Source organism: Ruegeria sp. BC2, assembly GCF_056539245.1.
On the sequence record NZ_JBQFUQ010000003.1, the window covers coordinates 229,678 to 285,787 of the forward strand.

Genomic DNA, 56,110 nt, shown 5'->3' on the forward strand with positions numbered 1-56,110 from the left:
TGGATATTTGCTGAACAGACGGGCTGCGGCCGGTCTGCGCGCAGATGGGACGTCCCTGCACTCCCTGCCCGGCTATCACGGGCTGTTTTCGTTTCTGTCCACGCTGGTTCCGGTCTTTGTGCTGATCGTGCTGTGGCTGATCCTGCAGGGCCCGGTGATCGACCATGTGGTCATGTCGGGCCTGCCTGCCGGCAGCCTTGACGGATTGGACACTGGCGGGCGCCAGCTGGTGCTGGCCGAGATCAAGTCGATCTCGCGCGGGCAGATTTTCGGCGAGCCGGAACAATGGAAGATGGACGCGGCCCAGCGGTATCTTGAACTGCATCAGATGTCGGGATGGGTGCTGCTGTCGATCGTTGTCATTCTGTCACTGGCCATCGTGGCATTTGCCCGGTCGCGTGTCGGCGTCGAATTCCGCGCCCGTCACAGTGTGGAACGCATCGTTTCCGGCCTGATGATCTTCTGCTCGACCGTCGCCATCTTTACGACCGTCGGCATCATTGCCGCGCTGCTGTTCGAATCCATCCGCTTTTTCGAGATGGTTCCGATCACCGAGTTCTTCTTCGGGCTGAACTGGGAGCCGCAGATTCCTCTGCGCGAGGACCAGATTGCGGCCGAAGGTGCCTTTGGCTGGCTTCCGGTCATCCTCGGCACGATCGTCATTACCGTGGTCGCGTTGTTCCTGGCGGTGCCGGTGGGCCTGCTGTCGGCCATCTACCTGAATGAGTTCGCACCCGACCGCCTGCGGGCGGTGGCCAAGCCAGTGCTGGAGATTCTGGCCGGCGTACCGACCGTGGTCTATGGCTTTTTCGCGATCCTGGTCGTGGCCCCGGCCATGCGCAGTTTCGGAGCCTCACTGGGCATTCCGGTGTCGCCCAACACGGCGCTGGCCGCAGGCAGCGTGATGGGCATCATGCTGATCCCGTTCATCTCGTCATTTACTGACGACGCCCTGTCGGCCGTGCCGAAATCTCTGCGCGACGGAGCGCTGGCTTTGGGGGCAACCCGGGCCGAGACGGTTCTGAACGTGCTGTTCCCCGCCGCCATTCCCGGCATCGTCGGTGGCATCCTGTTGGCCGTCAGCCGCGCGATCGGGGAAACCATGATCGTGGTGATGGCGGCGGGACTGATCGCCTCGCTGACCATCAACCCGCTGGACAGCGTGACCACGGTGACCGTGCAGATCGTCACGCTTCTGATCGGCGATACCTCGTTCGACAACCCCAAGACGCTGGCAGCCTTTGCCTTGGGCATGATGCTGTTCGTCGTCACCCTGATCATCAACGTCTTCGCGCTGCGCATCGTGCGCAAGTACCGCGAAGCCTATGACTGAGGCCAAGAATCATGGCTGACCTGACCGCAGGACAAAACAATTCGCCAAAAGGCGGAGACACCGCCGACGCCGTGCGCGCCAGCTTGGCCCGCCGCAACCGCAAGCAGAAAATACTGCAGGGCCTTGGCCTGGGCGCCATCGGATTTGCATTTCTGATGCTGTTTATCCTGGTGGCCTCGCTTGTATCATCCGGATATCAGGCGTTCACCCAGACCAAGATCACGCTCGAGGTCTATGTCGACCCCGAGGAGATCGAGCCCGAAAAGCTGCCGCGGGGCGGTTTCAAGGACGTGTTGCAAGCCTCGCTGTCCGAGTTGCTGCCCGAGGTGGACACCAGCGATCGGGCTACCCGAAAGGCCCTGTCGGGCATTCTGTCCAACGGAGCGCAGTTTGATCTGCGCGACCGGGTGGTGGCCGACCCTGCGCTGATCGGGCAGACCATCACGATGACCGTGCCGGTATCTGACCCGTATGACCAACTGAACAAGGGCACCATCGACCGCGACACGCCCGAACAGAACCGCCGCTTGAACGATGCCGAGATTGCGTGGTTCGATCAGCTCAAGGCCGAAGGCGTGATCAGCAAGCCGCTGAACACCGGCCTGGTCACCAATGCCGACAGCCGGTTCCCCGAATTGGCGGGCCTGAAGGGCGCGCTGATCGGGTCGTTCTGGGCGCTGTTCGTGTGTTTCGTGATTTCCTTCCCGCTGGGCATCGGCGCGGCGATCTACCTTGAGGAATTCGCGCCCAAGAACAAGGTCAGTGACTTCATCGAGGTCAACATCAACAACCTGGCCGCGGTGCCGTCGGTCGTTTTCGGCCTGTTGGCGCTGGCGGTGTTCATCGGCTGGTTCGGGCTACCGCGCTCGGCCCCGTTCGTGGGTGGCATGACGCTGGCGCTGATGACCATGCCGACGATCATCATCGCCACCCGCGCGGCGCTCAAGGCCGTGCCGCCGTCGATCCGCGAGGCGGCCCTGGGCATCGGTGCGTCCAAGCACCAGGTGGTGTTCGGTCATGTGCTGCCGCTGGCGATGCCCGGCATCCTGACCGGTACGATCATCGGGCTGGCGCAGGCGCTTGGGGAAACGGCCCCGCTGCTGCTGATCGGGATGAACGCGTTCATCACCTCGGCCCCGGCTGGCCCGTTCGACAGTGCCACCGCCCTACCCACGCAGATCTTCATCTGGGCTGACAGCCCCGAGCGCGGCTTCGTCAGCCGGACCTCGGCCGCGATCCTGGTGCTGCTGGGGTTCCTGGTCACGATGAATGCAATCGCGATCTATCTTCGCAACAAATTCGAGCGCAGCTGGTAAGCGCAAAGGGGTCATCATGATGAACGACATGAGCAAGATCGAGCCGAGTGCCGCCGTCGACGCCATCAAAATTCAGGCGACGGGCGTCCAGGTCTTTTACGGCGACAACCAGGCAATCAAGGACGTATCGGTCGACATTCTCGACAAGACGGTAACGGCTTTCATCGGCCCGTCCGGATGCGGCAAGTCCACGTTCCTGCGCTGCCTGAACCGGATGAACGACACGATTGACGTCTGCCGGGTCGAAGGCGACATCCGGATCGACAACGATGACATCTACGACAAACGGATCGACCCGGTGCAGCTGCGTGCCAAGGTGGGTATGGTGTTCCAAAAGCCGAACCCGTTCCCCAAGTCGATCTACGACAACGTAGCCTATGGTCCCCGGATCCACGGACTGGCCAGAACAAAAGCCGATCTGGATGAGATCGTTGAGAAATCCCTGCGCCGTGGCGCCATCTGGGATGAGGTGAAGGATCGCCTGCACGAGCCCGGCACCGGCTTGTCCGGTGGTCAGCAGCAGCGCCTTTGCATCGCGCGCGCGGTTGCCACTGAACCCGAGGTCCTGTTGATGGACGAGCCGTGCTCGGCTTTGGATCCGATCGCGACCGCCCAGGTCGAGGAACTGATTGACGAGTTGAAGCTGAACTTCTCGGTGGTGATCGTCACGCACTCGATGCAGCAGGCGGCTCGGGTCAGCCAGAAAACGGCGTTCTTCCACCTCGGCAGCTTGGTGGAATACGGGGACACGGGGCACATCTTCACCAATCCCGAAGACCCGCGCACGGAATCCTACATCACCGGGAGAATCGGATGACCCAGGACGCCATGAAGGACAAGCACATCGTCCGATCTTTTGATCAGGAACTCGAGTCTGTTCAGGCGCATCTGATGCGCATGGGTGGGTTGGTCGAGAGCTGCCTGTCGGACGCGATTCAGGCACTGTGCGACAAGGATGTCGAACTCGCCGCGCGCACCGTCAAGGCCGACCGCGCCATCGACGAGTTGGAAGAGATGGTCAAGAACGACAGCGCCAACATCATCGCGCGGCGCGCGCCTACGGCCATCGACCTGCGCGTGGTCCTGGCGACCTTCACCATCGCCAACCAGCTCGAGCGCAGTGGGGACCATGCAAAAAACATCGCCAAGCGTGCCGCGACCCTGGCGGACTCGGCGAGTTTGGACGAAGTCAAATCGGCCATCGCGCGTCAGGCCCAGCTGGTGCAGAGCATGATTGCGGATGCCCTGGATGGCTTCATCCAGCGGGACGCGGACAAGGCCCAGGCCATCCGTGAACGTGACGCTGATGTGGATGCGATGTACAATAACGTGTTTCGCGCTCTGCTGACCCATATGATGGAGAACCCGGGCAATATCACCCCGGGTATGCATCTGCATTTCGTGGCCAAAAACCTCGAGCGGATCGGTGATCATGCTACCGGGATCGCGGAGCAGACCATCTACCTTGTCAGTGGGCAGTTGCCTGATGATGACCGCCCGCGCCTCGACAAGACACCGACGGAAACCACCGAGGTCCTGTGATGCCAACGCCATCGATCCTTGTCGTCGAAGATGAACCCGCACAGCGCGAGATCATCTGTTACAACCTCGAGGCCGAAGGCTTTGACGTGCGCCAGGCCGAAACCGGTGACGAGGCGCTGTTGCAGATCAAGGAAGTGCCGCCCGATCTGATCCTGCTGGACTGGATGCTGCCCGGCGTTTCCGGGATCGAGATTTGCCGCCAACTGAAGATGACGGCCGCGACCCGTGCCATTCCGGTGATCATGCTCTCGGCCAAATCCGAAGAGGTCGACAAGGTGCGCGGGCTGGAGACAGGTGCCGACGACTATGTCACCAAGCCCTATTCGGTGATCGAGCTGATGGCCCGAGTCAAATCCCAGTTCCGCCGGACCCGCCCCGCAGCCGTGGGCGAGCGGTTGGAATACGATGACATCGTCCTGGATGCCGAAACGCACCGCGTGACCCGCGCGGACGAGGACATCAAGCTGGGCCCGACAGAGTTCCGGCTGCTGTCAACCTTCATGGAAAAGCCAGGCCGGGTCTGGAGTCGCGAACAATTGCTCGACCGGGTCTGGGGGCGCGACATCTACGTGGATACCCGGACCGTCGACGTGCATATCGGGCGTTTACGCAAAGCTTTGACGGTGCGTGGGGGGGATGACCCGATCCGCACCGTACGCGGGGCCGGTTACGCGCTCGGCTGAGCACCGGTCCCTGCCATTTCGCGCAGATGGCACCCCAGCATCAGCAGCGCCGGCCAGAGCAGATAGGCCTCAATCTCGATATTTTCGCCGAAGGTCAGCAGCAGCAGGGTCATCAGCAGGCCCAGCGGCAAGCGTCCACGCGCCGAGCGGACCGCGTCGGTGATCACTACGCCGAAATGCACGGCGAAGGGGACAATAAAAGCCACGAAGCCGGTGATGCCCTTGACGAACAGAAGGCCGTACCAGGTGTGGTGGCTTCCGATGGGCATGTACTCGACCAAATGCGCACCGGGCTGAACCGTTCCATGGCCAAACAGCACCGCGTCGGATTGCCAGCGCTCATAGGCGATGCGTTGAAGGGTTTCGCGCACGCGGGTGCTGTCGGCGCGGGCCGATTTGAAATTCTGCAGTGCCTGGTTGCCCAGATCGATCGCGGCGGCACCCCAAGCCGCGGACGCCGTCGCCACAGCCGACAACAGAAACCATCCGATGCTGCGCGCCACCAGCGGCAAAAGGCGCGGCCCCAGCGTGCAGGCCACCAGCCCGACCAGCCCCATGCGGGATTTCGACGCCAAGATCATGAGAATACCCGCGCTCAGCCCGACGGCCATCCATCCCCGGTGCCGTTCTTCGAGCGCGAACAGGACCATGCATACCCCCAGCAGGGCGGCAAATGGCGACCAGGGCGCGAAGAACTGCCACCGGGGCGTCCAACTGGCCGGGTCGATTGTGTAGAGATAGACCGAGAAATACTCGGGCCCCGGCCCACCGACCGCCTTGAGCGGTGAGGTGAAGATCTGGCTGGGCAGGCCCAGATAAGGTGCAGCCAACAGCGGGGGCGCAAGGCACAGGGTCCACAGCCCCAGCTTGCACTGGCCTCGCACCAGAACCTCGCGCCGGATCGGCAGCACGGCCCCGGCCAGAATGAACAATGGAATAAGCGCCCAGCCCTTGGCCCAGCCGATCGAGGACTTGATGGTCTTGCCCAGCCCCAGCCCCCAATCCAGATGGCCGGCCCACAGTGCAAACAGCATCAACAACATGCCGGCCATCCACAGCCAAGCCAGCGCCGGAACCGGCCCCGTGGCCCGCAGATCCGGACGGATCGCCGGCCCCAGATACAAGGCCAGCGCCGCCAACCCCGCCAAGGACCATCCCAGCACCGGCCCGACGACATAGAGCGCGCCGATGGCATAGAACGGCCATGTCCAGACCAGAGCGCGCCAGACAAGCCGCTCGGCCGGGTTCTTCGGCTCGGCCTGGCTCATGCCTTGTTCTCGCCTGCGTCTTTCAGCAGCCGCGAGATCAGCGGGTTGCGGACCCATGCCAGCGTCAGCCCGATCAGAAGCATCAACGTGGCGGCAATCCCTGCTGCGATCGACAGCTTCTTGTTGGGTGAAGACGGCCGTTCCGGCAGCGACGGATTTTCCAGCACCTGGATCAGCGGGTACGAGGCGTAGACATCGGTCTTTTTCGATTCCGACCGGGCGATGGCCGAGGCAAAGACGGCTTCGGCCACGGCAAAATCCCTTTGGCGGTCTTCAAGTTCAGCCGCCATCGACGCCAGCGCGGACAGGCGCGCAGTTTCGGCCGTGACCTGTGCGGCGAGGGTTTTTACGTGCTTTTCCTGCCCCGCGCGCAGGGTGTTTTCGCGGACAAGCTCGCTCAGCAACTGCGCACGCTCTCCCTCGGGGGCGCGGTCCAGACCCGAGAGCTGCTCGACCGACAGGCCGGTCACCTCGGCCGCGCGTTGGACGGCAACCTTCCGTGCGCCTTCATATTCGTCCCGCGCTGCGCGATAGACCGGATGGCGCGGCCCGTAATTGGCATCGGCCTGCGCCAGCTTGGCCGCGCCGGCCGAAACATGCTTGAGCAATGACAAGTATTGCGCGTCGGCGTACAGCTTCAGCGTGACCGCGGCGGCATCCGGCGGCAGGTCAAGCGCGACCTCAAGCGCCGCGACCCGCTCGGCCTGCCGGGCCAGCGTGCTTTCCTCGGCCCGCAGCGTTTGGCGCGCGCGGTCATTGGCGGCCACCTGCTCACGGTATTGGGCGGCCGAGAGCAACCCGCTCTGCCGCTGCAACTGCTCGATCGCGGCGCGGGTTTCACGAACCGAGCGCTGATAGGCGTCGATTGCGCCGCTGTTGCTGGCCTCGCGCGTGGCGATCTCGTCCGCGCGCAAGGCGTCAATCTCGGCAAAGAACGCAGCGACAAGGGCATCGCCGTGGCGTTGCGCGTCCCCCGGGCTGGCGGCCTCCATTTCGATATGGATCAAGCTGGTCTGGTCCACCAGGCGGATGCGCGGCTTGCCGAACGCATCGCGCTCGGCCCCGACGGCGCGTGCGGCCGCATCCAGAATGCGATCGGCCGATAACAGCCGCTTGTAGGTTTCGGTGGGGCTGATCGACCCGTTGGCAAAGGCCGAATTGGCGTAGGACGAGGCCTGCCCGATATTGGCCAGATTGACCGAGGCCGACGCGCCCGACCCCGGCAGGATCAACGAGGCGTGGGATGCGTAGTTGACCGGCGCGGTTGCCAGATACCCGCTGATCGGGGCCCAGATGCAGCTGGATCCCAGAAGAAACAACGCAACGTATCGCGGCAGCCGTCCCGCATCGGTCAGCCGCCCGCCCTTGAGAACGCGGCGCCATCCCAGCGACCGGATGTCCGTGCGGCTGATGCGCGCCCAGTCCCAAGGGCGGTTTGGCGCAAGCGTTTGTTGGTTGTCGGAAATCTGGTTCGGCATATCAAATCCTCTCTTACAGGATTGATATACGGATGCGGCTTGGGCTGTCCGCTGCGCAAGGGGTTAGGCCGGGGCGGGTTGGGACAGGCCCCCTATCCGAAAGGATGGGCGCGGGTCAGAACAGGCCCGCCTCGCGCGCGGCCATCGCGGCCTGAGTACGGTTGCTGACACCCACTTTGCGGTACAGCGTTTTCACATGCAGCTTGATCGTGGGCTCGGACAGGTCCAGATCGCGGGCGATCTCCTTGTTCGACTTGCCCTCGGTCAGACCTTTGAGGACCTGGCGCTCGCGCTCGGTCAGTTTCTTGGCCATCGGGTGGGTGTCGTTCGGTTGCTCGGCGCTCATGAAACCGACGGGCAGATATTGCTCACCCATAGCCATGAAACGGATGGCGTTTACCAGAGACTTGGCCGGCAGGGTCTTGGGCACGAACCCGGCTGCCCCCAGCTCGAGCGCACGTTCAGCCAGATCGCGCGAGGCATCGCCTGTGAACAGAGCCACATGCCGCGCGCGATCCATGCCAATGCAGGTTTCCAACCCGCTCAGCCCGTTCATGCCGGGCATGTTCAGATCCAGCAGAACCAGATCAAACGGACCTTCGGATTCGATCTTGGCCTTTGCGGTCGTAAAATCCGGCGCGGTGGTGGGCTCGATCCCGCCCGCGGCCTCGATGAAGGCGACGAGCGTGTCCAGAACCAGTTCGTGATCGTCGGCGATAAGAACTTTCATCAATGAACTCCATGTGCCTCCACCCAGACCTGAAAAGGTTAATAAACCATTGATGATTGGTGGTGAAGTCTGCCGAACGGACAGGCAGATACCCGATCGGATAGGAGCAACTGGCCGGATGTCCGCGCGGTGCCGCATCCGGGCCGCATCGGTCAGCCGATTTCTCCGCGCGCTCTCCCGATGCTCGTCTGTTGCGGTCCCGGCACAGCGGGCAGGTTCAGGGCAACAGTTCAGTTCATGTTCGGAGAGTTCCATGCACTTTCAAGCCGCTCACGCCCTTTTCGACGGCGCACACACCACGCCCGGCACCGCGCTGCCGATCACCGAAATCCTCGGGCAACCGGTGGTGAATGCAGAATCCGGGCCGGTCATCACCACGCTTTTGGATGGTCACCGCCGAACCGTCTTTTTCCTGAACGCACATTGCGCAAATGTCCGGGCAAAGAATGACCAATATCGAGCAGCCCTGACGCAAGCCGACCTCGTCCTGCCCGACGGGATCGGGGTCGAGCTTGCCGCCGCGATGCAGGGCGAACACCTGGCCGAGAACCTGAACGGAACCGACTTTGTCCCGCGCCTGGTCCGGCGCGCGGCCAAGCTGGGGCTGTCGGTCTATCTGCTTGGCGGAACGCCCGGCGCCGCACAGGCCGCGGCAGCGCGCCTGCAAGACATGGCGCCCGGCCTGAGGATTGCCGGTTGCCGCGACGGGTATAGTGGCATCGAACGGACGGACGAAGCCTTGGACGAGATCAACCAGTCCGGCGCAGACATCCTGCTGGTGGCCATGGGCGTTCCGCTGCAAGAACTGTGGATTACGCGGCACCGCGCACGGTTGAACCCGAACCTGGTGCTGGGTGTCGGTGCGTTGTTCGACTTTCTGGCGGGCAACGTCCGGCGGGCGCCCGGGGTCGTGCGGCGGGTCCGGATGGAATGGGCGTGGCGGTTGGCGATGGAGCCACGCCGCATGGCCCGCCGCTATCTGATCGGAAATTTCGAATTTCTGGGCCGGTGCGTCGCCCAGGCTCTTGGCGGGCTGACGCCCAACCGTATTCTTGACCTGACCGTTGCGCTGGCGGCCATGACGGTTCTGGCCTTGCCGATGCTGGCCATTGCCGCCCTTGTCCGGCTGGACAGCCGCGGCCCGGCCCTGTTCCGGCAGACGCGGGTGGGCAGGAACGGGGTGCCTTTCACCGTCTACAAGTTCCGCTCGATGACCACCGACGCCGAAGCGCAAAGGGCCAGCCTGCTGGCACAGTCCGACCGTGCAGGCGTGTGCTTCAAGGCCCGTCACGATCCGCGTGTCACGCGGGTGGGCAAGGTTCTGCGCCGCTTTTCGCTGGATGAGTTGCCGCAGATCCTCAACGTGTTGAAGGGCGACATGTCGATCGTCGGACCGCGCCCTGCCCTGCCCGAGGAGGTCGCCAAATACCCGCCCCGCGCGCTTGAACGCCTGGCCGTCCGCCCCGGAATCACCGGCCTGTGGCAGGTGTCGGGCCGGGCCGCTATCGACTTTGACCGGATGATCGACCTGGACACCGCCTATGTGCGGTCCCGCTCGGCCCTTCTGGACCTGATGCTGATTGCCATGACCGTGCGGGCCGTCGTGTCCGGCCGCGGCGCCTACTGAGAAAACCCAAGGAGAATTGATATGACCAAGATTCGCAAAGCCGTCTTTCCTGTCGCCGGACTGGGCACAAGGTTTCTGCCCGCGACCAAGACCGTGGCCAAGGAAATGCTGCCCCTGATCGACCGCCCGCTGATCCAATATGCCGTCGACGAGGCGCGCGCGGCCGGGATTGAAGAATTCATCTTCATCACGTCACCCGAGAAAACCGCGCTCGAAGCCTATTTCGGGCGGAATACGGCGCTTGAACGCAAGTTGAAGGATGGTGGCAAGACCGAGCTTTTGAACAACCTGCGCTGCGCCGATCTGGAGGATGGCAAATACTGCTTTGTCCGGCAGGACGCGCCCCGTGGATTGGGCCATGCGGTGTCGCTGGCGCGCGAGTGTGTGGGCAATGAGCCGTTTGCGGTGATCCTGCCCGATGACGTCATCAGCGCCCGACGCCCGGCCCTGTCACAGATGGTCCAAAGCTATTGTGACCAGAGCGGCCACATGGTTGCGACCCAATCCGTGCCGTCCGACAGGATCGGGTCCTACGGCGTCGTCGATATCGCCCTGCAGGCCGGGCGTGTGCAAAAGCTGCGCGGCCTGGTCGAAAAGCCCAGCCCCGAGCAGGCGCCGTCGAACTACGGCATCGTCGGGCGGTATATCCTGCAGCCGTCGATCTTTGATCGACTGGCCGGCCAGGCACCGGGTGCGGGAAATGAAATCCAGCTGACCGACGCCATCGCTGCGGATATCCAAACCGCTGGCTGCTCGGGTTACGCCTTTGCGGGTGAACGCTTCGACTGCGGGTCGGTCGCCGGATATCTTGAGGCCACCGCGGTCTTTGCCCTGCAGCGGTCAGAGCTGCGCGAAGGGTTTGAGCGGATCATGGCACAGCGCATGGGCCACCTGCGCCCGGCTGCGTAACGGCGGGCACCTATCCGTTTGGATAGGTGCTTATCCCGATGCCCGACTGTTGCCCGGTCACGCTTTCTGATCTTGTGCAGTTGGACACTAGGAGAATGAAATGCGGATTTTACTTGCAGCCCTGGCAATGATTCTGACCTTGGGCCAGGCACAGGCCCAGGATCTGGCCGAACCCACCGGAGACGTGGTTCTGACGATCACCGGCAACCTGACCCAGTCCGGAGCCGAGGATGGTGCGCGGTTCGACATGGACATGTTGAAATCCTTGCCCGCGCGGACTTTTGCGACCTCGACGATCTGGACTGAAGGTGAGAACACCTTTGTCGGCGTACCGTTGTCGGTGGTGTTACAAGCAGTCGGTGCCGATGGAAGCATGATCCGCGCCACGGCGATCAACGACTATGCGGTCGAAATCCCCATGGACTCGGTCACCGAAAGCGACCCGATTGTGGCCTATGAGATGGACGGCGCCGAGATGTCGCGCCGGCAGAAGGGCCCGCTGTGGATCGTCTACCCCTATGACAGCGAACCGAAATACCAGACCGAGGTGACCTATTCGCGCAGCATCTGGCAACTCGATCGTCTTGAGGTCGTTAAATAGCTTGCAACCGGAATGAGTGCAGTAATGAGTAAAGCGCAGTGAACAATCGATGAGGCTCGGATTGAGCGATACCGATACGCAGGTTTTGCGCCGCCGATGGGTCTTCGGGCTCATCGGCTTCGGCGTTTTGTTGGGTCTGGTCGCGGTGGCGTGGTTGTCGGCGCAGGTGTTTACCGATTTCAACGACCGGCGAGCGGCGCCTTCGGACAATGTCCAATGGACGCTGTCGCAGGTCGAGGTCGACTATCTGTCATACCTGAACGCTCTGGAAACCGCGTCGGCGGCGCAGGACGCGCAAAATGGCACGTTGGATCTGGTGCGCCGGCGGTTCGATCTGTTTTACAGCCGTGTCGATACACTGGCCCAATCACGCGTATTCCAGCCGTTGCGTCAGGATGACCGGTTCCGCCTGCCGTTGGAGAGGGTGACCCGGCACCTGAACGCCGCAATCCCCTTGATCGACGCGCCGGATGCCGAGCTGTCCGAACAACTGGACGATCTGAAACGCGTGGCCCTTGAGATCGGTCCGCATGTCCGCACGTTGGCCGTTTCGGGCATCTCGTATTTTGCCACCGAGTCAGACCAGCAGCGCACCCAGACGGCGGCAAACCTGCTGCGGTTGGCGATTCTGTCGGGGGCGTTGCTTCTGACCCTGGGCGCCGTCAGCGCCTATCTTCTGGTGGTCAACCGGCGCGCCACGCGCCGCGGCAGGGCGTTGCGGCAGGCGAATGAACGGATGAACACGATCCTCTCCACCTCGTTGGACGGGGTGATCGTGGTCGATGCAAAGGGCGACGTGATCGAGTTCAACCCAGCTGCCGAGGCAATATTCGGTTATGCGGCGGATCAGGCCCGGGGGCGCTCGATCGGTGACCTGATCGTGCCGCCGCATCTGCGTGAGGCACATCGCGCCGGCATGGTGCGCATGCAGTCTGGCGGGGAACGCCATGTCGTCGGCAAAGGCCGTGTCCAGTTGGAGGCGATGCGCGCGGATGGCGAGCAGTTCCCGGTCGAACTGGCGCTGCAGTCGGCCCGGGCGGGCGATCAGGAAATCGTCATCGGCTTTGTCCGCGACATCTCGCAGCAGGTGGCGGCGCAGCAGGAACTGATCCATGCCCGCGACCAGGCCCTTGCCGGCGAAAAGGCCAAGGCCGATTTCCTGACCGTGATGAGCCACGAGATCCGCACGCCGCTGAACGGGCTGCTGGGCAACCTCACGCTGCTGAAAAACACCCGCACGACCCGGGAACAGGCACGGTTTGTCGAGAACATGGAAATCTCGGGCCAGATCCTCCTGAGCCACGTCGACACCGTTCTGGACATCGCCCGGTTCGAGGCCGGGAAACTGTCGGTGGCGTTGCAGCCCTCGAACCTGAACGACATCCTGCAAGAGATTGTGGACGGTCAAAGCGGCAACGCTGCCTCGCGGGGGAACTCCATCTCGTGGCAATGGGTGGGCGAGGCGCGCCCCTGCGTCGCCGCCGATGCCCAAAGGTTACGGCAGATTCTTCTGAACCTTGTGGGTAATGCCATCAAGTTCACCGAAAACGGCCGGATCTCGATCGAGGTCGAAGTAACCGAGCCTGGCCCAACGGCCGGCGTCAACATCTTTGAATTCCGCATCATCGACACGGGTATCGGTATCGGCCCTGATGAGGTCGACGTCATCTTTGACGATTTTCACACCAGCGATCCAAGCATCGGTCGGGCCGCCGGCGGCACCGGTCTGGGCCTGGGCATCGCACGTCGGTTTGCTGAGGCCATGGGCGGAGAGATCGGCGTTGAAAGCACACCCGGCGAGGGCAGTGTATTCTGGGTTCGTCTGCCGCTGCAGGACGCCGAATTGGACGCCAACGTTGACAGCGACCAGCCAGAGGTTCAGCACGCACAGCCGTTGGACGTGCTGGTGGTCGAAGACAACGAGATCAACCGCGAGGTGATCTGCAACATGCTGAAACTGGACGGTCACCGGGTGACGGTTGCCGAGAACGGCCAACTGGGCGTGGACGCGGCGGCTGCGCATCGGTTCGACGTGATCCTGATGGATATCAGCATGCCGGTCATGGACGGTCCGACGGCCACGCGCCACATCCGCAGCGGGGGCGGGCCTTCGGCAGAGATACCGATCATTGCCGTTTCGGCCAACGTGCTGCCTGATGCGGTCGACGCGTTCCGCGCCGCCGGTATGACCGCCTTTGTCGGCAAGCCGATTGCCCTGGATGCCTTGCGCAAGGCCTTGTCGGTGGTCACCAACCTCGGAGCTTCGACCCGGTCCGAGGACGAAACGGATCATATCGGAGATCTGCGCGTCAGCCTCGGCGCCGACGTCTTTGACCGGTTGCTTGGCAAGTACCTGTCCGAAGGGGATGCCGTCGTCGCTCAGCTTGCCCAGTTGGAGGCCGGTGAAGCCGATCTGGACCAGGTCGCGCAGGAGTGTCACAGGCTGGCGGGAAGTGCGGCGACCTTTGGTGCGATGGGGTTCCGCGATGCGCTGATTGCGATCGAGATGGCCGCAAAATCAGCAGAACGTCAGCAGGTCGCCCTTCTGTTGAACGGTCTGCCCGAGGTTTGGGAGCGGGCAAAGGCTGTGTTGCCCGCCCCCGGTGCGATCAAGGGATGAGCAGCGCGGCGGCCCCGACGATGCCCAGCGACCGGGCGATTTCGGTCACTCCGGTGACCTTGCTGTCGTAACAGGCCACGGCATCACCCGGCAGAACATAGGGGTCGAAGTCGTCACGGTCTCCGCGCCGCAGCAGCTTTTCGATATTGCGCTCGATCACGACCGAGGACCCGGTCACTGGGTTGCGCGTGAACAACACTGCGCTGCGGTTGGCGTTTGTCGTCTTCGACCCGCCGACGCAGTTGCTGTCGACCACGGCCTGCAGGAAACGGGTGCCATAAGGCACTTCACGCACGTCGCGCCCGATGGCGGATTCTGCATTGCCCGCGGCCGGTTGGGTCAGGTTCGACATGTATAGCGTCACGCCGGGCGGGCTGATCGGGCTGGGGCGCATCAGCGCGTCCTGGAAGCAGCCGCGGCTGTTGACCACGATCTGGTCGCCGGTCAGCAGCATGATGTCGGTCGGGTCCGATCCTTCGAACACGCCGCGCAGATCCATGCGATAGATGCGCCCCTGGCGGTGCAGTTCGACCGCTGACAGATCGGCATCCGGCCGCACCCCGCCCGCGGCCCGCAGCGCCACCGACAGGTTGCGCCCCTCGGTCGAGGCCCCCAGTGCGCCCTGGCGCCGACGGTCAAGGGAGTCGCCCGGAACTCCGCCGATCTCGACCGAGTGCGGCTCGAACACCGCGCCGCGCACACCTACTGTCACCGAGGCGAAATCGCTGACCCGTACGGTCACGCGGGGTTCGATTTCATAGAACTGGGCCGCAACCAGAACGCGGGCCACCTCTTGTTCGACTTGCTCGGTGGTGCGGCCCTGGGCGCGCACGGGCGGCAGGTAGGGCAGCTTGAGGTCTCCGTCACGTGAGACGACATAAGCGTCGCTCAGCAGGTCGTCCCCTTCGATGGTGATCTGGACCATGTCGTTGCGCGACAGTTTCTCGCCCAGCAAGGGGCTGAGCGCCGGTTGCGACCATTTCGCATAGGTATTTGCGCCGTGATCGCCGGCCTGCGGCATGCAGGTCTGGCCGTTCATCGCGGCGGCCTGCAGCAATTGCGTATCGCCCCGCCGACGACCGGGTTCGCGATATTGCGCCTGATAACTTTCGCCGCGCGATACGGCTTCGATGTTGCGCGGGGTCTGCATGCTGCTGCACCCCAGCAGGGTTGAGGTGCTGACGGCCGTAATAAGGAAGGTCTTGAAATTCATGGTCATTTTCATCTCCTGATCTGTCACAGAAGATAAACCGCGCCGCGCGCCCTGCGTCAGTCCGGCATCGGGATGGCGGTTTGTCCCATTCGGATAGGTCCCTCTCCGAACGGTCCCCTGCCCCGTCCGACCGCGTCCGGGACACAGACCCTGGCCACCCGTACAACAGAACCAACAACTGTTTTTCGGGATAACGGCGTCATGACGCACAGCTTTGCACGATCAGGGTTCCTACAGCATCTTTTGGCCTACACCGCTTCCGAAGTGGCGGCCAAGGCGTCGCGCCTGGTCGTCGTGGTGGCCGTTGCCCGTACCCTCAGCCCCGAAGCGATCGGTCTGGCCGCAGCAGCTCTGGCGGCGGGCGACATCCTCAAGGCGCTGACCGAGAATGGGGTGAACCAGCGTATCATTCAGGCTCCGTCCGAGGAGTTGGCGCGGCGGTGCAACACGGCGCACCGCATCTTCTGGGTCTGGTGCGCGGGGCTGTGCTTGCTGCAACTGGCGGTCGCGGCGGCGCTGTTCATCATGGGCCACACCATGCTGGCGATGCTGCTGGCGGTGCTGGCCGGGGAATACCTGTTCATGCCGGCGGGCCTGGTTCAGGCCGCACTGGCAATGCGCGAGGGCAAGCTGCAGCAGACCGCCGCGATCGCCGGCGGGCAAGTCGTGGGGGCCAACGCCCTGACGGCGCTGCTGGCGGTGGTCTGGGCTTCGCCCCTGGCGCTGGTCCTTCCGCGCCTGCTGACTGCACCTGTCTGGCTGGTGCTGATGCGCCGCCTGCGTCGGTGGTCGCCTGATCGTCAGGCCGGGTTTGCAGCCTTGAAACCTTTCGTGGTCTACGGCTGGGCCGTTCTGGGCGTCGAACTGGTCAAGGTTCTGCGCCTGCAGGCAGACAAGCTGGTGGTGGGCGCGATGATGGGCGCAGAGGCGCTTGGCATCTATTTCATGGCTTTCAATGCGGGGCTTGGGCTGGCCACTTCGTTCACGCAAGCCTTCTCGGTCGTTCTGTTCCCGCATCTGTGCGCGGCCGAGGACAAGCATGGGGCGCTGCGCCACGGGCTGGGCCTGTCGCTGCTGATCCTGACGCCGCTGGTTTTGCTGCAGGCGGCATTGGCCCCGGTCTATGTGCCGCTGCTTCTGGGACAGGGCTGGGCCGAGATCGCCCCGGTGGTGTCGGTTCTGTGCCTGGCGGCCCTGCCGACGGTGATCTGGTCGGCGGTCGCCGGATGGCTGCGGTCGGAAAACCGCCCCGTCACGGAATTGCGGGTCAGCACGGTTCTGGCCGTGGGCCTGATCGCGAATACCGCCCTGATGGCGCCGCTGGGCCTGATGCCCGTCGCCGTCGGGTATGTCTGCACCTGCACCGCCATCATGCTGGCCGCATCCTGGGCGCTGCTGCCGCGGGGTTCTGCAATCACCCACGAGGCACGCGCCCAATGACCCGGTTTTCCATCATCGTTCCCTTCCACAATGACGCGGCAACCATTGTCGCCACCCTGAACAGCCTACTTGGGCAGAGCTTTTCGGATTTCGAACTCATCTGCGTGGGAGACAAGCCCTCGCGCCAGACGACCGAAGCTGTCCGGCAATTCTGCGCGCGGGACACCCGGGTGCGGGTTGAGGCCAATCCTAATCGCGGTCCCAGCTCTGCGCGCAACCATGGTGCGGCAGTGGCCTCGGGCGACATCCTCGCGTTCTGCGACGCGGATGACCTGTGGGTCACCCACAAGCTGGCCCAACTGGACCGGTTGTTTGCGGATACCAGCATTGATGCGGCCTTTGGCCAGATCGGGTTCTTTTCCGAAACCCCCGGCGATTGTCCGACGCGCTCGACGGTTCCCACCGATCCCCTGACCATTCCGGACCTGCTGGCGGAAAATGCGGTGTGCACGATGTCGAACCTTGCAGTGCGCCGCCAGGTGTTCGCTGCCGTCGGCGGGTTGAGCCCGGCAGCGGTCCACAACGAAGATCTCGAGCTGCTGATCCGCTTGGCGGGCGAAGGCCACGTGATCACCGGGGTTGATCGCCTGCAGGTCTGGTACCGGACCAGCGGCAGCGGTCTGTCTTCGGACCTCGAGGCGATGCGGGCCGGGCGCGCACGGGCGGTTGCAACGGCGGCCCGCTACGGCGTCGCGCCGTCGCCCGCGTCCGAGGCGATCTATTTGCGGTATCTGGCCCGGCGCGCGCTGCGTCTGGGCGCGGAACCGTCGATGGCCCGCGCCTATGCCCGCGCCGGACTGGCGCTGAGCGCGCGCAGCTTTCTCAACCCAATCCGCCGCGGTGTACCCACTGCACTTGGCGCGGCACTGGCCCCCGCCCTGCCCCGCCCGATCCGTCAAGCGCTGTTTGCCCGCTGATCCCAACCAGGAGACCCAAAATGCCCCAGGCATCCATCATCGTTCCCGCCTACAACACCGCCGCGACCCTGGCCGAGACTCTGGCCTCGCTTCTGTCGCAGACCCATGATGATTTCGAAATCATCATCGTGGATGACGGCTCGCAGGACGAAACACCCGCCATTGCCCGCGCCCATGCGACCGACCCAAAAGTGCGGGTGATCCGGCAGGAAAACCGCGGCCTCGCCGGGGCGCGCAATACCGGCATCGCGGCCGCGCGGGGAGAGTTCGTTGGCTTTTGCGACGCCGACGATCTGTGGCTGCCCGAAAAGCTGGCCACCCATGTGCGCCACCTGCAGGCCGAACCCGACGTTGCGATCAGCTATTCCGGCAGTGCCATGGTCGACGAGGGTGGTCGGTTGATGCGCGTCCGCCAGTCGCCGCGCCTGCGGGACGTGACGGCGGCACATGTCCTGAAACGCAACCCGATCGGCAATGGATCAGCAGCGGTGATGCGCAAATCCGCCTTGCTCGATCTGGCCTACCGACCGGCGTTCGAAACCAAGCGCGACTGGGTCTTTGACGAAACCTTTCGCCAGTCCGAGGACATCGAATGCTGGCTGCGGCTGATGCTGACGACGGATTGGCAAATCGGAGGCGTACCGGGGTTGCTGACCCGCTACCGGATCCATGCGACCGGCCTGTCGGCGGCCTTGGACCGGCAGTTGCAAGCGTGGGAGCGGATGGTTGACAAGCTGCGTCCGCTGAACCCCGAATTTTTTGCCCGGCACGAGGCGGCGGCGCGCGCCTATCAGCTGCGCTATCTTGCGCGCCGCGCGGTCAGCAATCTGGATGCGCACAAGGCTTGGGAGCTTGCGCAGCGGTCGGTTTCAACCAGCGCCCTGCCCGTGATCGAAGAACCCGCCAAAACGTTGACCACCATCATCGCGGCCGCAGCCCTGCGCGCGGTCGGGCCAGCGCCTGTTGTTCAAGCCGGTCGCCTCTTGCGCCGCCAGACTTCCATCTGAACCGAGGTTTCCAAATGTCCAAGATCACCGTTCTTCATCTTGTTGATGACACCACGGCCGGTGGGGTCATGCGTATGCTCGACCATCTTTCGCAGCTGCCCGAACTGGCCGACGAAGTCCACCAAAAGGTTCGCCCGGTCAAGCGGACCGCCTTCAGCTGGGGCAGTTTCGACGCGGATGTCATCGTGTGCCACATCGCCCCCGGCTGGCGTTGCCTCCCGGCCTTCTCGGCCTTGCGGGCGATGCATCCCACCACGCGGTTGGTGCATGTCGAACACAGCTATACTCGGTCTTTCACCGCCTTGAACGTGCCGCACAAGCGGCGGTTCTTTGCGATGCTGCGCGTGACCTATTCGTTGTTCGATCAGGTCATCGCCGTCAGCAAGGCGCAGGCCGGTTGGATGGCGGAACGTCGGTTGGCGCCCGCATCCAAGCTGAGCGTGATCTCGCCGCAGGTTGACCTGAGCGCAGTTGCGCGCGCAGCCGGGCCGGTCGAGGCGGCCCGGGTCATCGGTGCGATCGGACGGCTCGAGCCGCAGAAAGGCTTCGATCTGCTGATCGAAGGATTTCGCATGTGCCCCAACCCCGATGCACGGCTTGTGATCTTTGGTGAAGGCAGCCAGCGCGACCGCCTTGCAGCCTTGGCCGCAGGTGACCGGCGGATCGAGTTTCGGGGCCACGCCGACGACCCGGCCGAAGCCTATCGGGCCGTGGACGTGGTGGCGATGCCCTCGCGGTGGGAGGCCTACGGGTTGGTGGCGGATGAGGCGCGCGCGGCGCGGCGTCCGGTCATCGTCAGCATGGTCGACGGTCTGCGTGACCGGATCGGGGCAAGCGGTGTGATCCCGTGCGGGTCCGATCCCAAGGCATGGCGCAATTCGATCGAGGCGGTTCTGGCGGGTACACCGCCGGTGGTTCCTGCCCTTGCGCCCAAGGCTGATAGATCCCGCTATGCAAAGCGGTGGCAGCAGGTGTTCGACCCGGCCAAACGGTTCTGAGGGTGGCATGGCCACAGCTACGGCAAGGGGCGCCACAAGAACCAGCGGCAATGTCCGGGCGGGCTTTGCGTGGGCGTGTTGGCCAGGTGACCAAAGGGCTCGAAGCCCAAAGCCTCATAGAACCGCGCGGCGGCCGGGTTGGATGTGTCCAGCCACGCAGAATGACACCCGCGCCGGCGCGCCTCGGCAAAGGCGTGGTCCAGCAACTGCCGGCCCAAGCCGCGGCGTCGATGGGCCGGGTCGATCCATAAGGTCTTAATCAGCAGCCACCCATAGGAGGTTGCGCCATGCAGGCCGCCCACCCGGCCCGCACCGTCCTGCGCAATCAGCGTGATGCTGGCATTGACCCCTTGCGGCGCGGTTGTTCGCAATTCCGCAAGAAGGGCTTGCTCGACCCAGTCCGCCTGACCGGGGGCGGAAAGAATGGACGGCCCCGCCATCGGTCAGGCCCGTGCCCGTTGAGTGGGGACCGGTGCCGCGCCGCTCATGCTGGGGTGGTTTCCGCGTTCAGGATCTCGATCACCATCGCGGCCGTCCAGGTAAAGCTGCCGCCGCCGCAGGGTTCGGCGGTGACCGGGTCGTAGTACTCGGCAAAGCCGCTTTGCTCGATCAGGCGCAGGCTGTCGTCGACGATCCGCTGCACGATCCGGCTCTTGCCCGCGCGTTTCAGCCCATCGGCGATCATGTAGTTCACGATCAACCAGACCGGGCCACGCCAATACCTCAGTCCGTCGTATTCGGGGGCCGCCGGGTCGTGGCTGGGCACCAGAAACGGGACCGTGGCACCGATGGCTTCCAACCGCTGGGCGATGGCCTGCGCGCGGTGCTCGGGGATGGGACAGAACGCCGCCAGCAAGCCGCCGATCGAAGGGCTGTCGATCAGCGCCCCGGTGACCCGATCAAGGCACAGATATTGCCCGCGGGTCTCGCTCCACAGGGCGTCCATCGCCGCGATCCCCGCCTGCGCACAGGCGCGCGAGGCGCTGGCGATCTCGGCTTCGCCCAGGTCTTCGGCCAGCGCGGCAAGATCAAGGCACGAGCGGATCAGGATTGCATTGAATCCCGGGTCCACGACCCGGAACGGCGAGGCGTCATGCAGCTTGGAATTGTCCCAGCCAAGGCCGCGGAAATGTTGCACCAGCCAGATATAGCGGCGGTATTCTTCATCGGTCGGCCTGTGCGCCGGGTTGGCATGGGCCACGTCGCGACGCTGGAACGGGGCCACGCCCTCGGTCGGGACCCGGGCCAGCGCTGCGTCCCAATCGACCGAGTTGTCGCGCCCCGATTCCCACGGGTGGATGATGGCGACCAGACCGGTGCCCTGCGGGTCGCGGTTGGTATAGAACCATTGGTGCCAGGCGTGGATCCTGGGCAGCAGGGCGCGGGCCTGCGCATCGGCCAGCGCCCGGTTTTTGGCCCGCGCATGGATCCGCCGCACGGCGAACCCGGCCACCGCCGGCTGCGTGATGCCCGAGGTGGGAACCGCGTGGCCCGTGGCCCAGACATCCGGCCCTGGGAAATAGCCGTCATTCATCTCGTGGAAGATGATATGCGGCACCATGCCGTCATCCCACTGATGCCGGAACAAGGTCTCGATCTCGCGCCAGGCGCGGGCCTCGTCGAAATGCGAGAACCCAAGGGCGCTGAGCGCGCTGTCCCAGTTCCACTGGAACGGATAGAGGCCGTGGGTGGGCACCGTGTAGTCGCCCCGGTCGTTTCGGGCCAGAACGGCGCGGGCCTGTTCGATCAGATCCTGTTTCATTGCGCGCTCCTCAGGCCACGGCCAGGGTTGTTTCGGGGTCGAACCAGCGCACCCGGTCGGGCTGCGGGGCCAGGGTCAGGGTGTCGCCGCGGCGGACGGTCAGATCGCTGTCCAAAACCGCGCGGAACAGGGCGCCATCCACGCTGCAGGTGACCAGAAGGTGCGCGCCCAGCGGTTCGACGACCTTGACTGTGGCGGCAAGGCCCGTGTCGGCCGGGCGCAGATCCTCGGGGCGGATGGCGAAATGCAGCGGCGTGGTTCGGGACGGCCCGTCGAGGATCTGGCCCGCGACGGTCCACTTGCCGTCTCTGGTCGGAGTGGCGGGCAGGAAGTTCATCGGCGGATTGCCGATGAACCCGGCCACGAACTCGGCCGCCGGGTTGCGGTAGACCTCGATCGGCGAGGCCGCCTGAACGATCTTGCCCTGATGCATCACGCTGATCCGGTCGGCCATGCTCATGGCTTCGACCTGGTCGTGGGTGACATAGATGGCGGTGGTGTTGCTTTCGGCCAGAACGCCTTTGAGCTCGGCCCGCATCTCCATCCGCAGCAGCGCGTCCAGGTTCGACAGGGGCTCGTCCATCAGGATCACGTCGGGCTCCATCGCCAGGGCGCGGGCCACGGCGACGCGCTGGCGCTGACCGCCGGACAGCTCGCCCGAATAGCGCCCCAGCAGTTGGTCGATATGCATCAGACCCGCCGTGCGCTCGACCCGGCGCTTGACCTCGTCATTGGGCAGTTTCTGCATCCGCAGGCCGAACCCGATGTTTTCGAACACGGTCAGATGCGGGAATACGGCATAGTTCTGGAACACCATGGCGATGCCCCGATCCTTGGGCGGCAGGTGATCCACCCGGCGCCCGCCGATCCAGACCTCGCCCTCGGTCGCGGTCTCGAGCCCGGCGATGATCCGCAGCAGCGTGGTCTTGCCGCAGCCCGAGGCCCCCAGCAGAACCATGAATTCCTGGTCCTGGATGGTCAGGTTGATGTCGTGCAGCGCCTGGTAGCTGCCAAAGCGTTTCGCGACATTCTTGATTTGAATTTCTGCCATTATTCCAACTCCTTGGGGCTGTCAGCGGTTGGCGATGCCCCACATGGCGAACAGGTATTTGCGCACGGCGAAGATGAAGATCAGTGCCGGCACGACCAGAATGAAACCGCCCGCGAATTTCAGATGCAGCGGCGAGGTGTCGAGGTTCTGCAGCAAAAAGGCCGTCAGGGTCCGGTTCTCGATCGTCAGGACGGCGGCGGCGAACACCTCGTTCCACGAGATCACGAAGGCGAAGATGGCCGAGGCCGTGATCCCCGGCAGGATCAGTGGCAGCACCACCTTGGTGAAGGCGGTCAGCCGGGTGCAGCCCAGCGTCCAGGCGGCCTCTTCCAGTTCCAGCGGGATGCCGGAAAATAGCGAGAACGTGATCAGCACCGCAAACGGGATGGCCAACGTGGTGTGCACCAGCGACAGGCCGAAAACCGTGTCATCCAGCCCGGTCTGGATGAACATCACCGCCAAGGGCAGCGCCAGAAGCGGCAGCGGAAAGGCGCGGGTCAGCAGGATCAGCAGGCGAAACGCCTCTTTCCCGCGAAAATCGAAACGTGACAGGGCATAGCCCGCCGGCGCGCCGATCAGGATCGACATGATCATCGTCAGACCCGCCACCAGGATCGAGTTCTTGAGTGCGGTCAGGATGCCCGCGAAACCTGCAAAGAACCCCAGGCTGCCCAGGTCGAATTCGGGGATGAAGGGCTTGGGAAAACTGTTCACCGTTTCCGGCGAGGACAGCGTGTTGATCAGCAGGAAATACAGCGGCACCAGCACCCAGGCGCACAGCAGCACCACCGCGGCGATGTAGACATAGCGTCCGGCCCGGCGTGTATCGGGCGCGGCGACATCGGTCGTGACGGTTGTCATATCGTGGCTCCTTTCGGGACACGCAGGGCGCGCAGTATGATCAGGGTGAACCCGATCGAGATGGCGAGGATGATCAGCGCCATCGCCGCCGCCGCGCCGCTGTCAAGCAGGTCGAACTGATAGGCGTAGGTTTCGCTCATGAGGACGGGGAACAGGGTGCCGCCCAGGGCCAGCACCACGGCGAAGACCTCGAAGGCCAGGATCACGCGCAGCACCAGTGCCGTTTGCAGCGACGGGCGCAGCAGCGGCAGCGTGATGCGGGTGAAGCGTTTCCAGGGCGAGGCGCCAAAGACCTCGGCCGCCTCGTAATATTCCTTGGGGATCAGGCCGATCCCTGCGACCAGGATGACCAGCATGATCGCGGTGGCGCGCCAGATCTCGGCCAGGGCGATGGCCAGGAACACCACGCCGGGGTGCTGATAGCTGAGGAAATTCACCGGCCGGTCCACTACGCCCAGCCCAGAAAGCATGGAGTTCAGGAAGCCCGACTGTTCGAAGATCGCCAGCCAGATGATGCCCGCGGCCAGATCCGAGATACCCAGTGGGATGGTCCAGACATACAGCACCAGGTCGCGCCCTCGCTGCATCTTGTTGACCATCGTGGCCATCAGCAGCGCCAGCGCCAGTTGCACCGGAACCACCGCCGCCGCCAGCAGCAGCGTATTCTGCAGCGAGATCGGGAATTTCCAGTACCCGACCACCTGCCGGAAATTGTCCAGCGTGAATCCGTCGCCGGTGTTGAAAGCCTGCTTGGCGACCAGGACGAAAGGATACAGAAAGAACAGGCACAGAAACGCCGTCACGGGCAGGATCAGCACATAGGGCAACACACGAGCGTTCATCAGATCGCTCCTTTCCTTGCGGAAGTTCCGGTGGTTTCGGGCAGAGAGTTCGGGGGGGACACCGGGCCTGCATCAGGCCCGGTGCGAGGATCAGGTCAGACCCTTATTCGACAGGGCACGGACCGTCCGAGGGTGCATCCGGAGCCCAGCAGGGCGCGCCGGTCTCCTGCATGATCGCCTCCAATGCGCCTTTCTGATCGTCCAGCACGGTGCGGATGTCCTGACCACCCAGTACGATCCGCTCGAACGCATCTGTATAGACGCGGTTGAAGTCACCGCCCTTGTCGCCCAGTCCCGCGGGCAGCAGCCCGGGGTTGGCATCGGCCGAGCCACTCATCTTGGCGACCGCGTCGCCTGCGGCTTTTACGGCTGGCGGCAGGTCGTCGGGCAGGTCAACCGCGACGACCGGGAAGAAGTTGGTGGCACGCAGCGTGGCGATCTGGGTTTCCGGCTTCATCATGTAGGCGACCAGAGCTTTGGACGCTTCCATGTCCGGTGCGGTTTTGGGGATCGCAACACCAGCCAGAACCGGCATGAAGCCGCGCCCGGTCGGGCCCGCCGGGGCCGGGAAGGCCACGAAGTCATCAGGCCGTTCGTTGAAGGCCTGCGCCAGACGCGAGGTGTGGTCGAACACGATCCAGGCATCGCCCGACAACAGCTGTTCCTGCATGAACGAGAAGTTGGTCGAGGCCGGGTTGGTATGCGTCCACAGCTCGCGGAATTTTTCCCACGCGGTCACGGCATCGTCGCTGGCAAAGGTCCGCACCACGCCGTTCGTATAGGACGGATACAGATAGCCCTGGAAGAAGCGGTGCTTCAGGCCCTTGGGCCCGGCCGGAAAGCCGAATTTCGGCTCGCCCGCAGCCTCATGCGCGTTGGCGGCCCATTCGATCAGCTGATCATAGGTCAGCGCATTGATGTCGGCGCCTTCGGGCAGGTACTGCAGCGCCTCTTTGTTGGCCGCCATGATATAGCTGGCCTGCATCCAGGGGATGTATTGCAGGCTGCCTGCTCCCAGCGTCGCCAGCTCGTTGAACGTGTCCGAGGCCGAGGCGATTCCAAGATCATCCAGGTCGACCAGATCGTCGGGGTTCATGGCCGAGAAGTCGCCATGCAGCGCGCCCAGCACGCCGATCGTGCCCGAACCGGCCTGCAATTCGGCCTGCAGACGCGTCAGCCAGGGGCCGCCGTCATTGGGCTGGTAGTCCACGCCACCCTCGAAGCCTGAAAGAACCTGCTCGCGCATGGCCTGCGCCTCTTCGACCGGCTTGGCCTGTGTCGACCAGAACAGAACCTCGGCCTGCGCCACGTTTGTGACCAGGGCCAGAACAAGGCCGGATGCGGCACCGACCAGCTTGGATTGAATTGACATGGACTCCTCCCAGAGTTTCGATTGGGCCTTTTGCCCGTTCTGCCCGGTGGGGTCGGTTTGCTGTGCTTGTCGTGTGGCGACTCACCCCAGGCGATGTCATTAGCATGGTATAACGATATATCTTCCGTCAATGAATATTTTCCAATCGATTGGCCCGAACTTTAGTAAGTTGTGGGAATTGCTCGTTGCAATGCCCTAGTGAGTTGGGCATTTTGATGATGCAACGATATATCAGAAGTCCGAGAAATGCCCGCCAAACCCACCCTCGCCAGTGTCGCCAAAGCCGCCGGAGTCTCGATCCCGACGGTCAGCCAGGTGATGCGCGGCACTGGGCGGATTTCCGAGCAGACCCGTAAGAAAGTGCTGCAGGCGGCCGAGGCCTTGCACTATGTCACGGACTCGCGGGCGGCGTCGATGCGATCAGGCGAGAACCGGGAAATCGGATTCGTTCTGAACCAGTTCGCAAACCCGTTCAATGCCGAGGTCGTCAGCGGCGCGGTCGAGTTGCTGGAGGCTGAGGGGTATCTGGTTTCGATCTTGGACACACGCGACGACGCGGACCGGCAGGGCAAGCAATTGCGGGATTTCATCCGCAACGGGCGCGGCGGCCTGCTGTGGGTGCCTGCGCTGGAGACCACCGCAGAAACCCTTCAACTCTTGCGCACGCATGGTTTGCCCACGGTGACCTTTCTGCGCCATGTCAGCCCTGATTTTGATCATGTGGGCATCAGAAATGCCGAAGCGACCGCGACCGCGACCAATCACCTGGCGGAACTGGGGCACAGGCACATCGCATTCTTCGGCGGCATCGGCATGAACCCCGTTCGAAAGCAGCGCATAGCCGGGTATGAGCGTACGCTGCAGGACTTGTCTTTGGGGCCGCCGATCATCTGGCCCTCACCTGACACCAAGCGTGCGGGTATGCAGGAGATGCTGAAATTGCACGACGCCCATCCTGAGGTCACGGCGGTGGTCTGCAATGGCGACATGGTCGCTTTGGGGGCGTGTTTCGGCCTGATGCGGGCTGGGTTGCAGCCGGGGCGGGATGTTTCGATTGTTGGATTTGACGATACCGAGGATGCCTCGGTCGCAATTCCCGCGCTCAGTACCATGGCGGTTTCGCCAAAGCGGTTGGGCCGCAAGCTCGCACGTACTCTGCTGGACAGGATAAAAGACCCTGACATGCCGGTAATCGTGTCCGAAGTTTCAGCCCGGTTCATCGCACGGGAAACCACGGGGCCGCTGCAGAAGGACCGCTGACGAGTCAGGCGCGCGTATCCGGCAAGGTCTCACTCCACTTCCGCAGCTCGTCCAGAAAACCCAGCGCGGTGCGTCCACGGTCGGTCACGGAGTACTGCACCGAAACCGGTGAGGTTTCGAGCACTTGGCGGTGCACCAGGCCCTGTTGCTCCAATTGGCGCAAGCGTTCGGCGATCATCTTTTTGCTGGCGCCACCGATCATCCGGGCCAAGTCATTGAATCGCACCGGCCCATCCTTGAGGTGCCATAGGATCGAACCGGTCCACTTGCCGCCGATGATCCGCATGCCGCGTTCAATGGGGCATGGTTCGCGGCACGCATCCACCGCTTGCCGCTTGCCTTGGTCGTCCTGTTCGATACGGGCACGCATCGCCTTCTCCAGTCCAGTATTAGGTTACAAAAAGTAAACTGGTTGCAATTCATCACTACCGTTCTCAAGTTCGGTTTCACCCCGGTCGAAGTCAAGGGGCAAGCAGTTTCAAAACCAAGGATATGGACATGAGCAAGATCCTGATCGTGAACGGTACGCAGCCTTACGAGTTCGCACCTGGCCGCCTGAATGCGTCGCTGGTACAACGCGCGCAGTACGCGCTGACCGGCATGGGCCACGAGGTGCGCGTGACCACGGTTGCCGAAGAATACGACATCAATGCCGAGATCGACGCCCATGTCTGGGCGGATGTGGTCATCATGCAATTTCCGGTGAATTGGATGGGCGTACCGTGGGTGTTCAAGAAGTATCTCGACGAGGTCTATACCGCGGGCATGGACGGCCGGTTGCTGGCCGGCGATGGCCGGACCGCCGAGGCGCCCGAGGCCAATTACGGCACCGGTGGCCTTCTGCATGGAACGAAATACATGCTGTCGGTCACCTTCAACGCTCCGCGCGAGGCGTTCGACAACCCGACCGAGCCGTTCTTTGCCGGGGCCAGCGTCGATGACCTGCTGTGGCCCATGCACCTGAACGCCAAGTTTCTGGCGATGCAGCCCCTGCCTACCTTCGCGGCTTTCGACGTGATGAAGAACCCCCGGATCGAACAGGATTTCCAGCGGTTCGACGCACATCTGAAACAGCATTTCGAGGAGATCGCGCATGTCGCAGCCTGACATTCATCTCTACACCGCGGCCACGATGAATGGCTACAAACCGGTGATCTTCCTGGAAGAGGCAGGCGTACCCTACGACCTGACCCCCATCGACTTTTCCAAACAGGAACAAAAGACGCCGGCGTTCTTGTCGCTGAACCCCAACGGGAAGATCCCGGTGATCGAGGACCGGGCCGAAGGTCGCGCGATTTTCGAAAGCGGCGCAATCCTGTGGCACCTCGCGCAGAAATACGGTCAGTTCCTGCCCTCAGATCCGGTGCAGCAGTCCGAGGTGATGCAGTGGATGCTGTTCCAGGTCGGGCATGTGGGTCCGATGATGGGCCAGGCCATGTATTTCCAGCACATTGCCGCCCCCAATGGCCATACCGAACCGTTCTCGATCCGCCGCTACGTGGACGAAAGCCGCCGCCTTATGGAGGTGATGAATGATCGCCTGAATGGGCGTGACTGGATTGCGGCAGGGCAATACACGATCGCGGACATGATGCTGTACCCTTGGGCGCGGGCCTATGTCTGGGCGCGGGTTCAGGTCGATGACCTTCCGCATCTGAACGCATGGTTCGACCGCATCGATGCCCGCCCCGCAGTGCAGAAGGCGCTGACCATTCCCAAGGCCAATCCGCAGTTCTGGGATGCCACGGCTGATGCCAGCGCCTTTGCGCGGGAAAACGCCGCGCGGTTTGCCGGTGACGTGAAAAAGGACTGAGGCCGCGGCCCGGGCTCCCCAGCCCGGGCCCGCCCAACAGCACCTTGGGCGCCGCATGGCCCAAGCGCGGGTCAATGGCCGGGAGGACGCTTTACTCGGGTGTCAAAAGCGGTCAGTCTGAACCATCGGCGCGCCGGGTGATCCCCTCGGGCCGCGCTGTCACATCATTGTCGTCATAAACGTTCAGATGATGCGTCGACCAATTTATTTCGAGAGGTGCCTCATGACCCTATCCAGCAAATTCGCGATGTCGCGGCGTCAATTTCTGGCCACCACCACGGCCGGCGTCGCCATGGTTTCCCTGCACCCGTTCTCCGCCGCCGCCGCAAGCAACCAGGCGCATCTGCGGATCATGGAAACGACCGACATTCACGTTCACGTCTTTCCCTATGACTACTACGCCGACAAGCCGCGCGATACGGTGGGGCTGTCGCGCGCGGCCTCGATCATAAACCAGATCCGGGCCGAGGCCACCAACTCGATGCTGGTCGACAATGGCGACTTTCTTCAGGGCAACCCGATGGGCGACTACATCGCCTACGAGCGTGGCATGAACGACGGCGACACCCACCCGATCATCAATGCGTTCAACACGTTGGGCTATGATGCCGCGACGCTGGGCAACCACGAGTTCAACTATGGTCTGAGCTTTCTGGAAAAATCGCTAGCCGGGGCGCAGTTCCCGATCGTGCTGGCCAATATCGCCAAGGAACAGGGCGCCAATCCGCGCGCGGACAAGACGTTGGTGCAGCCCTATGTCATCCTCGATCGCGAGATCGAGCTGGGCGATGGCAGCAAGCAGCCGATCCGCATCGGCGTCATCGGCTTCACCCCGCCGCAGATCATGAACTGGGACCGCCGCCACCTGGAAGGCAACGTGCAGGCCCGCGACATCGTCGAGACCGCCAAAGCCTATGTGCCCGAGATGAAAGAGCAAGGCTGCGATCTGATCCTGGCCCTGTCGCATTCGGGCATCGGCGCGGCCGATCACGCGGACGGGATGGAGAACGCCTCGGTTCCGCTGGCCGGGGTCGATGGCATCGACGCGCTGGTGACCGGGCACAACCACCTGGTCTTCCCCTCGCCCACCTTCGCCGACCGTGCCGGAGTTGACGTGGACAAGGGCACGCTGATGGGCAAGCCGGCCGTCATGGGCGGGTTCTGGGGGTCGCATCTGGGCGTGCTCGACCTGTTGCTGGAACGCGACGGCAACGAATGGCGCGTGGTCACCACCACCTCCGAGGCGCGGCCGATCTCGAAGCGCAACGAAGACCGCTCGATCACTGCGCTGGTCGAGGACGACCCAAAGGTGCTGGCCTCGGTCGCGCAGGATCACGAGGAAACGCTGGCCTATGTGCGCCGCGCGGTGGGCAAGACCTCGGCCCCGCTGCACAGCTATTTCGCGCTGGTGGCCGATGATCCGTCGGTCCAGATCGTGTCGATCGCGCAGAAATGGTATGTCGAAGAGATGCTGAAAGGCACCGAGCATGAAGGCCTGCCCATCCTGTCGGCCGCGGCACCCTTCAAGGCCGGTGGCCGGGGTGGCCCGGAATACTATACCGACGTGCCGGTGGGCGATGTGGCGATCAAGAACGTGGCCGATCTGTATCTCTACCCCAACACCGTGCGCGCGGTTCGCGTGAACGGCGCGCAACTGCGCGGCTGGTTGGAGCGTTCGGCCGGGATGTTCAACCAGATCGAGCCGGGCGCCAAGGATGCGCTGCTGCTGAATCCCGAATTCCCCTCCTACAATTTCGACGTGATCGACGGTGTGACCTATCAGATCGACCTGTCTCAGCCCTCGCGTTTTGGCCCGAAAGGTGAAGAGATCAACCCCGACGCGGCGCGCATCGTGAACCTGCAGTTCAACGGTGGCCCGGTGACCGACGACATGGAATTCATCATCGCCACCAACAACTACCGCGCTTCGGGCGGCGGATCGTTCCCGGGGGCGATGGGCGACACCATCGTGTTCGAGGCCCCCGACACCAACCGCGACGTGATTGTGCGCTATATCGTCGAACAGGGCACGATCGACCCCAAGGCCGACGGCAACTGGTCCTTCGCGCCGCTGGGCGAGACCACCGTTCTGTTTGAAACCGGTCCCAAGGCCCGCGATTACATAAGCGACGTCAAAGGGTTGGCGCTGGAAGACGCGGGCGACGGGGCCGACGGTTTCGCGGCTTTCCGCATCACGCTCTGACCGACGACAGACATCGGATCGGGCGGCCAATCTGGCCGCCCTTTTCTTTTTGGTTTGTGGCCGAAGGCCGGATTATCACGCGCATTGGCGGGATGCTTATTTTTCAGGCGTTAGGGGAAAAAATGCTCAGAAATGGGGCGAACGAGTTTTCTCAACCAATTGCCTCTGCCGGGCTGCACTGACTCCAGGAAAAGGCTGTGGTGCTTTCGCATCCGACAGTCCTTTCGCCCGGAGCCACCAATTACCTCTTTGTCCGCAATAACTGCCGCGCAAGCGATCGCCACGCCCCCCCGTGCTGTCGGGCGGGGTGTTGTGTCCGTAGTTGGCCGCGCGGGCCGAACCAAGTTGCAAGACCTACGCCAGCAGGGGTCGCTGAAGCTGCTGTTTCCTCGGCGCGATGGCGCGGGCATGCAGGCGGTGCTGATCAACACCGCCGGCGGCGTCACCGGCGGAGACAGTTTTGACCTTTCCGCCACCGCTCTGGCAGATGCACATCTGACCCTGACCACGCAGGCGGCCGAGCGGGCTTATCGCGCGTCCGGAGCAGTTCCGGGCCGTATTCGGACACATCTGACCGTGGCGGCAGGCGGCCAGTTGAACTGGCTACCGCAGGAAACGATCCTTTTCGATGGTTGCGCGATCGACCGCCGCCTTCGTGTCGATCTGGCTCCCGATGCCGGCCTGCTGCTGGTGGAATCCCTGATCTTCGGCCGTGCCGCGATGGGCGAGCAAGTCACATCGGCCAAATTCCAAGACCGCATCGAAATCTGGCGCGCGGGTCGGCTGGCCCATCTGGACGCGCTGCGTCTGACCGGTGATCTGGCGGCGGAAATGGCCCGGCCCGGCGTTGGTGACGGCGCGGGCGCGCTCAGCAGCCTGATACTGATCCGCCCGGATGCCGCCGCGCATCTGGACCCGATCCGCGCGGCCTTGCCTGAGACCGGCGGCGTCAGCCTTGTGGGTGAGGACATGCTGTTGATACGCCTGCTGGCGCCCGACGGTTTCGCGCTGCGCCAGACCCTTGTGCCGATCCTGAACCGGCTGACCCGCAACTCCCTACCAAGACCCTGGATGATCTGACATGCAACTCTCGCCGCGTGAAAAAGACAAACTACTGATCGCCATGGCCGCCGAGGTGGCGCGCAAGCGCCTGGCCCGGGGCGTGCGCCTGAACTACCCCGAGGCCATCGCGCTGATCACCGATGCCGTGGTCGAGGGCGCCCGCGACGGCCGCTCGGTCGCCGACATGATGGAGGCCGGCGCACAGGTCATCACCCGCGACCAGTGCATGGACGGCATCCCCGAGATGATCCACGAGGTGCAGGTCGAGGCGACGTTCCCCGACGGCACCAAGCTGGTCACCGTCCACAACCCCATCCGCTGAAGGAGATGACGATGAAACACCTGGCTTCCCTGCCCTTCGCCCTGATGGCCGCGCCCGCGCTGGCGCATGACGGGCCGCACCTGCACCCGCATGACTCGGGCACCTGGCTGGCGCTGGTCCTGCTGCTGGCGATCGGCGGCGTCGCATTCTGGCTGAAGGCGCGCAAATGATCCCCGGAGAGGTCATCACCACACCCGGAGAAATCGAGCTGAACGCGGGCGCGGCACCAATCACCCTGATGGTGGCCAATACCGGTGATCGGCCCGTGCAGGTGGGCTCGCACTATCATTTCGCCGAAACCAACCCGGCGCTGGATTTCGACCGAGCCGCCGCCCACGGCATGCGGCTGGACATCGCCGCCGGCACCGCCGTGCGGTTCGAACCCGGTCAGCGGCGCGAGGTGCAGCTGATCCCGATCGCCGGCGCGCGGCGTGTCTTCGGGTTCAACGGCGCAGTCATGGGAGACCTCTGATGCCAGCCCGGATCAAACGTACAGACTATGCCGCCATGTACGGCCCCACCACGGGCGACAAGGTGCGGTTGGCTGATACCGACCTGATCATCGAGGTCGAGCGCGACCTGACCACCTATGGCGAAGAGGTCAAGTTCGGTGGCGGCAAGGTGATCCGCGACGGCATGGGCCAGTCACAGGCCACTCGCGCCGAAGGGGCGGTGGACACCGTGATCACCAATGCGCTGATCGTTGACCACACGGGTATCTACAAGGCGGACGTAGGCCTGAAGGACGGGCGCATCGCCCGGATCGGCAAGGCGGGCAACCCCGACACGCAGCCCGGCGTGGATATCATCGTCGGCCCCGGCACCGAGGCCATCGCCGGCGAGGGCCGCATCCTGACCGCCGGAGGGTTCGACAGCCACATCCATTTCATCTGCCCGCAACAGATCGACGATGCGCTGCATTCCGGCCTGACCACCATGCTGGGCGGCGGCACCGGCCCGGCGCATGGCACGCTGGCCACCACCTGCACGCCCGGCCCCTGGCATATCGGGCGCATGCTGCAGGCGGCGGATGCCTTTCCGATGAATCTGGCCTTTGCGGGCAAGGGCAACGCATCGCAACCGGCGGCCCTGCGCGAACAGGTCCTGGCCGGGGCCAGCGCCCTGAAACTGCACGAGGACTGGGGCACCACCCCGGCGGCCATCGATTGCTGCCTGTCGGTGGCCGACGAGATGGACGTGCAGGTGATGATCCACACCGACACGCTGAACGAAAGCGGCTTCGTCGAAAACACCGTGGCCGCCATGAAAGGCCGCACGATCCACGCCTTCCATACCGAGGGCGCGGGCGGCGGCCACGCCCCCGACATCATCAAGATCTGCGGCGAGGCGCATGTGCTGCCCTCCTCGACCAACCCGACCCGGCCTTTTACCGTGAACACGGTCGAAGAGCATCTGGACATGCTGATGGTCTGCCATCACCTCGACAAATCCATCCCCGAGGACGTGGCCTTTGCCGAAAGCCGCATCCGGCGCGAGACCATCGCGGCCGAGGACATTCTGCACGACATGGGCGCCTTCAGCATCATCGCCTCCGACAGCCAGGCGATGGGCCGCGTGGGAGAAGTGCTGATCCGCACCTGGCAGACCGCCGACAAGATGAAGAAACAACGCGGGCGCCTGCCGGAGGAAACAGGCGAAAACGACAATTTCCGCGTGCGCCGTTATATCGCGAAATACACGATCAACCCGGCCATTGCGCACGGGCTTGGCACCCATATCGGCAGCATCGAGGAGGGCAAACGCGCCGATCTGGTGCTGTGGAGCCCCGCTTTTTTCGGCGTGAAGCCCGAGATGGTGCTGTTGGGCGGCACCATCGCCTGTGCGCAGATGGGCGACCCGAACGCCTCGATCCCCACGCCGCAGCCGGTCTATTCCCGGCCGATGTGGGGGGCCTATGGCCGCTCGGTCGAACAGAGCGCGGCGACCTTCGTATCGGAAGCCGCGCAGGAGGACGGCATCGCCGCGCGTCTTGGCCTGGCCAAGCAGACCGTAGCCGTGCGCAACACACGCGCGATCGGCAAGCGCGACCTGCGGCTGAACGATGCCCTGCCCGAGATCGAGGTGAACCCCGAAACCTACGAGGTGCGCGCCGACGGCGAATTGCTGACTTGCCAGCCCGCCGAAACCCTGCCCATGGCGCAACGCTATTTCCTGTTCTGAGAAGGGACGCCCTGATGCTTGCCACATCACAGAAAATCCGCCGCAACGGGCAGTGGGACGAAACCCATGGCACCGTGACGCTAAACTACGAAGACCGCTTTCTGCGCCGCCGGATGCTGCGCACCGCACAGAATGAAGAGTTCCTGGTGGATCTGTCGCAGACGACCTCGCTGGACGGGGGGGATGCGTTCGAACTGGCCGATGGCCGCCTGATCGAGGTGGTCGCCGCCGAAGAGGATCTGTTCGCCGTCACTGGCCCCGATCTGACCCGGCTGGCCTGGCATATCGGCAACCGTCACACTCCCTGCCAGATCGAGCCCGCCCGCCTGATGATCCGCCGCGACCATGTGATCCGCGACATGCTGCTGAAGCTTGGCGCGACGGTCCAGGACATCCGCGCACCCTTCAGCCCCGAAGGCGGCGCCTATGGGCACGGACGGACGCATGGCCACAGCCACTGACCTTGATCTGCTGACGCTGACGCAATGGCTGTCACCCGCCTACCCGGTGGGGGCTTTTGCCTATTCGCATGGGCTGGAACGACTGGTTCAAACGGGCGCGGTGCACGATGCGGCCAGCCTGCGGGACTGGCTGCAGGACGTGCTGGAACACGGTGCCGGATGGTCGGATGCCCTGTTTCTGACCGCCGCTTGGCGCGCCAAATCCGAGCTGGCCTTGATCGAACTTGACGATATGGCCCGCGCCTTCGCCGGCCCCTTCGAGCGCAGGTTCGAGACCGCGCAACAGGGCGCGGCCTTCTGCGGTGTGACGGCTGCAGTCTGGGGCATCGAACTGGCGGATCTGACCTACCCCGTTGCCGTCGGCTGCGCCGCGCGCCACGCCGATTTGCCGGTGGAGCCAACCGCGCGGCTGTATCTGCATGCGTTCATCAGCAATCTTGTTTCGGCCGCGCAGCGGCTGATGCCCCTGGGCCAGACCGCTGCGCAAGGGGTGGTCCGAGACATGGCGCCCTTGTGCGCAATTCAGGCGCACGCGGCAGTGGAGGCCGATCTGTCGGCCCTGTCCGGCACCGCCTTTCTGGCCGAGATCGCGGCCATGCAACATGAAACCCAACAGCCAAGGATTTTCCGCACATGAGCAGCATGAACGGCCCTCTGCGGGTGGGGATCGGCGGACCGGTCGGTGCAGGCAAGACCAGCCTGACCGCCGCCCTCGCCCGCGCGCTGCGCGACACCCACTCGATCGGGGTGATCACCAATGACATCTACACGCAGGAAGACGCCGAGGCGCTGATGCGGATGCAGATCCTGCCGCAGGACCGGGTGATCGGGGTGGAAACCGGAGGCTGCCCGCATACGGCGATCCGCGAGGATGCCTCGATCAATCTGGCCGCGGTGGCCGAGATGGTGCGCCGTCACCCCGAGGTCGAGATCGTTCTGATCGAATCTGGCGGTGACAACCTGTCGGCCACCTTCAGCCCGGAACTGGCGGATGTGACGATCTATGTGATCGACGTGGCCGCGGGCGAAGAGATCCCCCGCAAGGGTGGCCCCGCGATCACCCGTTCAGACATCCTGATCATCAACAAGATCGACCTTGCTCCGCATGTCGGAGCGGACCTGTCGGTGATGCAGCGCGATGCGGCCCGGATGCGCGGCGATCGACCATTCGTATTCACCAACCTGCGGAGCGGCAGCGGAACGAGTGAAATCATCGACCTGTTGGACAAGATCGCCGGCATCGGCGCCGGACGACGTGTAACGGCGTAAGACCCTCAACACGACTATGGGCGTTTCCGGTTCCAAAATTTGGAACCTTGCGCCTGCCGGGTAATCCGATGTAACCGGATTCGACCACCGACGCTGTCCTAGCGATAGCCCGGTGCGAGAAAGTTGCAGCCGGGCCGATCCTACTTGGGGCCGCCCCATCACCTGAGGACCGCCGGTGAGCCCATTCGTCGTCGCGATCATTCTGTCGGCTGCCATCCTGCACGCCGTCTGGAACGCCATCGTCAAAACCGCGGGCGACCGGACGACGACGCTGGGCCTTGTGGCCTTCGGGCATGTGATCCCGGCCAGCGTCATGATCCTTGTCCTGCCCTTTCCGGGGGGTGAAAGTTTTGTCTACATTCTTTTGTCCACCGTGGTGCATTTCGGATATTACTTCATGCTGGGCAAAGCCTATCAGCATGGAGACCTCAGCGTGGTCTACCCGATCGCCCGAGGCATCGTTCCGGCGTTGGTGGCGCTTTGGGCCTATCTGTTGCTGGATGAGGTTCTGCCCCTGCAAGCCTGGATCGGCATCGGCCTTATCGCGTTCGGCATCCAACTCAGCAGTTGGAGCTCGCTCCGGCAAGGCGTCGGCGGCGCGGCGCTGGGGTTTGCGGTGGGAACCGGACTTTGCATCTCGGTCTATTCGGTTGTAGACGGCATCGGGGTGCGGCTGTCTGGAAACACGCTAAGCTACTGGGCTTGGGGGGCGTTTCTGCACCTGTTCATTGCTGGATTCGTGGGCCTGCGACGGCGGCAGGTTCTAACACAGCTTCCGGCGCGCACCTGGGCGATCGGCATCCTGGGCGGTTTCGTGTCGATGCTGGCTTATGGGCTGGTGCTCTATGCCAAGAATTTCGCGCCGCTGGGGGCGGTCTCGGCGTTGCGGGAAACCTCGGTGATTTTTGCGGCCCTGATCGGGTTCGTCTTCCTGCACGAAGGCTATTGGGTGCGCAGGCTGGGGGCCGCCATCCTGATGGCGGGGGGCGTGGCGCTGGTTGGACTTTCGGGCTGAGCCGGTCCGTCAAGTGCCGTAACGCGCCATGAACATGTCAACGGCGTTGGTGGCCACTTCGTCGATTTCCTCGTCCGAGAACCGGGTTTGGATCCCCAAAGCCGCCAGCGTCCACAGGCGCACCTTGCACAATTCCGAGAACTGTTCGGCGGCAAAATGCACGTCGTCAATCGCCAACTCACCTTTGGCCACGGCTTTTTCCAGATACTCGGCCATCTGGCGCTGACCGTTGGCGGGGCCGGCTTCGTAGAACGCCTTGCCCAATTCCGGGAACCTGTCACGCTCGGCCACGCAGATGCGGAACACCTGTTGCGCAAAATCCGAAACCAGAAACCGAGTCAGATGGGTTGCCGTGATCATCAACGCCTCGCGTACCGGCTTGGTTTCGTCGATCATGGCCAGCACGTTTTCCGCCATGCGGCAACACTCGGTCTGCGCCACTTCGGAAAACAGAAGTCGTTTGTCTGGGAAATAGCTGTAGAGCGTCGCCTTCGACACACCCGCCGCACGCGCGATGTCATCGACGCTGGCGCCTTCAAACCCATCCGCCATGAAAACCTCTCGGGCGCCGTTCAGAACCTGGTCGAATTTCCGTCCGGTACGCACGATGGTTGCGGCTTGGGTCATGGTGTCTCCTTGGCTGGGTGCTGCGACAAATCTATAAACCAGTCAGTTCAGTTTCAACGGTTTTCAATTCGGCTTGAAAGTTCCGTTACGCGGCGTAGATTAGAATAATTCTAAAACGAGGGTGGCTATGCGGTTTTTCACTCAGCGCAAACACTTCAGGGATCTGACCGAGCAGGAAGTCATCGCGCTTGCGATTTCGTCCGAGGAAGACGACGCACGGATCTATAGGTCATATGCCGAGATGCTGCGCCCCGACTATCCGGCGACGGCCAAAATCTTCGATGGCATGGCTGCCGAGGAAGACGAGCACCGCCGTCGCCTGATCGCTCTGCACGAGGATCGGTTCGGCGCGGTGATCCCTCTGATCCGGCGCGAGCACGTCGCCGGTTACTACGCCCGCCGTCCGATCTGGCTGGTCGAGAATCTTGGAATCGAGCGAATCCGCGAAGAAGCCGAGATGATGGAGCGCGACGCGGAGCGCTTCTATCTGGCGGCTGCCGGTCGCACGACCGATGCAGCAACACGCAAACTTCTGGGCGACCTGGCTGCGGCCGAAGCAGGGCATCAAGCCGCGGCCGCCGAATTGGAAGAAGCTCACCTGGATCACGATGAAAAAGAAGCCGAAAAGGTGATTTCACACCGGCAATTCATCCTGACCTGGGTCCAGCCGGGATTGGCCGGGCTGATGGACGGGTCGGTGTCGACCTTGGCGCCGATCTTCGCGACGGCCTTTGCCACGCACGACCCTTGGACGACCTTTCTTGTGGGCCTTGCAGCGTCAGTGGGCGCAGGTATTTCCATGGGCTTCACCGAAGCGGCATCGGACGATGGCGAGTTGTCGGGCCGTGGATCACCGGTCAAGCGGGGTTTGGCGTCCGGCGTGATGACCACGGTCGGCGGATTGGGCCATGCCCTGCCCTATTTGATCCCGGAATTCTGGACGGCCACGATCATTGCATTCATCGTGGTGTTTTTCGAATTGTGGGCGATCGCGTGGATTCAGAACCGCTATATGGAAACTCCGTTCTTCCGTGCCGCTTTTCAGGTCGTTTTGGGCGGAGCGCTGGTGCTGGCAGCCGGGATATTGATCGGCAGCGGGTGATGACCCTGCTTGCGATGTGGTAATTCTATGTTACCAATCTGCGCATGGTCGATATCTTTCTGCGCACCCTGCCCTTCTTTGCGATCATCGGCCTGGGATACTGGGCCGGGCGCAGCCGGTTCTTCACCGAAGACGCCACGGCCTATCTGACCAAGTTCGTGTTCTATTTCGCGTTGTCGGCGATGCTGTTCCGCTTTGCCGCCACGCTGCCCTTTGCCGAGATCTTCAACGCGCGGCTGATGCTGGGCTATCTGATCGGCACGGCGGGCGTATACGCGCTGGCCACGTTGGTCGCCTATCTGCGCGGGCTCGACATCCCCACCGCGGCGGTCGAGGCGCAATGCGCCGCCATCGGAAATGTGGGCTTTCTGGGTTTGCCAATGTTGGCCCTGCTGTTTTCCGAAGCCGCAATCGGGCCGGTCATGCTGGTTCTGACGGTCGATCTGGTGGTGTTTTCCTCTCTGATCGTGATCCTGATCAACGGCGGCCGGGATGGAAAGCTGACGGTTGGGACGCTGCGGCTCATCGGAGTCGGGCTGCTGAAAAACCCCATGATCGTCTCGATCTCGGCCGGGTTGATCTGGTCGGCCCTGCAGATGCCGGTGCCTGACCCGTTGAACGATTTTCTGACCATTCTGGGCGGCGCCGCCACGCCGGGCGCGCTGTTCGCCATCGGCGCCTCGCTGGCCAGCAAATCGGCCGAGCGGGTTCAGATCGCGCTGTGGCTCAGCTTTTGCAAACTGGCCGTGCATCCGGCCTGTGTGGCCGTGGTGCTGCTGTGGCTGCTGCCGACTGATCCTTTTGCCGCGGCGGTGGCTATCTCTGCCGCCGCCCTGCCTGTGGCCGGCAATGTCTATATGCTGGCGGCCCACTATGGGGTGGCGCCGCACCGGGCATCTGCCGCCATTCTGCTGTCGACCATTGTCAGCATTCTGACCGTGCCTGTGGTCATCGCGTGGGTTGCCGCATTCTGACGCGGCGACTTCAAAATGCGTGCGAACATTGGTGCCCGGACTTTACGCCGGGGCCTTCGCCCGTTAGCGATGGCACGAACCCAACGTAAGGATGATGCCAGATGGAAACCCTTTCCGAAAACGCCTGTTTCGGTGGCGTGCAGGGCGTGTACCGCCACGCCTCGGCGGCGTGCCAGTGCGACATGACCTTTGGCCTGTTCCTGCCGGCCGAGGCCAAGGACGGCCCGGTTCCGGTCCTTTGGTATCTGTCGGGCCTGACCTGCACCCATGAAAACGCGATGGTCAAGGCGGGCGCGCAGGGCTGGGCCGCCGAACAAGGCATCGCGCTGGTCTTCCCCGACACCTCGCCGCGCGGCGAAGGGGTCGCCGATCATGAGGATTACGACCTGGGCCAGGGCGCCGGGTTCTACGTCAACGCCACGCAATCACCGTGGGCGCCGCATTTCAACATGTGGGACTATGTGGCTGACGATCTGCCCGCGCTGCTGGTCGAAAACTTCGCCATCGACGGCGACCGGCAGGCCATCACCGGCCATTCGATGGGCGGCCACGGCGCGCTGACGCTGGCGATGAACCTGCCGGGCCGGTTCCGTTCGGTCTCGGCCTTTGCGCCGATCTCGAACCCTACGGCCAGCGACTGGGGCCGCAAGCAACTGGGCGCCTATCTGGGCGATGACCCGGCCGCCTGGGCCAAACATGACGCGACGCTGATGATGAAGGAAAAGGGCTTTGACGGCCCGATCCTGATCGACACCGGCACCAACGACCAGTTCATCGACCTGCTGCGCCCCGAGGCTCTGGCCCAGGCCATCGCCGAACGCCGTCAACAGGCTACGACCCGGTTGCAGCCCGGCTATGACCATTCCTACTTTTTCGTGTCCACCTTCATGGAGGACCACGTCACCTTCCACGCCGAAGCCCTGTACGGAGACTGAGGGATGAGCAAATACGACTATGACCTGATCATCATCGGCTCGGGTCCATCGGGCCGCGCGGCGGCGATTCAGGCGGGCAAGCTGAAACGCAAGGTTCTGGTGGTTGACCGCCGTGACCGGTTGGGCGGCGTATCGGTGCACACGGGCACGATCCCCTCGAAGACACTCCGCGAAACGGTGCTGAACCTGTCGGGCTGGCGCGAGCGCAGCTTTTACGGCCGTTCGTACCGGGTCAAGGACCAGATCCGCGCCGAGGACCTCAAGGCCCGGCTGCACATGACGCTGGACTATGAGGTTGACGTTCTGGAGCACCAGTTCAACCGCAACCATGTTGAAACCATGGACGGCGTGGCCCGCTTCACCGGCCCGCACGAGATCGAGGTCACCGCCGATGCGGGCGACACCACCCGCCTGACGGCCGCGAAATTCCTGATCTCGACCGGGACGAAAACCTATCGCCCCGATTACGTGCCCTTCAACGGCAAGACCATCGTCGACGGCGACGAGTTCCTGGAAATGGCCGAGATCCCGCGCTCGCTCTGCGTGATCGGCGCGGGCGTGATCGGGGTGGAATACGCCACGATGTTCTCGGCGCTGGATGTGCGGGTGACGCTGATCGAGCCGCGCGAGACCTTCCTGGATTTCATCGACAAGACCCTGATCCAGGAATTCACACACCAGATCCGCGAAAACGGGGTGGACCTGCGGCTGGGCTCGGCCGTGGAAAAGATCGAGGACGCCGGCAAGCATGTCGAAATCACCATGTCAAACGGCCGCCATGTCCGGGCCGAGATGCTGCTGTTCGCGGCGGGCCGCATGGGCAACACCTCGGCGCTGAATCTGGGTGCGGTTGGGATCGAAACCGACCACCGCAACCGCATTTCGGTGGACCGCAAGACCTATCAGACCTCGGTGCCGCATATCTATGCCACCGGCGACGTGATCGGGCATCCATCGCTGGCCTCGACGTCGATGCAGCAGGGCCGCGTGGCCGCCTGCCACGCGCTCGAGACCCCCACCCTGCCCGAAAGCCCTTGGTTCCCTTATGGCATCTACTCGGTGCCCGAAATCTCGACCTGCGGCATGTCCGAGGAAGAGCTGCAGGAACGTGGTATTCCCTACGAGGTAGGGGTGGCCCGGTTCCGCGAGACGTCGCGCGGGCATATCATGGGGCTCGAGCACGGGATGCTGAAGATGCTGTTCTCGCTGAAAACCCGCCGGGTGCTGGGCGTGCAGATCGTCGGCGAAGGCGCGACCGAGCTGATCCACATCGCCCAGGCGGTGCTGAACCTGAAGGGCACGGTGGACTATTTCGTGCAGAACACCTTCAACTATCCGACCCTGGCTGAGGCCTACAAGATCGCCGGGCTCGACGCCTTCAACCGGATGCCGATCCCGGACGAGTTCAAGGTGCGCAAATCCGATGCGCCCGAGCCAGCGAAGTTGGCGCCCAAGAAGGCCAAGCAGGCGTGACGACCCTGTATGTCGATGGCGACGCCTGCCCGGTGAAGGCCGAGGCCGAACGCGTCGCCACACGGCACAAGGTGCCGATGGTCGTGGTCGCAAATGGCGGGCTGCGCCCCCCGGCCAACCCGCTGGTTCAGATCGTGACCGTTGCGCAAGGCGCGGACGAGGCCGACAAGTGGATCGCCGAGCGGAGTGGCCCGGGCGACATCGTCATCACCTCGGACATCCCGTTGGCCGCCAAATGCGTCGAGGCCGGCGCGCGGGTGCTGCGCCCCAATGGCGAGGCCTTCACCGCCGCCAATATCGGCCAGCAACTGGCGATGCGCGATCTGATGGCGGACCTGCGCGCCGCCAATCCGCTGGGCACCGGGGGCGGTGGCAAACCGTTTTCCAAGGCCGACCGGTCGCGGTTTCTGGACGCGCTCGAGCGCGAGATGCGCGCCGCCCTGCGGGCCTGAGATTGGCCTTGCATCCCGCCCGGCGGGTTGGTTCAGTCGGCCCTGAACGCAACACAAGCGAACAGGAAATCCCATGCCCGTAGAAGCGGTCGTTTTTGACATCGGCAACGTTCTGATCGAATGGCAGCCCGAGCGGTATTATGACCGCGTGATCGGCGAGGACCGGCGGCGTGAAATGTTCTCGACCGTCGACCTGCACGACATGAACGACTTGGTCGATCAGGGGCATCACTTCACCGAAACGATCTATGCCTGGGCCGAAAAATACCCCGAATGGCGCAATGAGATCCGCATGTGGCACGACAACTGGATCGAACTGGCCGCGCCCGAGATCCCGCATTCGGTCCGGCTGCAGCGCGCGCTGCGAGCCAAGGGCGTGCCGGTCTTTGCGCTGACCAATTTCGGGGTGCAGAATTTCGACTATGCGACCACCGTCTATCCGTTCCTGAACGAGTTCGACCGGCATTATGTCTCGGGGCGGATGAAGATGGTGAAACCGCATGCCCCGATCTACCAGATGGTCGAACAGGATTGCGGCCTGCCGCCCGAGACGCTGCTGTTCACAGACGACCGGATCGACAACATCGAAACCGCCCGTGGCCGTGGTTGGCAGACCCACCATTTCGACGGTCCGCAGGGCTGGGCCGAAAGGCTGGTGGCCGAAGGTCTGCTCTCCCCGGACGAGGCCGCCTGATCCTATGCGGCAGCGGGCTGCGCGGGGCGATTTTCGCGGATCGGCAGGTGTACGATCGCGCTGAAGGCGCCGATGGCCACGCCGATCCACCAGACCATGGTGTAATCGCCATAAAGGTCATACATTCGGCCGCCCAGCCAGATGCCCAGGAAACTGCCGACCTGATGGCTGAAGAAGATGATGCCATACAGCGTGCCCATGTAGCGCAAGCCATAAAGATGCGCGACGAGGCCCGAGGTCAACGGGATCGTCGCCAGCCACAGTGACCCCATGACCAGCGAGAACAGGATCACGGTCAAAGGCGTGATGGGAAACAGGATGAACGCCGCGGCCGCGATAGTGCGCCCGGTGTAGACTGCTGCCAGAAGGTATTTCTTGGGGAAGTGATTGCCCGCCCATCCGGCCAGAAGGGTGCCTCCGATATTGGCGAGCCCGATCAACGAGATCGCCAGCGCACCCAAAGCAGACGTTGTGGTGATGCCCATCGCATGCAAGACACCGCCAGGTTGGATCGGGCCGCACATCTCGGTCACGAAGGCCGGGAAATGCGCGGTGACGAAGCCCAGTTGATAGCCGCAGCTGAAAAAACCCAAGAATATCAGCGCATAGGACGGGTCGCGGAAGGCGCGGCCCAGGATCTTGCCCATGCTTTCTTCCAATTCGGCCTTGCTGACCTGCGCGGGTGCGCGCATGAAGGGCAGTGTCAGCACAAGGGCCAGAATGGCAATGGCGAAGATGATGAACACCTGCTGCCACGGCAGAAAGGTCAGCATCCATTCAGCTGTCGGCGCACCGATCACCTGCCCGAAGCTGCCCGCTGCCGTTACGATCGCCAGCGACATCGAGCGGTTCTGATCCGTCGAGGCCCGCCCGACCACCGCCAGCACGACGCCAAAGCCCGTGCCTGCGATACCGAAGCCCACCAGCCAGGCATAAAGCTGATGCCCGAAGGGCGTAACGGACCAAGCCGACAGTACCATCCCTGCCGCATAGGTCAGCGCACCAAGAATGATCGCCCGCCGGTCGCCCATCTTTTCGGCGATGGCGGCAAAGATCGGCTGGCCGATGCCCCAGGCCAGGTTCTGGATCGCGATGGCCAGCGAGAAATCGGTGCGCAGCCAGCCGAACTCCTCGGCGATCGGAATCTGGAACACTCCGAACGAGGCGCGCACGGCGAAGCTGACTGTGATGATCACGCATCCGACGATCAGCACCGGGTTGAGCAGACGGGCGGTTGGGGTCATTGGGCCTCCGGATTCAGCCCGCCGACAGTATCCGCTTGGGCTCGCTCGTCAATTCAGGAGTTTTGCGGTCACGATTAACCAAAATTGATGCGTGCCGGAGGATGCCTTCTTTTCAATGGCGCGGGCGGGCGCTATGGCTCGGGCCATGACCGACATGATCTCGTTGTACGAGGCCCGCGTTGCCGATGGCACCCTGAACCGCGACGACGCGCAAGAGGCCGTTCTGCCCCAGTTCGAGCGCATCCGGGCGGCTCTGGCCGCGCCGGTGAAACGCGGGCTGTTCCGCAAGGCACCGCCGCCGCCCAAGGGTCTGTACCTGTGGGGCGGCGTGGGGCGCGGCAAGTCCATGTTGATGGACATGTTCGTCGAAACGCTGGGCGAAGTTCCGGCCCGGCGCGTCCATTTCCATGCCTTCATGCAGGAAATCCACGCTGGCATGCATGAGGCGCGCGAAACCGGCGTGCAGGATGCACTGGCGCCGGTGGCGGCCTCGGTCGTGAAATCCGTGCGCCTGCTGGCCTTTGACGAGATGCAGATCACCGACATCACCGACGCGATGATCGTCGGGCGGCTGTTCGACATGCTGCATGCGGGTGGCGTCGTCGTTGTGACCACCTCCAACCGTCATCCCGACGATCTGTACAAGGATGGCCTGAACCGGCAGCTGTTCCTGCCCTTCATCCACCACATCAAGCAGCAGCTCGAAGTGTGGGAACTGACCTCGCCCACGGATTACCGGCAGAACCGGCTCGAGGGCTCGCCGGTCTATTTCACGCCCATCGGACCCGAGGCGCGGGAGAAGATCCGGGCCGTGTGGGCCGACCTGTCCGGTGGGCCGGCCGAACCCCTGACCCTGCATGTCAAGGGGCGCGAGGTAGTGTTGCCCGCTTTTCGCAATGGTGTGGCACGGGCCTCGTTCTATGATCTGTGCGGCCGGATGTTGGGGCCGGGGGACTATTTGGCCATTGCTGATGCGGTAAAAGTGCTGGTGCTCGAGGACATACCGCGCCTGTCGCGCAACAACTTCAACGAGGCGAAGCGGTTCGTCACGTTGATCGATGCGCTGTACGAGGCGAAGGTGCGGTTGATCTGTTCAGCGGCCGCCGAGCCTGAGATGCTGTATGTCGAGGGGGAAGGTGTTTTCGAGTTCGAGCGCACAGCCTCGCGCCTGCGGGAGATGCAGGCGCAGGACTGGGGACAATAGCGAGCGTTGCCTCTGCCGTAGCTGTGGCTCAATGAATCGTCAGCCGTTTTCGCGCAGGATGTTGCCAGCAAGGTAGAGCGAGCCGCAGATTAGCACGCGCGCATTAGGGTCGGCTTTGACGATGGTGTCGAGGGCTTGGGACACACTGCTGGCGGTCGTCGCGGGCAGGTTCACCGATTTGGCGGCGGCGGCAGTTTCTTCAGCGCTCAGCGTGTTGGTCTCGCCCGGGATGGAAACGGCGGTCAGGCTGGCGGCTTGCTGGGCCAGCGGGGAGAGGTAGCCAGTTACATCCTTGGTGTTGAGCATGCCGCAGATCAGGTGTGTGGGTCGCGGGGGCAGCTTGGCCAAGACGTCCGCCAGCGCGACGCCGGCGGCGGCGTTGTGGCCGCCGTCCAGCCAGAGTTCGGCCTGAGGCGCCTGTTCGACGAGCGGGCCGGTCTTCAGGCGCTGCATCCGGGCGGGCCATTCGGCAAGGGTGACTGCGGCCTCGTAGGCCTCGTCGCCCAGGTCGAGGTGGCGCAGGACCGCCAGTGCGGCGCCGGCGTTCTGGATCTGGTGGGCGCCCAGCAGGTTTGGCAGCGGCAGGTCGCGCAGCCCGGTTTCGTCCTGATAGATCAGGCGGCCATGTTCCTCGTGGACGTGCCAGTGCTGTCCGTAAGCCAGCAGCGGTGCGCCGAGGCGGGCGGCGGTGGCCTCGATGACCTCCATCGCCTCGTCCGGCTGCGGGCCGACGATGCAAGGCACGCCGCGCTTGATGATGCCGGCCTTTTCGGCGGCGATCTTGGCCAGCGTGTTGCCCAGGAACTGTTCATGGTCGATCGAGACCGGGGTGATGACCGTGACCGCGGGCTTTGCGATCACGTTGGTGGCGTCGAGCCGCCCGCCAAGTCCGACTTCGAGCAGCGTGTAGTCGGCGGGTACACGGGAAAAGGCCAGCAGGGCCGCGCAGGTGGTGATCTCGAAATAGGTGATGTTCTCGCCGCCATTGGCGGCGTAGCACTCATCCAGAACGGCGGTCAGGTCGGGTTCCGAGATCAGCTTGCCCGCCAGGCGGATGCGCTCGTGGAAGCGTGCCAGATGCGGCGAGGTGTAGGCATGGGCCGTCAGCCCGGCCCCTTCCAGCCCTGCACGGATCATCGCCTGGGTCGAGCCCTTGCCGTTGGTACCGGCGATGTGGATCACCGGCGGCAGCTTGTCCTGCGGATTACCCAAAGCTTCGAGCAGACGCCAGACACGGTCCAAGGTCAGGTCGATGATCTTGGGGTGCAGCGCCATCATCCGGTCGAGGATGACGTCGGATGTGGGTGCGGTCATTTCTTGGGCTGGTCTTCGGCAGGCTTGGCCTGCGCGTCAGGCTGTTCGGCTTCGCCCTCTTTCGGGGCGGGCAGATCGCCTTTGACCGCCGGGGGCAGACCCATCATCATCCGGGTGATGGTGATCAACTCGTCCCGCAACTCGGTCCGTTTGGTGACGCGGTCCAGCATGCCGTGATCCAGCAGGTATTCGGCGCGCTGGAAGCCGTCGGGCAGTTTTTCACGGATCGTCTGCTCGATCACGCGGGGGCCGGCGAAACAGATCAGCGCGTTCGGCTCGGCAATATGCACGTCGCCGAGCATCGCGTAGGAGGCGGTGACGCCGCCGGTGGTGGGATGGGTCAGAACGACGATGTAAGGCAGGCCGGCCTCTTTCAGCATCTCCACCGCGACCGTGGTGCGCGGCATCTGCATCAGGCTGAGGATGCCTTCCTGCATCCGGGCGCCGCCGGCGGCGGAAAACAGGATCAGCGGGCGCTTGAGTTTCACCGCCTCTTGCGCGGCGGCGATGATGGCGTTGCCCACATACATACCCATCGAACCGCCCATGAACGAGAAATCCTGCGCCGCGGCCACGATCGGCGTGCGGCCGATCTCGCCGGTGGCAACCAGCATCGCTTCTTTCTCGCCGGTCTTTTTCTGCGCTGCCTTCATGCGGTCGGGGTATTTCTTCTGATCGCGGAACTGCAGCGGGTCTTCCTTGGGCGCGGGCACTGCGACTTCGGTGAAAATACCGCCGTCGAACAGGTGCTTGAACCGCTCGCGCGGGGTGATCAGCATGTGGTGTCCGCACTGGGTACAAACGTTCTGGTTGTCCGCCAGTTCACGGTGGAACAGCATCGTTCCGCACTCGTCGCATTTGTGCCAGAGATTCTCGGGCACCTCACGGCGGGAGAAGATCGAGTTGATCCGGGGGCGGACGTAGTTTGTGATCCAGTTCATGTCGGAACCTTGCTGATGCGGGTTGCAGTCAAATAAGACGCTACGGAAGGAAATGCAATCAGCGCCTGAGCGCAAGTCGCGCAACCAGCCAGCTGACGACCATCACCGCGAAATCCACGACAAGCCACTGGCGCAGGATACCGGTGTCCGATGTTTCGAACGGAAGATGATAGAGGGCCAGCCCCCCCAGGCCGTCAGGCAACGATACGATCAGCAGAGCCGTTACATTGTTGGCAAAATGCATGGCGATTGCGGGTCCCAGCGTTCCTGCTCTGGCGGTGATGTCTGCACTAAGAAGGCCAAAGACAAAGGCCCAAACTGCGATCAGGATAGCATTGTCACCGGCGGCAAGAGGTGCGTAGTGCCCGGCAGCAAAAATCAGGGAGGGTACACCCATCCAAATCCACGGGGCCCTGAACCGCGCGGCCAGCGATTGTTGCAGGAACCCGCGGAATAGAATCTCTTCGGCGCTGACCTGAATAAGGACAGCCACCAGCGCCAGCGGCAACAGCAGCAGCCACCTGAAAACCGGCAGGTTTGGCTCCAAGGGCGGTCCCATATCGTATGGGGGCAGAACAAAAAGCAAGGCGCCCAGCACGACCAGCGCCCGCAGAACCCGCCAGAATTGCCGTACAGTCAGAATCGGCGGCCCAACCACCGAGATCAGCTTCCGGTGCTGCACCTGTCGCACGGCCAATCCGACGCCCAGCGTAGCAAAGGCGAAACTGGAAAGGATGACCAGCAGCGCCAGGGCCGAGGACCCGTCTTCGAAACCGGACACCAGTTCGGCCGAACCAAAGGCGGTTACAGCGGCCAGGAGAACCAGATTCAGTGCCAGCACGACGACTGTGATGATCGCGAAGCCCAGCAGCAGCCGCCAGAGTTCGGGATAAGCCCTGGCCGGCGCCACCAGGATTTCGTGCGGGGCATAGGCCGGGTGTGGCTGCGGTTCGCGCATCCTAACCGCCCGCCCCGGTCTCGGCTTCGGGTGTCAACGGGGTATTAGACAGCAACAGTCGTTCCGAGACAGTTGTCAGATACCCGGCCACCGTTTCGAGAAGGCGCATCGAAACAGCCGCGTCACCCTCTACCACGGCGCGCAGCTCTTCCGCGCCGATCCGCAGGAACGAACAGTCGGTCATCGCAACGAGGTCAAGTTGCCGAGGCGCGCCGGTGATGATCGACAGGTCGCCGATCAGACGGCCTGGCTCGACGACGGAGATGTTGCGCTTTTCGCCGTCCGGCATCGTCCATTCCAGGCTCGCCTGCCCGGAGATGCACAGATAGGCAGCGTCGGGCGTTTGCCCGCGCGAGAATATGGTCTGCCCCGCCGCCGCGTCGTACCATTGCGCCGAAAAGGCCAGCAGACGCTGGTGTTTTCCGTCAAGCCTCGAAAACAGTTCGGTTGCCGAAATGATCTTGAGTTTTCGGCTGAAGTCTTCGGGTTGTTCGTCATCCGCCTCGACCTTGGAACGCGATACACCGTCGATTCGGCCGTCCTTGATTTCCACGTACATGTCATAGGCTTCGGGATGGCCAAAATGATCTTCCATGAAGATCATGACCGAGTCAGGAAGCAACTCACGCAGCTTGAGGCGCGTACGCAGACGGCTTTCCGAATCGTGGCTGGCAAGGACCTTGTCCAGGATCAGGATGTCGGGCCGCTTGATCGCTGCCCGTGAAAACGCGGCACGTTCCTGGAAAACCGTGGGCAGGTTGGCCCCGCCAAGACCGGTCGGCAGATCGTAGATGATAGCCGCCAGGCGACGGGTGAGACCGGCCTCGATCAGGACTTCGGCTACGGCATCCTCGATCTCTTCGGCATGTGCCCCGGCCATCAGCGACACGCGGCCATACAGGGCATTTTCCATGACGGTCAGGCGCGGAACATAGGTTTCGGGTGCCACGGGAATGAACAGCCCGTCGAAAGATGCGTGCAGGTTTTGGGCCTGCGTGCGCCGGATCGAAAGGATCTTTTCCTTGTACTCCTCGGGGAAACTGGGGCCGATCTGTTCGGCGGTCAGCATGAACGGCACCGTCAGCAACAGTGCCATTTCACGTTCGGACAGGGTTGCCTCACCTTTCGACATGCGGCGTTCGTCGATGTCGAGCAGTCGGTGGTACATGTCCTTGGACATGCCCAAACGCAGGAACAGCGGGTGATCCGTCCCTTCTCGGCCGAATGTTTTCCGCAGCGTGCTGAGGACCGCCGTCGCGATGCTTAGGGCGTCCTTGTCCAGATCATGGGCCCGCAGCATGGCAAGAAATCGAGCGTCCCCGGCCAGGATGTCCGGTGAGATGTTGCGCGACGGTGAGGCAAACAGAAGGTTGCCCCCCAAAGGTACGGCCGGATTGAACCGGTCCGGATCGAACCGGTAAACGTATTTGTCCAAGCCCTTTTCCTTGAGACGCGCTGCAACCTTGTCGCGCGCATCCACGATCGCCTTGGCCAGATGGGGGTGCAGTTCGGGATCGAATTGCGACCGCAACGTCCGCCGGAACATGAATTCGTCGATGCCCATCGCCTCGACCAGTTCGAACCACCAATCCCGGATCTCGTCGATGCTCTGCAGCCCGGCAAGGCGTGGGTCGACCCATTCGTCCTCCAGCAGGTCCGGGGAGTTGCCGGCGCGCACGGCTTCGACCTGATAACGTGATGGAGTCTTCAGAGCTTCGGTCTCGTGCTGGGGATGGGGACGCAAAGGCATCAGCAGGTTGTCCCCAAGCGTGCCGTTGAACAAGTAGGGTCGCGAGTGGGCATAGCCGACACGGGCGGCGATCACCGCCTGATGGAGTTCGCGAAGGTTGTGCCCAGACAGAAGGACCTCGCCCTGAACCGGCAGAATCTCGCGGAAGAGCAACTGGGCCAGCGCCTGTCTTTCCGAGTCGTGCGAGGCCTTGATGGCGACCCGAGCGCCCTTTGGGATCGTCAGGTCGATGTCTTCAAGGATCAGCTTGCCGTCCTCGTCGCGCACCGTGACATTGCGCAATTCGATGTCGCCCTGCAGGTGCGGGATGCTCTCCGGTTCGCCATAGAACAGTTCTTCGGGGATCATGTTCTCGGGTGCAAACCGTTCGGTGACGACCTGCCAGCGCAACGACATGTCCTGAACCTGATTGTAATAGGTCAGCAGATCGCGCCAAGGGCCGCTGAGGTCCTTGTACGCCCCCAGCGCCGCAACCAGCGCACCGACTGTCACTTCGCCCGTGATAGCGAGATAGCCACCGACCGAATAGAACAGGAACGGCGTCATCTGCGTGATCAGGTTGTTAAGAAATTTCATGAAGAATTTCTTGTTGTAGATCCGGACCCGGATATCGAACAAGGTTCCCAGGCGATGACTGAACTGCGCCAGCCGATAGCGCCAGCCACCGTTCGCGCGCAGGTCGCTGATACCGGCGGCGGTTTCGCCGATCTCGGTGCTCAGGTGGCGGATCTCCTGAATACGGTCCTTGTTCAAGAGGTTGATCTGGCGCTGCAGGCGCGGGATCAGCCAGGCTTGCACCGGGATCAGCGCGATCGAGGCCAGCCCGAACCAGACGCTTTGCATGAACAGGAAAGTGACAATCGTCATCATCTGACCGAACTGAAAAACCGGCTGGGCGATCGCGTCGCCCATCAGTCCGCCCATCGGTTCCGCTTCGGACGATATCATCGACACCAGCTCGCCCTGGCTTGTGGTCGAGAAATACGGTTTGGGGAAGCGCAGCATCCGGCTGATGAGGGTGAATCTGAGCCGCCGCAACATGCGTTCGGCCAGAATCCCCTTCATGGTGTTGATGCGCATCTTCATGAGGCCGCCAGCCAGCACGGTTCCCAAGAAGGCAAAACACAGGATCAGCAGGTATTGGACCTGGGTCACCTTCGTGCCGAACAGCGTTACCGTGTTTCCGGTCGCACCGATGGCGTCGTTGATGATCTGCTTGGGCAGTTCAAGCGAGGCATAGAGAAACGGAAACGAAAGTACGGTCAACAGCAGCAGAATGAATTGCTGTTTCTTGGAATGTTTCCAGATGAACGCGAATAGGGTGGGTTCCATGCCCCGGCCTCGTCTTGTTTTTTGGACTGCGGCCCGTTGCGGAGGATCCACGGCGACCGGGTGACTGACGGTAAGCTTTGCCCCGTGCTATTTCAAGAACGTGCCCCGGCGTGATCTTGCAAAAATCTGGCCGGCACGACCGGCGTCGTTCACAATTCGGGAATTTTGCGGTGCTATCTGTCGAAGGCGGGTTTATTCCGTCCGCGGATTCCGACTAAAGAGGTGCAGTTTCAGGCACTGGGCACATGAGCAGACTTCTGGATCGGTATTTCAGCCGCAAGGCAGTTGGGCACTGGAAACGGACGGCGCAGAACGCGCCGCACGAAGACCTTCCCCTGCTTCGCCAGCAGCGTGATCAGGCGCGTGTTCTTCGCGCCCAACTTGATCGGCTGATCCAGGTTGCGGACGGGCGCCTGACCCGCCCGCATATCGGCACCCAGAATTTCCCCAGACCGCTTGGCACGGATTGGGCATGGCGCCCGGATTTGTGGGGCAGCCCCCTGCCCGTTACGGGCCTGGTATCATTGTCTCGCAAGGCGCAGCTTGATGACAGTGTGGCGCTTTTCCATGACTGTCCGCTGGCCGAGATTGCAATCCGGCAAATCCGCAACAGCGGGGAAAAGGACCTGGCGCCCTTCAGCCTGGCGATCGACGTATTCACCTTTCAAGGCTCGTTCCTCTCCGTGTCTGTCGAGCTTCCGGGCAGCGCCGCCGAGGGTCTGACGCGGCAACACCTCGTCCGGACCCATGTGACGGTCGACAGTGAACGCCCGGCCGAGGTCTTTGCCAGGCTGAATATCCAGAATGGACCGAATACCGAGCAGGTGCTGCGAAAGCTGGAACCGCAACATGCGACGTCCGACATCGATTTTGATCTTGCGCATCTGTCCTTGAACGAACGTCGCATCGAGAAGATGTGGCTGGACCTTATCATCCAGGATCCTGGTATGAACCGTGTGGTGCTGCGGGATTTGACCCTGTGCCGCCATCATCGCGCTGACTTGTGAAAGGAAAGGCCATGGTGGAAACAAAACTCGTCCCGATCCGGTTCGAAGACGGCGTATGGGAAGGCCACTTTTCAGGAAGTACCGCACCCCAACTTGAAGCCCGGTACCGGGATCAGGTCCTGCAAGGTATCGAGGTTTCCGAGGCCGAAGGTGGCTGGCATGTTCGGGTTCCCGTACCAATGGCCCTGTTGTCCGAAGGTGTCCACAGTGTGATTATCCTCGACAGCGCTTCACAGGAAAAAGTGGGCGACATCACCGTAATCGCGGGCGCGCCGGCCGTAGGCGATATCCGCGCCGAGATGGACCTGCTGCGCGCCGAACTTGATCTTCTGAAGCGCGTGGTGCGTCGGTTGAGCGCTGGTCAGGGTTGATCGGCCAAAAGCCTGCAGGATCTACGTAATCGAAACCTGCTTGGACGCATTCCTATCTTTTTTGCTGAATTCATGCATGATTGAGCCGCCAAGGAAACTCAGGGGGCCGAATGGAACGTGACAGCATTATCAAGGTCATAGCGCTGATGGTAACGGCGTTTGGCATCGGCATAGACTTTACCGGTGCGCTGATGCTGGTTCCGGCGATCGAAAACTCGTTTGATGCCGATATCACGAGTACCCAGTGGGTGTTGAACATCTACGCGCTGTTCTTCGCCATGACCATGGTCGCAGGCGGCCGGCTGGGCGACATGTACGGTCATCGCAAGATCATGATCATCGGATTGTCGCTGTTTCTATTCGCCTCGGTTATGTGTTTCGTATCTCCCAGCCTTGATTTCCTGATCGGCGCACGCGCGCTTCAAGGTATCGGCGCGGGATGCGTGTGGCCGTGCACGCTGGCCTTCGGGGCCACGAGGGTATCCCGTGAGGAACACCGTGCGATGGTCATGGGGTTGATCCTTGCCGGTGTCACGACGGGCAACGTATTTGGTCCGATGATCAGCGGGTTTGTCGTCAATCTTGGGGATTGGCGCCTGTTCTTTCTGGCGAATGTCGTCTTCTCGTGCATCTCGATGGCCACGGCAGTCCTGCTGATGCAGCGTGACAAGACCCACAAGACGGGTGAGCACATCGACTTTGCCGGAATGGGTGTCCTTTCTTTTGCTGTCCTGCTGCTGCTGTACGCGCTTGATGTCGGGTCGGACTGGGGCTGGCTGTCGGTTCCGCTGATGTTTCTGTTTTTCCTCAGCGCGTCGCTGTTTCTGTTGTTCCCACGCGTGGAAAAACGGGTGAAAGAACCGCTATTGCTGCCGCAGATGATGCAAAATCCGCAATTTCGCATCACCTTGGGGCTGAACATGTTCAACGTCTCGGCGGCCTTTGTGGGATTGCTGTATTTTCCGCAATATATGCAAAAGGTTCTTGGTTGGTCAGTGTTTGAATCCGCTCTGGGTCTTGCGCCGCTGACCGTTCTTTTGGCGGTCGGGTCGATCGTCTCTGGCACCTTGTACAATGATTTCGGACCCAAGCGCCTGCTGTTCTGGGGGTATCTCTGCGCTACGATAGGCGCGGCCAGTGTCGTCGTGATGCCGGCCGGGCTGGGGTATTTCCATATTCTTCCGGGGATGGCTCTGATCGGGTTGGGAGCGACACTGACGGTTGGCCCGTCGGGCACCGCCGCCGTTTGCGCCGTCAAGCCTGAACGCGCCGGCCTGGTTGGCGGTCTGAGCTTCATGGTGCACTTGGTCTATGGCGCCATTTCGGTCGCCTGCGCGACGGCCATCATGTACATGGTCAGCCTGTCCAGCTTCCGCGAGCACCTTGCCAAAGCTGGCATCGACATGTCCCTAGCCGATCAAAAAGCCATCAATGGCGGTACTTTGACGACCAAGACCGCGCAGGCTGTCATGCAGAAATTCAGCGCGCCCGAGGCCGAAAAGATCAAATCCGCGTTGTCGATGGCCTTTGACAGCGGGATGGACATGGCTTTTGTCTTTTCAACGCTGTCGGTGTCGATAGGGCTGGTTCTGGCGCTGATGCTTGACGAAAAGAAACTGCACAAAATCGAGAGCTGAGCCAAAAGAAAAGGCCGCGGAAAACCGCGGCCCTTCGGTCATTGTTTGCGCAGCTTACTGCGATGCCCGCTCTGTCGGATTGAAGGCGGACAGGCCTTTGAGAATGTCGATCGCATAGGCCAACTGGTAGTCTTCGTTGCGCAGTTCGGCGGTTTCTTCCGCTTTGGTGCGGTCTTCCTCGATCTGGCGGATTTCATCCTCGGTCAAACTGTCATTGTTCAGGCTGCCCCGTAGGTCGGCCTCGGACCGGGTGCGGGCGTTGCTTTCTTCCTCTTCCTCAGCCTCGGGACGGACGCGGGGCTGTTCCACGATGATGTCGGGGCTGACACCCAAAGCCTGGATCGACCGACCCGACGGGGTGTAGTAGCGCGAGGTGGTCAGACGCATCGCCCCGTCGCCACGCAGCGGCATCACGGTTTGAACCGATCCTTTGCCGAAGCTTTTGGTGCCGACGACGATCGCGCGGTGGTGATCCTTCAATGCACCTGCAACAATTTCGGAAGCCGACGCCGATCCGCCGTTGATCAGCACTACGATCGGCTTGCCCTGGGCAAGATCACCCGGGGTTGCGTTGAAGCGTTCACCATCTTCGGGATTGCGCCCACGGGTCGAGACGATCTCGCCTTCGTTCAGGAATGCGTCCGATACCTTGATGGCTTGGGTCAACAGCCCGCCGGGGTTGTTGCGCAGGTCCAGAACAAAGCCGTTCACCTTGTCGATGCCGCCAGCTTCGGCGATCTGCTTTTCCATCCCCTCTTTCAGGTTCGGGAAGGTCTGATCGTTGAAGGTGGTCACACGAAGCACCACGCTGGCGCCTTCGGTGCGGGCGCGAACGGCGGTCAGTTTGATCGTGTCGCGGATGATGGTCACATCGAATGGGTCGGGTTCGCCTTCCCGCACGACGGTGATGACGATTTCCGAACCGACCGGGCCGCGCAT

The 56,110-nt window shown here is 63.0% G+C and carries 54 protein-coding genes (2 of these 54 running past the window's edge); 36 read left to right on the top strand and 18 right to left on the bottom strand.

The window, feature by feature from the left end; genetic code table 11:
- The 5 genes in view from pstC to phoB are tightly spaced (at most 19 nt apart) and all read left to right on the top strand, a layout consistent with a single transcriptional unit that may run on beyond the window.
- On the top strand, nt 1–1,333 hold the 3' portion of the coding sequence (pstC, locus tag ACR0CU_RS14280) for a phosphate ABC transporter permease subunit PstC (RefSeq protein ID WP_254437603.1). The gene continues 44 nt to the left of window position 1, outside the view; only the last 1,333 of its 1,377 coding nucleotides appear in the window; the start codon falls outside the window, past its left edge; the stop codon is at nt 1,331–1,333.
- Nucleotides 1,334–1,344: 11 nt separating this feature from the next.
- A complete protein-coding gene (gene pstA, locus ACR0CU_RS14285; protein ID WP_170341613.1) occupies nt 1,345–2,649 on the top strand; it encodes a phosphate ABC transporter permease PstA in 1,305 nt (434 codons plus the stop codon).
- Nucleotides 2,650–2,668: 19 nt separating this feature from the next.
- Nucleotides 2,669–3,466, top strand: a complete 798-nt coding sequence (gene pstB, locus ACR0CU_RS14290) for a phosphate ABC transporter ATP-binding protein PstB (RefSeq protein WP_170448055.1) — start codon at nt 2,669–2,671, stop codon at nt 3,464–3,466.
- Nucleotides 3,463–4,191 carry a phosphate signaling complex protein PhoU gene (phoU, locus tag ACR0CU_RS14295; protein ID WP_254437604.1) on the top strand — a complete coding sequence of 243 codons (729 nt, stop codon included), beginning with the start codon at nt 3,463–3,465 and terminating at the stop codon, nt 4,189–4,191. The genes pstB and phoU overlap by 4 nt, the downstream gene beginning before the upstream one ends.
- On the top strand, nt 4,191–4,874 hold the full coding sequence (gene phoB / locus ACR0CU_RS14300) for a phosphate regulon transcriptional regulator PhoB (protein ID WP_170341606.1): 684 nt from the start codon (nt 4,191–4,193) through the stop codon (nt 4,872–4,874). Before phoU ends, phoB begins: the two co-directional genes overlap by 1 nt.
- On the opposite strand, the gene ACR0CU_RS14305 is transcribed toward phoB, so the two are convergent.
- From ACR0CU_RS14305 to ACR0CU_RS14315, 3 genes are all read right to left on the bottom strand, one after another.
- Entirely contained in the window at nt 4,859–6,142 is a 1,284-nt protein-coding gene (locus ACR0CU_RS14305) for an O-antigen ligase domain-containing protein (RefSeq protein WP_480643307.1), read from the bottom strand. The two genes, phoB and ACR0CU_RS14305, sit on opposite strands and share 16 nt — an antisense overlap.
- The gene (locus ACR0CU_RS14310; RefSeq protein WP_170448061.1) at nt 6,139–7,620 is read right to left on the bottom strand and encodes a GumC family protein; all 1,482 of its coding nucleotides are present in this window, start codon (nt 7,618–7,620) and stop codon (nt 6,139–6,141) included. Before ACR0CU_RS14310 ends, ACR0CU_RS14305 begins: the two co-directional genes overlap by 4 nt.
- A 115-nt stretch (nt 7,621–7,735) precedes the next feature.
- The gene (locus tag ACR0CU_RS14315) at nt 7,736–8,350 is read right to left on the bottom strand and encodes a response regulator transcription factor (RefSeq protein ID WP_170448063.1); all 615 of its coding nucleotides are present in this window, start codon (nt 8,348–8,350) and stop codon (nt 7,736–7,738) included.
- Between the two features lie 253 nt (nt 8,351–8,603).
- On the opposite strand from ACR0CU_RS14315, the gene ACR0CU_RS14320 reads away from it, so the two are divergent.
- The 4 genes from ACR0CU_RS14320 to ACR0CU_RS14335 all read left to right on the top strand — a co-directional run bounded on the left by ACR0CU_RS14320 (nt 8,604) and on the right by ACR0CU_RS14335 (nt 14,107).
- Nucleotides 8,604–9,977, top strand: a complete 1,374-nt coding sequence (locus ACR0CU_RS14320) for a sugar transferase (protein ID WP_170448066.1) — start codon at nt 8,604–8,606, stop codon at nt 9,975–9,977.
- 21 nt (nt 9,978–9,998) lie between these two features.
- Nucleotides 9,999–10,886, top strand: a complete 888-nt coding sequence (locus ACR0CU_RS14325; RefSeq protein ID WP_170365786.1) for a UTP--glucose-1-phosphate uridylyltransferase — start codon at nt 9,999–10,001, stop codon at nt 10,884–10,886.
- Nucleotides 10,887–10,986: 100 nt separating this feature from the next.
- On the top strand, nt 10,987–11,487 hold the full coding sequence (locus ACR0CU_RS14330) for a putative pterin-binding protein (RefSeq protein ID WP_254437605.1): 501 nt from the start codon (nt 10,987–10,989) through the stop codon (nt 11,485–11,487).
- 61 nt (nt 11,488–11,548) lie between these two features.
- Nucleotides 11,549–14,107 carry a hybrid sensor histidine kinase/response regulator gene (locus ACR0CU_RS14335; protein WP_170448069.1) on the top strand — a complete coding sequence of 853 codons (2,559 nt, stop codon included), beginning with the start codon at nt 11,549–11,551 and terminating at the stop codon, nt 14,105–14,107.
- Here the strand turns inward: ACR0CU_RS14335 and ACR0CU_RS14340 are convergent.
- The gene (locus ACR0CU_RS14340; protein ID WP_170448072.1) at nt 14,097–15,326 is read right to left on the bottom strand and encodes a polysaccharide biosynthesis/export family protein; all 1,230 of its coding nucleotides are present in this window, start codon (nt 15,324–15,326) and stop codon (nt 14,097–14,099) included. The genes ACR0CU_RS14335 and ACR0CU_RS14340 overlap by 11 nt on opposite strands.
- Nucleotides 15,327–15,521: 195 nt before the next feature.
- On the opposite strand from ACR0CU_RS14340, the gene ACR0CU_RS14345 reads away from it, so the two are divergent.
- Genes ACR0CU_RS14345 through ACR0CU_RS14360 form a run of 4 tightly spaced genes read left to right on the top strand, consistent with a single transcriptional unit; the run spans nt 15,522 to nt 19,682 of the window.
- On the top strand, nt 15,522–16,760 hold the full coding sequence (locus ACR0CU_RS14345) for an oligosaccharide flippase family protein (protein WP_170448074.1): 1,239 nt from the start codon (nt 15,522–15,524) through the stop codon (nt 16,758–16,760).
- Entirely contained in the window at nt 16,757–17,677 is a 921-nt protein-coding gene (locus ACR0CU_RS14350; RefSeq protein ID WP_170448076.1) for a glycosyltransferase family 2 protein, read from the top strand. The genes ACR0CU_RS14345 and ACR0CU_RS14350 overlap by 4 nt, the downstream gene beginning before the upstream one ends.
- Nucleotides 17,678–17,697: 20 nt before the next feature.
- Complete coding sequence (locus ACR0CU_RS14355; protein ID WP_170448079.1) at nt 17,698–18,684, top strand: glycosyltransferase family 2 protein; 987 nt, start codon at nt 17,698–17,700, stop codon at nt 18,682–18,684.
- 14 nt (nt 18,685–18,698) lie between these two features.
- Entirely contained in the window at nt 18,699–19,682 is a 984-nt protein-coding gene (locus ACR0CU_RS14360; protein WP_170448082.1) for a glycosyltransferase family 4 protein, read from the top strand.
- A gap of 17 nt (nt 19,683–19,699) precedes the next feature.
- Here ACR0CU_RS14360 and ACR0CU_RS14365 read toward each other — a convergent pair whose 3' ends face one another.
- From ACR0CU_RS14365 to ACR0CU_RS14390, 6 genes are all read right to left on the bottom strand, one after another.
- Nucleotides 19,700–20,122: a GNAT family N-acetyltransferase gene (locus ACR0CU_RS14365; RefSeq protein ID WP_170448084.1), complete on the bottom strand. Its 423-nt coding sequence runs from the start codon at nt 20,120–20,122 to the stop codon at nt 19,700–19,702.
- A 44-nt stretch (nt 20,123–20,166) separates the two neighbouring features.
- The gene (locus tag ACR0CU_RS14370) at nt 20,167–21,444 is read right to left on the bottom strand and encodes an amylo-alpha-1,6-glucosidase (RefSeq protein WP_170448086.1); all 1,278 of its coding nucleotides are present in this window, start codon (nt 21,442–21,444) and stop codon (nt 20,167–20,169) included.
- 10 nt (nt 21,445–21,454) lie between these two features.
- Nucleotides 21,455–22,495 carry an ABC transporter ATP-binding protein gene (locus ACR0CU_RS14375; RefSeq protein ID WP_170341571.1) on the bottom strand — a complete coding sequence of 347 codons (1,041 nt, stop codon included), beginning with the start codon at nt 22,493–22,495 and terminating at the stop codon, nt 21,455–21,457.
- A 21-nt stretch (nt 22,496–22,516) separates the two neighbouring features.
- On the bottom strand, nt 22,517–23,356 hold the full coding sequence (locus ACR0CU_RS14380) for a carbohydrate ABC transporter permease (RefSeq protein WP_170341552.1): 840 nt from the start codon (nt 23,354–23,356) through the stop codon (nt 22,517–22,519).
- Nucleotides 23,353–24,198, bottom strand: coding sequence for a carbohydrate ABC transporter permease (locus ACR0CU_RS14385; RefSeq protein WP_170341551.1), 846 nt, complete (start codon nt 24,196–24,198; stop codon nt 23,353–23,355). Before ACR0CU_RS14385 ends, ACR0CU_RS14380 begins: the two co-directional genes overlap by 4 nt.
- 103 nt (nt 24,199–24,301) lie before the next feature.
- Nucleotides 24,302–25,570, bottom strand: coding sequence for an ABC transporter substrate-binding protein (locus ACR0CU_RS14390; RefSeq protein WP_170359495.1), 1,269 nt, complete (start codon nt 25,568–25,570; stop codon nt 24,302–24,304).
- A 246-nt stretch (nt 25,571–25,816) separates the two neighbouring features.
- Here ACR0CU_RS14390 and ACR0CU_RS14395 point away from each other — a divergent pair, with 246 nt between their 5' ends.
- Nucleotides 25,817–26,830 (top strand): LacI family DNA-binding transcriptional regulator, encoded by a 1,014-nt coding sequence (locus ACR0CU_RS14395; RefSeq protein WP_170365805.1) that lies wholly within the window; start codon nt 25,817–25,819, stop codon nt 26,828–26,830.
- A gap of 4 nt (nt 26,831–26,834) precedes the next feature.
- Here ACR0CU_RS14395 and ACR0CU_RS14400 read toward each other — a convergent pair whose 3' ends face one another.
- Entirely contained in the window at nt 26,835–27,200 is a 366-nt protein-coding gene (locus ACR0CU_RS14400) for a winged helix-turn-helix transcriptional regulator (RefSeq protein WP_170448088.1), read from the bottom strand.
- A gap of 128 nt (nt 27,201–27,328) precedes the next feature.
- On the opposite strand from ACR0CU_RS14400, the gene ACR0CU_RS14405 reads away from it, so the two are divergent.
- The 12 genes from ACR0CU_RS14405 to ACR0CU_RS14460 all read left to right on the top strand — a co-directional run bounded on the left by ACR0CU_RS14405 (nt 27,329) and on the right by ACR0CU_RS14460 (nt 37,156).
- Nucleotides 27,329–27,937: an NAD(P)H-dependent oxidoreductase gene (locus ACR0CU_RS14405; protein WP_170448091.1), complete on the top strand. Its 609-nt coding sequence runs from the start codon at nt 27,329–27,331 to the stop codon at nt 27,935–27,937.
- A complete protein-coding gene (locus tag ACR0CU_RS14410) occupies nt 27,924–28,643 on the top strand; it encodes a glutathione S-transferase family protein (RefSeq protein ID WP_170341559.1) in 720 nt (239 codons plus the stop codon). Before ACR0CU_RS14405 ends, ACR0CU_RS14410 begins: the two co-directional genes overlap by 14 nt.
- 223 nt (nt 28,644–28,866) lie before the next feature.
- Nucleotides 28,867–30,846: a bifunctional 2',3'-cyclic-nucleotide 2'-phosphodiesterase/3'-nucleotidase gene (locus tag ACR0CU_RS14415; RefSeq protein ID WP_437436495.1), complete on the top strand. Its 1,980-nt coding sequence runs from the start codon at nt 28,867–28,869 to the stop codon at nt 30,844–30,846.
- Between the two features lie 345 nt (nt 30,847–31,191).
- On the top strand, nt 31,192–31,926 hold the full coding sequence (locus tag ACR0CU_RS14420) for an urease accessory protein UreD (RefSeq protein WP_217356855.1): 735 nt from the start codon (nt 31,192–31,194) through the stop codon (nt 31,924–31,926).
- Nucleotide 31,927: 1 nt separating this feature from the next.
- Entirely contained in the window at nt 31,928–32,230 is a 303-nt protein-coding gene (locus ACR0CU_RS14425) for an urease subunit gamma (protein WP_005976933.1), read from the top strand.
- Between the two features lie 11 nt (nt 32,231–32,241).
- A complete protein-coding gene (locus tag ACR0CU_RS14430) occupies nt 32,242–32,400 on the top strand; it encodes a hypothetical protein (protein ID WP_170448099.1) in 159 nt (52 codons plus the stop codon).
- A complete protein-coding gene (locus ACR0CU_RS14435) occupies nt 32,397–32,702 on the top strand; it encodes an urease subunit beta (protein ID WP_170448101.1) in 306 nt (101 codons plus the stop codon). The genes ACR0CU_RS14430 and ACR0CU_RS14435 overlap by 4 nt, the downstream gene beginning before the upstream one ends.
- Nucleotides 32,702–34,411, top strand: coding sequence for an urease subunit alpha (ureC, locus tag ACR0CU_RS14440; protein WP_170448103.1), 1,710 nt, complete (start codon nt 32,702–32,704; stop codon nt 34,409–34,411). Before ACR0CU_RS14435 ends, ureC begins: the two co-directional genes overlap by 1 nt.
- 14 nt (nt 34,412–34,425) lie before the next feature.
- Nucleotides 34,426–34,872, top strand: coding sequence for an urease accessory protein UreE (locus ACR0CU_RS14445; protein WP_170359485.1), 447 nt, complete (start codon nt 34,426–34,428; stop codon nt 34,870–34,872).
- On the top strand, nt 34,856–35,509 hold the full coding sequence (locus ACR0CU_RS14450; protein ID WP_254429014.1) for an urease accessory protein UreF: 654 nt from the start codon (nt 34,856–34,858) through the stop codon (nt 35,507–35,509). The genes ACR0CU_RS14445 and ACR0CU_RS14450 overlap by 17 nt, the downstream gene beginning before the upstream one ends.
- Nucleotides 35,506–36,141 carry an urease accessory protein UreG gene (gene ureG / locus ACR0CU_RS14455; RefSeq protein WP_170371723.1) on the top strand — a complete coding sequence of 212 codons (636 nt, stop codon included), beginning with the start codon at nt 35,506–35,508 and terminating at the stop codon, nt 36,139–36,141. The genes ACR0CU_RS14450 and ureG overlap by 4 nt, the downstream gene beginning before the upstream one ends.
- Before the next feature lie 175 nt (nt 36,142–36,316).
- Nucleotides 36,317–37,156 (top strand): EamA family transporter, encoded by an 840-nt coding sequence (locus tag ACR0CU_RS14460; protein ID WP_170341536.1) that lies wholly within the window; start codon nt 36,317–36,319, stop codon nt 37,154–37,156.
- Between the two features lie 9 nt (nt 37,157–37,165).
- Here the strand turns inward: ACR0CU_RS14460 and ACR0CU_RS14465 are convergent, their stop codons facing one another.
- Nucleotides 37,166–37,783, bottom strand: a complete 618-nt coding sequence (locus tag ACR0CU_RS14465; protein ID WP_170435732.1) for a TetR/AcrR family transcriptional regulator — start codon at nt 37,781–37,783, stop codon at nt 37,166–37,168.
- Between the two features lie 127 nt (nt 37,784–37,910).
- On the opposite strand from ACR0CU_RS14465, the gene mbfA reads away from it, so the two are divergent.
- From mbfA to ACR0CU_RS14495, 6 genes are all read left to right on the top strand, one after another.
- Nucleotides 37,911–38,885, top strand: a complete 975-nt coding sequence (gene mbfA / locus ACR0CU_RS14470) for an iron exporter MbfA (RefSeq protein ID WP_170359475.1) — start codon at nt 37,911–37,913, stop codon at nt 38,883–38,885.
- Between the two features lie 44 nt (nt 38,886–38,929).
- Entirely contained in the window at nt 38,930–39,859 is a 930-nt protein-coding gene (locus ACR0CU_RS14475) for an AEC family transporter (protein WP_170359474.1), read from the top strand.
- Nucleotides 39,860–39,960: 101 nt separating this feature from the next.
- Entirely contained in the window at nt 39,961–40,794 is an 834-nt protein-coding gene (gene fghA, locus ACR0CU_RS14480; protein WP_170448107.1) for an S-formylglutathione hydrolase, read from the top strand.
- Nucleotides 40,795–40,797: 3 nt separating this feature from the next.
- Nucleotides 40,798–42,267, top strand: coding sequence for a Si-specific NAD(P)(+) transhydrogenase (gene sthA / locus ACR0CU_RS14485; protein ID WP_170448109.1), 1,470 nt, complete (start codon nt 40,798–40,800; stop codon nt 42,265–42,267).
- Nucleotides 42,264–42,719: a YaiI/YqxD family protein gene (locus ACR0CU_RS14490; protein ID WP_170448111.1), complete on the top strand. Its 456-nt coding sequence runs from the start codon at nt 42,264–42,266 to the stop codon at nt 42,717–42,719. The genes sthA and ACR0CU_RS14490 overlap by 4 nt, the downstream gene beginning before the upstream one ends.
- A gap of 73 nt (nt 42,720–42,792) precedes the next feature.
- The gene (locus ACR0CU_RS14495) at nt 42,793–43,413 is read left to right on the top strand and encodes an HAD family hydrolase (RefSeq protein WP_170448113.1); all 621 of its coding nucleotides are present in this window, start codon (nt 42,793–42,795) and stop codon (nt 43,411–43,413) included.
- 2 nt (nt 43,414–43,415) lie between these two features.
- Here ACR0CU_RS14495 and ACR0CU_RS14500 read toward each other — a convergent pair whose 3' ends face one another.
- Nucleotides 43,416–44,657: an MFS transporter gene (locus tag ACR0CU_RS14500; RefSeq protein WP_170448115.1), complete on the bottom strand. Its 1,242-nt coding sequence runs from the start codon at nt 44,655–44,657 to the stop codon at nt 43,416–43,418.
- 145 nt (nt 44,658–44,802) lie between these two features.
- Here ACR0CU_RS14500 and zapE point away from each other — a divergent pair, with 145 nt between their 5' ends.
- Nucleotides 44,803–45,861, top strand: coding sequence for a cell division protein ZapE (gene zapE / locus ACR0CU_RS14505; protein ID WP_170371708.1), 1,059 nt, complete (start codon nt 44,803–44,805; stop codon nt 45,859–45,861).
- A gap of 39 nt (nt 45,862–45,900) precedes the next feature.
- On the opposite strand, the gene ACR0CU_RS14510 is transcribed toward zapE, so the two are convergent.
- From ACR0CU_RS14510 to ACR0CU_RS14525, 4 genes are read right to left on the bottom strand one after another with little or no spacing between them, the layout of a single operon-like run.
- Nucleotides 45,901–47,175 carry a bifunctional folylpolyglutamate synthase/dihydrofolate synthase gene (locus ACR0CU_RS14510; RefSeq protein ID WP_170371706.1) on the bottom strand — a complete coding sequence of 425 codons (1,275 nt, stop codon included), beginning with the start codon at nt 47,173–47,175 and terminating at the stop codon, nt 45,901–45,903.
- The gene (gene accD, locus ACR0CU_RS14515) at nt 47,172–48,116 is read right to left on the bottom strand and encodes an acetyl-CoA carboxylase, carboxyltransferase subunit beta (protein ID WP_170371703.1); all 945 of its coding nucleotides are present in this window, start codon (nt 48,114–48,116) and stop codon (nt 47,172–47,174) included. The genes ACR0CU_RS14510 and accD overlap by 4 nt, the downstream gene beginning before the upstream one ends.
- A gap of 58 nt (nt 48,117–48,174) precedes the next feature.
- Nucleotides 48,175–49,074: a CPBP family intramembrane glutamic endopeptidase gene (locus ACR0CU_RS14520; RefSeq protein WP_170448122.1), complete on the bottom strand. Its 900-nt coding sequence runs from the start codon at nt 49,072–49,074 to the stop codon at nt 48,175–48,177.
- 1 nt (nt 49,075) lies between these two features.
- On the bottom strand, nt 49,076–52,156 hold the full coding sequence (locus ACR0CU_RS14525) for an ABC transporter transmembrane domain-containing protein (RefSeq protein ID WP_170448124.1): 3,081 nt from the start codon (nt 52,154–52,156) through the stop codon (nt 49,076–49,078).
- Between the two features lie 245 nt (nt 52,157–52,401).
- On the opposite strand from ACR0CU_RS14525, the gene ACR0CU_RS14530 reads away from it, so the two are divergent.
- The 3 genes from ACR0CU_RS14530 to ACR0CU_RS14540 all read left to right on the top strand — a co-directional run bounded on the left by ACR0CU_RS14530 (nt 52,402) and on the right by ACR0CU_RS14540 (nt 55,171).
- Nucleotides 52,402–53,163, top strand: a complete 762-nt coding sequence (locus tag ACR0CU_RS14530; RefSeq protein WP_480643318.1) for a DUF6478 family protein — start codon at nt 52,402–52,404, stop codon at nt 53,161–53,163.
- Between the two features lie 11 nt (nt 53,164–53,174).
- Complete coding sequence (locus ACR0CU_RS14535) at nt 53,175–53,534, top strand: hypothetical protein (protein ID WP_480643320.1); 360 nt, start codon at nt 53,175–53,177, stop codon at nt 53,532–53,534.
- Between the two features lie 110 nt (nt 53,535–53,644).
- Nucleotides 53,645–55,171 (top strand): MFS transporter, encoded by a 1,527-nt coding sequence (locus tag ACR0CU_RS14540; RefSeq protein WP_170359451.1) that lies wholly within the window; start codon nt 53,645–53,647, stop codon nt 55,169–55,171.
- A gap of 54 nt (nt 55,172–55,225) precedes the next feature.
- Here ACR0CU_RS14540 and ACR0CU_RS14545 read toward each other — a convergent pair whose 3' ends face one another.
- Nucleotides 55,226–56,110, bottom strand: the 3' portion of a protein-coding gene (locus ACR0CU_RS14545) for a S41 family peptidase (RefSeq protein ID WP_093963348.1). Its footprint extends 462 nt past the window's final position; only the last 885 of its 1,347 coding nucleotides appear in the window; the start codon falls outside the window, past its right edge; the stop codon is at nt 55,226–55,228.

What these genes read in the sequence shown, in the direction of transcription:
- pstA (WP_170341613.1), top strand. Translation starts at nt 1,345, where the DNA reads ATGGCTGACCTGACCGCAGGACAAAACAATTCGCCAAAAGGCGGAGAC.
- pstB (WP_170448055.1), top strand. Translation starts at nt 2,669, where the DNA reads ATGAACGACATGAGCAAGATCGAGCCGAGTGCCGCCGTCGACGCCATC.
- phoU (WP_254437604.1), top strand. Translation starts at nt 3,463, where the DNA reads ATGACCCAGGACGCCATGAAGGACAAGCACATCGTCCGATCTTTTGAT.
- phoB (WP_170341606.1), top strand. Translation starts at nt 4,191, where the DNA reads ATGCCAACGCCATCGATCCTTGTCGTCGAAGATGAACCCGCACAGCGC.
- ACR0CU_RS14305 (WP_480643307.1), bottom strand. Translation starts at nt 6,142, where the DNA reads ATGAGCCAGGCCGAGCCGAAGAACCCGGCCGAGCGGCTTGTCTGGCGC.
- ACR0CU_RS14310 (WP_170448061.1), bottom strand. Translation starts at nt 7,620, where the DNA reads ATGCCGAACCAGATTTCCGACAACCAACAAACGCTTGCGCCAAACCGC.
- ACR0CU_RS14315 (WP_170448063.1), bottom strand. Translation starts at nt 8,350, where the DNA reads ATGAAAGTTCTTATCGCCGACGATCACGAACTGGTTCTGGACACGCTC.
- ACR0CU_RS14320 (WP_170448066.1), top strand. Translation starts at nt 8,604, where the DNA reads ATGCACTTTCAAGCCGCTCACGCCCTTTTCGACGGCGCACACACCACG.
- ACR0CU_RS14325 (WP_170365786.1), top strand. Translation starts at nt 9,999, where the DNA reads ATGACCAAGATTCGCAAAGCCGTCTTTCCTGTCGCCGGACTGGGCACA.
- ACR0CU_RS14330 (WP_254437605.1), top strand. Translation starts at nt 10,987, where the DNA reads ATGCGGATTTTACTTGCAGCCCTGGCAATGATTCTGACCTTGGGCCAG.
- ACR0CU_RS14340 (WP_170448072.1), bottom strand. Translation starts at nt 15,326, where the DNA reads ATGACCATGAATTTCAAGACCTTCCTTATTACGGCCGTCAGCACCTCA.
- ACR0CU_RS14345 (WP_170448074.1), top strand. Translation starts at nt 15,522, where the DNA reads ATGACGCACAGCTTTGCACGATCAGGGTTCCTACAGCATCTTTTGGCC.
- ACR0CU_RS14350 (WP_170448076.1), top strand. Translation starts at nt 16,757, where the DNA reads ATGACCCGGTTTTCCATCATCGTTCCCTTCCACAATGACGCGGCAACC.
- ACR0CU_RS14355 (WP_170448079.1), top strand. Translation starts at nt 17,698, where the DNA reads ATGCCCCAGGCATCCATCATCGTTCCCGCCTACAACACCGCCGCGACC.
- ACR0CU_RS14360 (WP_170448082.1), top strand. Translation starts at nt 18,699, where the DNA reads ATGTCCAAGATCACCGTTCTTCATCTTGTTGATGACACCACGGCCGGT.
- ACR0CU_RS14365 (WP_170448084.1), bottom strand. Translation starts at nt 20,122, where the DNA reads ATGGCGGGGCCGTCCATTCTTTCCGCCCCCGGTCAGGCGGACTGGGTC.
- ACR0CU_RS14370 (WP_170448086.1), bottom strand. Translation starts at nt 21,444, where the DNA reads ATGAAACAGGATCTGATCGAACAGGCCCGCGCCGTTCTGGCCCGAAAC.
- ACR0CU_RS14375 (WP_170341571.1), bottom strand. Translation starts at nt 22,495, where the DNA reads ATGGCAGAAATTCAAATCAAGAATGTCGCGAAACGCTTTGGCAGCTAC.
- ACR0CU_RS14380 (WP_170341552.1), bottom strand. Translation starts at nt 23,356, where the DNA reads ATGACAACCGTCACGACCGATGTCGCCGCGCCCGATACACGCCGGGCC.
- ACR0CU_RS14385 (WP_170341551.1), bottom strand. Translation starts at nt 24,198, where the DNA reads ATGAACGCTCGTGTGTTGCCCTATGTGCTGATCCTGCCCGTGACGGCG.
- ACR0CU_RS14390 (WP_170359495.1), bottom strand. Translation starts at nt 25,570, where the DNA reads ATGTCAATTCAATCCAAGCTGGTCGGTGCCGCATCCGGCCTTGTTCTG.
- ACR0CU_RS14395 (WP_170365805.1), top strand. Translation starts at nt 25,817, where the DNA reads ATGCCCGCCAAACCCACCCTCGCCAGTGTCGCCAAAGCCGCCGGAGTC.
- ACR0CU_RS14400 (WP_170448088.1), bottom strand. Translation starts at nt 27,200, where the DNA reads ATGCGTGCCCGTATCGAACAGGACGACCAAGGCAAGCGGCAAGCGGTG.
- ACR0CU_RS14405 (WP_170448091.1), top strand. Translation starts at nt 27,329, where the DNA reads ATGAGCAAGATCCTGATCGTGAACGGTACGCAGCCTTACGAGTTCGCA.
- ACR0CU_RS14410 (WP_170341559.1), top strand. Translation starts at nt 27,924, where the DNA reads ATGTCGCAGCCTGACATTCATCTCTACACCGCGGCCACGATGAATGGC.
- ACR0CU_RS14415 (WP_437436495.1), top strand. Translation starts at nt 28,867, where the DNA reads ATGACCCTATCCAGCAAATTCGCGATGTCGCGGCGTCAATTTCTGGCC.
- ACR0CU_RS14425 (WP_005976933.1), top strand. Translation starts at nt 31,928, where the DNA reads ATGCAACTCTCGCCGCGTGAAAAAGACAAACTACTGATCGCCATGGCC.
- ACR0CU_RS14430 (WP_170448099.1), top strand. Translation starts at nt 32,242, where the DNA reads ATGAAACACCTGGCTTCCCTGCCCTTCGCCCTGATGGCCGCGCCCGCG.
- ACR0CU_RS14435 (WP_170448101.1), top strand. Translation starts at nt 32,397, where the DNA reads ATGATCCCCGGAGAGGTCATCACCACACCCGGAGAAATCGAGCTGAAC.
- ureC (WP_170448103.1), top strand. Translation starts at nt 32,702, where the DNA reads ATGCCAGCCCGGATCAAACGTACAGACTATGCCGCCATGTACGGCCCC.
- ACR0CU_RS14445 (WP_170359485.1), top strand. Translation starts at nt 34,426, where the DNA reads ATGCTTGCCACATCACAGAAAATCCGCCGCAACGGGCAGTGGGACGAA.
- ACR0CU_RS14450 (WP_254429014.1), top strand. Translation starts at nt 34,856, where the DNA reads ATGGCCACAGCCACTGACCTTGATCTGCTGACGCTGACGCAATGGCTG.
- ureG (WP_170371723.1), top strand. Translation starts at nt 35,506, where the DNA reads ATGAGCAGCATGAACGGCCCTCTGCGGGTGGGGATCGGCGGACCGGTC.
- ACR0CU_RS14465 (WP_170435732.1), bottom strand. Translation starts at nt 37,783, where the DNA reads ATGACCCAAGCCGCAACCATCGTGCGTACCGGACGGAAATTCGACCAG.
- mbfA (WP_170359475.1), top strand. Translation starts at nt 37,911, where the DNA reads ATGCGGTTTTTCACTCAGCGCAAACACTTCAGGGATCTGACCGAGCAG.
- ACR0CU_RS14475 (WP_170359474.1), top strand. Translation starts at nt 38,930, where the DNA reads ATGGTCGATATCTTTCTGCGCACCCTGCCCTTCTTTGCGATCATCGGC.
- fghA (WP_170448107.1), top strand. Translation starts at nt 39,961, where the DNA reads ATGGAAACCCTTTCCGAAAACGCCTGTTTCGGTGGCGTGCAGGGCGTG.
- sthA (WP_170448109.1), top strand. Translation starts at nt 40,798, where the DNA reads ATGAGCAAATACGACTATGACCTGATCATCATCGGCTCGGGTCCATCG.
- ACR0CU_RS14495 (WP_170448113.1), top strand. Translation starts at nt 42,793, where the DNA reads ATGCCCGTAGAAGCGGTCGTTTTTGACATCGGCAACGTTCTGATCGAA.
- ACR0CU_RS14500 (WP_170448115.1), bottom strand. Translation starts at nt 44,657, where the DNA reads ATGACCCCAACCGCCCGTCTGCTCAACCCGGTGCTGATCGTCGGATGC.
- zapE (WP_170371708.1), top strand. Translation starts at nt 44,803, where the DNA reads ATGACCGACATGATCTCGTTGTACGAGGCCCGCGTTGCCGATGGCACC.
- ACR0CU_RS14510 (WP_170371706.1), bottom strand. Translation starts at nt 47,175, where the DNA reads ATGACCGCACCCACATCCGACGTCATCCTCGACCGGATGATGGCGCTG.
- accD (WP_170371703.1), bottom strand. Translation starts at nt 48,116, where the DNA reads ATGAACTGGATCACAAACTACGTCCGCCCCCGGATCAACTCGATCTTC.
- ACR0CU_RS14520 (WP_170448122.1), bottom strand. Translation starts at nt 49,074, where the DNA reads ATGCGCGAACCGCAGCCACACCCGGCCTATGCCCCGCACGAAATCCTG.
- ACR0CU_RS14525 (WP_170448124.1), bottom strand. Translation starts at nt 52,156, where the DNA reads ATGGAACCCACCCTATTCGCGTTCATCTGGAAACATTCCAAGAAACAG.
- ACR0CU_RS14530 (WP_480643318.1), top strand. Translation starts at nt 52,402, where the DNA reads ATGAGCAGACTTCTGGATCGGTATTTCAGCCGCAAGGCAGTTGGGCAC.
- ACR0CU_RS14535 (WP_480643320.1), top strand. Translation starts at nt 53,175, where the DNA reads ATGGTGGAAACAAAACTCGTCCCGATCCGGTTCGAAGACGGCGTATGG.
- ACR0CU_RS14540 (WP_170359451.1), top strand. Translation starts at nt 53,645, where the DNA reads ATGGAACGTGACAGCATTATCAAGGTCATAGCGCTGATGGTAACGGCG.